Below are 57,671 nucleotides of genomic sequence, written 5' to 3'. Positions count from 1 at the left end.
GATCTGTCCTAGCATCGCCGCTAATGTCACCATCGCCCAGTGCGGCTGCTCGCCGTGATGCGCGCGCTGCATACCCCAACCGCTCATTATCATCGTGCGGTTAGCTACGAAGGTATCGGCAAGCTCTTTTATGAGGCTTGCTTGAAGGCCGCAAATTTTGCTCGCCCACTCTAAATTTTTAGGCGTGCCGTCGGTTTTACCGAGCAGATACGGCAGGAATTTATCAAAGCCGCTCGTATAGGTCTCGATGAAGTTTTTATCGTATTTGCCGCTCTCGTATAGGTAGTGCATCATGCCTAGCATCATCGCAGTGTCGGTGTTTGGCACCGGAGCTATCCACTCGGCCTTATCAAAGTACTGCGCCGTTTCGCTTCTTATAGGGTCGATTATTATGACTTTTATGTCGCTGCGTTTTTTTAGTTCTTCAAAGTACTTAAAGCCCTGCTCGTCGGTGCTAGTCCACGCTATGCGAAGGGTTGCCATCGGGTTTGCGCCCCAGATGACGACTACTTTTGAGTTTTCTAGTACCACAGGCCAGCTGGTTTGCTGCTCGTAGACCTCTATGCTGCCTACGACGTGAGGCATGATGATCTGGCTAGCGCCCGTAGAATAATCGCCAAGAGACCCCACGAATCCGCCGCTAAGGTTCATAAATCTATGAAGCAAAATTCTCGAGTTATGCACGTTGCCGCTTGATTTCCAGCCGTAACTACCCGCAAACACGCCCTCTAGCCCCTTTTGTTTTCTCGTCTTTTTTAGCTCTCTAGCTACTAGTTTTATCGCGTCCTCGTAGCGTACGCGGACCCATCCGTCTTTACCTCTTAGTTCGGGTTTTGGCGAGTCCGGATTTTCTAGGTAGCTTTTGCGTACCATAGGGTATTTTATACGCGATTTATAGACCATATCGGCGGTGTAGTGCTGCAACGGATTATACACTTCGCTCGTTTTTTGAAACGGCTCTGATTTTACGATCTTGCCGTCTTTGACGCTAACCTTTAGCATGCCCCAGTGAGCGGCCGTTAGCACCTCGCCGCTACGTACGTTTGCCGTATTTAGCTCGGCGCCGAGTAAATTTGACGCCGTTACGCTAGAAAACAAAGGAGCCGCTGCAAGCGCCGCTCCGCCTTTTAATACATTTCGTCTTTGTAGGTTCATTTTTCTCTCCTATTTTTTACTTCGCAGACTGGCAAAGCCAGTCTTTACGACGGGGAGCTACGCTCCCTCGACCCACCTAAAGTCCCTACTGCGTAGGGTACCCTGTTTTTACTTCTCGGTCGAACGAAGTCCGACCTCCGAGCGGAAGCGCAAGCGCTCCCTGCACCCACCTGAAGCACAAAATCGCGTGTCAGCGATTTTGTATCTTTTTCAAATCTCACCGCTTTTTTAGAAGCGGTGTAAATTTTGTTTTTACTTCTCGGTCGAACAAAGTCCGACCTCCGAGCGGGAGTATAAATACTCCCTGCACCCACCTGAAGCACACCGCTTCTTTTAAAAGCGACTTTAATTCGGCTTTTTATTAGCCAACGAGCCGCGCCTTGGCACGGATCAAATTTAAGCTTTTACGCTCAAATTTAACCGCCCTCTCGTCCGGCGAGTCAAATTTGACGGCTAAAAGCCTCGTTCGCGCAGCCTAGCCCGCAAAGTAGTCGCTCAAATTTAGCGCGCATCTCGTCTTACGCGCTAAATTTACCATCCGCCAAACCTTCAAATTCGGCGTTTTAAAAACAGCCGCTTTGCCGCGACTTTTATAGGTTTAGCTCCCGCAAATCTCGTCCATTTGCGAGTGCGCTAGGCGTAAATCTTCGTCAAATTTACGCGCCGCTTTTTACTTTTTTGCTACGTTCACGTCGGCAGAGTGCTTTTGCAAGTACTGTATCACCAGCCACTCGTCGTCTTTGCCGATCGCCGTTCGCGCGATCATCGATTTTAGCAGGTTAGGCCACTGATTTGCCTTGTAGTGCGTGGTTTGATGCAGCGAATGGCACGCTCCGCAGCTCTCTTTGTAAAGTTCGCCGCCCTTAGCAAAAAGCCCGCCTAGATCGCTCGTGAAGCCGTCTTTTTGCGCATAGACCACGGTCTCAACCTCGTCCCATTTGCCGTTAGCGCCCTTTTTTACAACCTTTATATCAGGCGTCGCGGTTTTGGCAAACGCCACGGCGATGACGCGCTCGGAGTCGCTAAAATAAACAACGTTGCTAACGGCGGGATTTTGGTAGCCTTTAACGGAGATTTTCACGCGGTCGCCCTGCGTGGCTAAAATTTTAACCCCGTTCGTCGGCAAGAGCCTGCCTATGCTTTTTTGCGACGTCGCATCGGCGTAAACGTCTTTTACCGACGGGCTATACACCTCGCCCGCTGCAAAGAGCGAACAGGCTAGCAAGCTTGATAGTAGGATTTTTTTCATTTTTCTCCCTTAAATTTAAGATGTAAAAGGATTATATAAGAAAAGTATGATGAAAGTATGATTTTATGAAAATATAATTTTATATTTGCGCGGTTCATGCCGTAAATTTGCAAGCAAAATTTGCAAATTTAGCGGTAAAAGTTTACGAAAAAATACTAATCTCGGTTTTAAATTTTAAAAGCGAATTCAGCGAGGTTATTGAAAGCAAAATTTAAAGCGGCAGCCCGCAAAACGCCCGAAATTTAGGAGGGTTCGCGAGCCAAAAAATCCTACTCCGCGCTATAGCTTGAGAGCATATCAAAAGTAGGCGCGAAAAATAGCGCTCCGGTGACCGGCGTGCTAAAATCAAGTAGTCTATCCGAGTTGCCGCGCGGCTCGCCGATAAACATCTTATTTAGCATCGCTTCAACCGTCGAAAACGTGCTAGCATACGCGATAAAGTACGTCCCCGTCAAGCTTCCCTCGACAAAAGGCATATTTCCGCGAACGACTTTTTTATCATCTCCTACGTTTGCCGCGGCGGAGTGCGAGTTGCTAGGCTTTTCATCCTCGCTCATCTCGATGTCGTCTGCTTTCGTGCGGCCGATGACCTTTTCTTGCTCGCTCACGCTAGTTGCATTCCACTCTCTCATTTTGTGTTTATATTTTTGTACAAACACATAGCTTCCACCCTTAAATTTCGCGTCCTCGTCGCCGACTTTGGCAAAATAATCCCTATCCTCGCCGTTTGGATTTTCAGTTCCATCCACAAATCCAATAATCGCTCTGCCGTCGTGGTATTTAAAACCCTGAGTTTCGTCTGCGAGCTTGGCAAATTTAAAAAGCTCGGCCTTTATGTTTTGCGCCATATCAAAGCAGTCCGCAGCGTCTAACGCCCTAATATGCACGTGGATATCGCCCGCAGTGCTCACGGCTTCGTGCTTGTCGCCTTTTATAGCTTTAAAATTTACAAGCTCTTTTGGTAGCGGTTGCGGGAGTCCTAGTTTTATCCACGCGTCGCGTCCGACCGCGATAACGCAGTTTACGTTCGCCTCCGCGCCAAACCTTACTTTGGCCGTTTTGTTTAAATTTACGACCAAAGCGCAAAGTCTTTCAAAGCCTTTTTTACAGGCGTTTTCGTCGCCGCCTAGCAGCCAAGTTTGAAAAACGGTGTTATTTCCGGGCGCCTGTGTTACTTCTTGCGAATTTATTTGCATTTTTTCTCCTTAAAATTTTAGCACGATTATACCTAAATTTTAGGGCGGCGGCGAACGGGCGCCGTATTTTTAAGCGCATTATTATCTAAATAGAGTAAAATCAACTCGCCTTTATTCTCGCATTAACCCAAAATTTCCGCAAATTTAATTCAAAAGAGTAAAAATGTTAAAAATTAAACGCATAAACGAAAGCGATTTCGAGCGGATTTTCGTATTCGGCGACCTTCACGGCTGCCTTGGACTATTTGACGCGATGCTTGAAAAGATAAATTTAACTAAAAACGACCTAATAGTAATCCTAGGCGATAGCTGCGACAGGGGCGAGGATAGCATCGGGCTATATCTGCGCTACGCCGAGCTCATCGCGCAAGGACGGCAAATTTTACACGTTAGAGGCAATCACGAAGATATGCTTTATAAAGCTATTTTTGAGGATGACGCGCAGATTTACTACACGTGGATAAATAACGGCGGCGAAGAGACGATAAAAAGCGCAAAGGCTCACGGATTTACGGACATTCCGCCAGCGGTTAAAGAGTTTATAGAGCAGATGCCTCACATAATAAGCTCCGAGCAAAGCATATTCGTTCACGCCGCGTATAATCCTAAAATTTCGCTAGAACGCCAAGACGAGGACTTCGTGATGTGGCGAAGGGCGCCGTTTTGGCAAGAAAACGACGCGGGCAAAAAGATATACTTCGGACACACTCCAAATCGCGACAACGAAATCCATGATAAAGGAAACGGCGTGTTTGCGATGGACTGCGGCGCGGTATTTTTCGGGCGGCTGGTTATAATAGAAATAAAAAGCGGCGAAAAATTCGAGGTAGGTTTAAGGAGGCGAAAATGACTTATTTTACGTCGGATTTACATTTCGGACACGCAAATATCATGAAATTTCATCCAAATTTTAGGCAATTTCAAAACATAAACGATATGGATAATACGCTAATCCGCCTTTGGAATTCGCGCGTAAATCCCTGCGACGAGGTTTATAATCTAGGCGATGTCAGCTTTCACAAGGACTTTGAGCAGACGCTTAAAATTTTAAAACGCCTAAACGGCAAGCACGTATTGATTTTGGGCAATCACGACCAAGAAATTCGCAAGCGCGCGGACGAGCTTTTAACGATACGCAAAAACGATAACAACGCGCTGTTTGAAGAGATTTGCGACTACAAGGAGCTGGCGCTGAAACACGGCGGCGAGAGTTTTAGGCTCGCGCTTTTTCACTATCCCGTCTGCGAGTGGAACGGCGGCCATCACGGCGCTATCCATCTCTACGGACATATCCACGCAAACGTAGCGAAGATAAAGGGCAAGGCACTAAACGTCGGCTACGACCTGCACGGCAAAATTTTAGAATTCGGCGAAATTTTGGACTTCGTAAAGGATTTGCCGCCCTACTCGCACGGAGGCAATCAATTCGGCGAAAATGAGGATGAGGGCGTAAGAGCGCAAAAGATCAAAGGCTTTTTACGGCTAATCAACAAGTGACGCTAGATCAAATTTCGCGTAAAATTTTAAGTAGTAAGCCAAAATCGCCGTTTTGACGGACGGATTTAAATTTTTTACCGCAAGGCAAATCGGCGCGAACAAGAAAAAAATAGCCGCAAACTAGGCGCGCAGAGCGCGGTAACCGCAAAGCCGGCCGATAAAAGACGGATTTTAAGCGCCTTGTATTGCTTAAATTTGAGCCGCTCGTTTAATCTTACGCGCTCAAATTTTGCCGCCGCCTTGCTAAGGGTCGGCGATCCTAAAAATGCGCCGAATTTTATTTTTAAAGCCGTAAAACACAAAAAGCTTAATCTTTAAAATTAAATTTAGCTTTTTACTTTTGAACTTCAAACGTAGCAGATTTTACTCACCGTTCGTCCGCCTTGTCCGTCTAAAATCAGCGCATATCCGCTGCCCTGCGCATTTTGGATGAGTTCGGGGTAGAGTTTTTTGCGTAGTTTATACACAAAGCTTCGTATCGCGTCGGCCGTGCAACTACCCTCCTGCCAGACGTACGCCTCGATCATCTCAAAGCTCACGACGCGGCCTTGATTTTTTAGGAAAAGATGTAGTAAATTTTGCTCTTTTTTCGTTAGCGCCACGGGCCGGCCGTCCTTTGTTAGCTGCCTGCTAAAGGCGTTAAATTTAAAGCCGTTTTTTAGATCAACCTCCGCAAAATCGTTTTTAAATTTATTCGCCGCAAAGCTCATTTGCATGATTAGATCGCGCTTTTCAAACGGCTTTTTTAGCACGCCAAAACTCCCTAGCTCTATCGCGCTAAGCACGTTCTCGTCGTTACCGTATGCAGTAAGAAAAATAATAGGCACGTCTTTATCCAGCCCCCTGATGCGAGCCGCCATCTCAAGCCCGTTCATATGCGGCATGTTGATATCAGAAAGCACTAAATTTATGCCCTTTGCTTCAAAAACTTCCAGCGCCTCTTTTGCGTTTGCGCAGGCGTAAACCTCGCTCACGTAGTTTTCGACCGATATTTTGATGCTTTCGCGCAGGCTCTCGTCGTCCTCGACGATGAGCAAATTTACACCGTTTAAGATATTTTTTATTTTGCTATACACGCTAGCCTCGTTTCTTGCTTGTCTTTCTTAAGTTTGCAAACTAATTTTTAAATTTATCGCCTCATCTAAATTTCGCCTAAAAATAGCGTAAATTTAGTCGGATTCGCCGCACTTTCAAGCTCCAGAGCGCCGCCTAGCTTTTTTACGGCGAGCTCTCTAGCTACGTTTAGCCCCGTGCCCGTGCCCATATTTTTCGTCGTAAAAAATGGCTCGAAAATTTTATCGCTATCCGCCTTAACCCCGCCGCCGTTATCACTCACGCTCACGCAAAATAGCCCGCCCGCTCTCTTTAGCTCGATTAAAATTTGCGGCGTATCACGTCCACTTTCAACCAGCGCGTCCTTAGCGTTTGAGAGCAAAGAGAGCAAGATCTGCCTCACGTAGCTAGCGACGCTTTTTAGCTCGCATTTGCCGCTACTGCTAGCAAATTTTAGCTCGATACCGTGAGAGTTTAGCTCGGGCCGCACTATCAAAATAAGCTCGTTTATGATATTAACGAGATCAAATTTCGCCGCCCCCTCGCCGCTGGCGTAAAAATTTCTAAACGCCTTTATCGTTTCATCCATTAGCCTTAGGCTCTTTTTGCAGGCTGCGATTTGAGCCGGTATGCGCTCAAATTCGCCCTCGCGCGCGCACTCCTAGATATTATCCAGATACAGCCCCAGTGCGCTTAGAGGCTGGCGCTGCTGATGCGAGATGGAGTTTATCATCTCGCCCACCAGCGCGGTTTTGGCGTGAGCTAGCACCGAGCGCCTATGCCCAAGCTCCTTTTTTTCTAGCTCCTTTTCGTGCGTGACGTCGGTGACTGCGAGGATAAATCCGTCAAATTTCACTCCGCCCTCAAGCACGTTTGAAACGTTTAGCCTGTAGCTTTTTTGGTTCTTTTTTACTATAAAATCGCTCGAGTTTAGCGGGCTATTTTTGAGATTTTCAAAGCTTTTTAGCTCGTCCAGCCCCTGTGCCGCAGCGATCATCTCGTCAAATTTCGCTCCGTAAAAAACCTTGGGCGCTAGAGCGAAAATCCGCTCGAATTTTTTATTTATAAATTTAATTACGCCCTTTTTGTCCGCGTACAAAAGCCCCAAATTTAGCGTCTTGGCAAAGGCCCGCGCAACCTCGCTAGGCCCGTTTGCGTTACTCTTTATAGCCCGCAATGTCAAGCCCAAAGCCCTTTAACGCGACGAAATCTTTGTTTTTATTCGCGCTTAAAAGCTCGATACGGCTGACGCCTAGCTTGTGTAAAATTTGCGCGCCGATGCCGTAGTCCTTGACCTGTCCGCCGCACTTCTCCTCGCCTTGTAAAAACACCGCGACGCCGCCGTTTTTGGATAGATACTCAAGCGACTCCAGCAGATCGGCGAATTTATCGGAGCACAGCAGCTCCACGTCGCTTGAAATTTGATGAAATTTGACCGCGGTTTTGTCTTTTATCTCGCCAAAAACAAAGGCATAGTGGCGCTCGCCCTTGTGATCTAGGATCTCGCATTTTATGGCGTCAAAGCCTGCTATCTTAGCCGCGCTTTTTTCTTTTATCTCGATTAGGCTTTCGTGTCTTAGGCGGTACTGCACGAGCTCGGAAACCGAGACCATATTTAGTCCGAATTTCTCGCAAAATGCCTCCAGATCTGGCCTGCGAGCCATATTACCGTCCTCTTTTACGATCTCGCAGATGACGGCTGCTTGCGTTAGGCCGGCAAGCTTACATAGATCCACCGAGCCTTCGGTGTGTCCCGTGCGGCTTAGCACGCCGCCTTTTTTAGCGATGAGCGGGAAAATATGCCCAGGGCGCACGAAATCCTCCGGCTTTGACATCGGATCGGCTGCTAGGCGGATCGTGACGTCGCGCTCGTAGGCGCTCACGCCCGTCGTCGTGTTTCTAGCGTCTATGGTGACGGTAAACGCCGTCTCGTGGCAGGACGTGTTTTTATCCACCATCAAATTTAGATCGAGGCGACGCGCGATCTCCTCGTTTAGCGCGAGGCACAGCACGCCTTTTGCGTGAGTTATGGCAAAATTTACCTTTTGCGTGTCGCTAAAGGTCGCCGCAAATACCAGATCGCCCTCGTTTTCGCGATCCTCATCATCGACCATGACGACCATTTTGCCGTTTTTTATATCGTTTATGGCCTGCTCTACTCTATCCATTGTTATTCCTTGTTTAAAATTTTAGGACAATTATACATTCTTAGTTTTAAAGAAGCGGTAAAAGCGAGGATAAATTTAAATCCTCTCCAAACGATCCGCGCGGCGCTATTAAACAAATTTAGCTTACGTAAAGCGGTTAATTTCGTGGATTTACCCAAGGCGATTTTAGGCTATTTTTTGCGTCTTTTGGCTAAAATCTCGCTTTTTAAAGGAAATTTATTGAGCTTAGTTTCTCTAGCCGCCATCATGCTGACGCATTTTATCGCTATTATCGTGCCGGGGCCAGATGTATTTTTGATACTTCGCGTATCGCTAGCACACGGCTTTAGATATAGCTTTTATGCTTGTTTGGGAGTCTGCGCCGGCATAGTTTTATGGGTTTTTTTGACGGCGTTTGGACTAAAGGCTCTTTTTGAGGCCACGCCGCTTATCAGATACGCCTTAGCGCTGTTTAGCGTCTGTTATCTGCTTTTTTTGAGCTTTTTACTATTTCGCTCCGCCCGTAGCAAAAAAGCAAACAAAGAGCAAATGCAAAAAGAAAAAAATGTAAGCGCAAAGCATTTTTTTATCCTCGGGATGCTTACAAATATCTCAAATCCTAAGGCTATTTTGTATTTTGCTAGCATTTTTTCTAAATTTATCGACGAATCCGCGCCGATAAAAGATATTTTTTTATTGATCGGCGCGATATCCGTCCAAAGCGTATTCGTTTTCGTGCTTTTGGGTAGGCTTTTTGCCGTAAAAAAGGCACGCGAAGCGTTTTTGAGTCGCCAAAAGACGCTTGATAGCGTTTGCGCGACGATTTTTGCGCTTTTTGCGCTTGCTATAGCGTATGATTTCGTTTCTCAAATCCTAAATAAAGGCTAAATTTGCTTCATTCTATCATAGATACTATCGTCTCTTACGTGAGTCAGTGGGGGTATACGGGCATCTTTTTGATGATGTTTTTAGAGAGTTCGTTTTTTCCGTTTCCAAGCGAAGTGGCGATGATACCGGCGGGCTATCTCGCGCACGAAGGAAAGATGAATCTATTTGCAGCTTGGGCCGTCGGAACGGCCGGCAGTCTCGCAGGAGCGGCGTTTAACTACTATCTGTGTTACTTTTTTGGACGGGAGCTCGCGCTAAAATACGGCAAATACGTCGGTATCACGGAGGAGAAAATGCGCAAATTCGAGGCGTTTTTTAACAAGTACGGCGAGATTTCGACCTTTAACTGCCGCCTGATCCCCGGCATCCGCCAGTACATCAGCCTGCCGGCGGGCCTTGCGCGTATGAATATCTTTAAATTTTGCCTCTATACGGCTTTGGGTGCGGGCATCTGGGTCGCCGTACTGCTTGCAGTTGGCTGGTATCTAGGTAAAAACTACGACAAAGATACCTTTAGCCACATCGTGATCGCCCTGCTCGTAGCAGTCGGCATACTTACCGCGATTTATATCTTTTACGTAAAACGCCAAAGCAAAAAATCAAAAAACGGCGCAAAAGAGCCAGAATAAACCGCCTCTAAACTAGCCGCTAAAGGAAATTTAAAATTCGGCTACCATGCGGGTTTATTTTGCTAAATTTTACCGTGCAAAAAATATAGAAAGTTTTTGCCTTAACTTTTAGGCGCAAATAAATTTCCGCCGATAATCAAAAGCCGCAAAACGGCTTTGAGTCTGCTTAAATTTAAGAAAATTTCGGCTTTTAATCAAAATCCGTATAAATTTAGATTTTACGCCTTAAGGCGATAAATTTAAGCACCTTTAAACCCTCGCGAGCAAGGTTAAAAAATGAAAATTCGGCTCTTTTTTCGCCTTTGCTTTTCAAATAATAGCCGCGCAAATCAAGCGCCAAAAGCGCGATAAGAGACGGAAACATATAGATATTTATGGCGATAAGTACGATGCGAAGCGTAACGGTGTCTTGTAAAATAGCTTGTAAATTTAGGCTATTTTCAATACTGACGTAATAAACGCCGATCACTGCAAAAAGCGCGGCGATACGTAAAATTTTAGATACGATTTCGTTGCCGAGTTTTGAGATATTTTCACTCACGGCTAGCGATAAAAATAACCAGCAAAATATCCAAATAAGCGCAAAAACCACGTCTAAAAATAAATTTTCATCGTAACGCTCGCGTACGACGATAGCAAAAACGGGCGAGAAAATCAGACTCAAGACGAACCAAAAAAGCGAACGAAACGCAAGCAGGACAAAGCACGCGTAGATACAAGCGCTAGCGGCAAGCAAAAGCCACTCGACCCTAAAAACGAGCGCGAGCCCGTAAATGCCGACGCAAAGCGTAAAAAGGCCGCAAAAGAGCGAATAATAGCCCTCAAGCAGCCTCGTAGCCTTTAAATTTATATTTTCAAAAAAGTTTAGCACGCGTGGATCACGAAATTTTCTTTTGTTTCGGGCGAAAGACCTTCATCACGCTCTCATCAGTCTCTATAAATGCGCCGCCGATGAGATCAATGCAGTACGGAATCGCTGGGAAAACCGGCTCTAGGCACTCTCTGATCGCCTTTGGCTGGCCGGGTAAATTTACGATGAGCGCGTGCCCTCTGATGCCAGCCGTTTGGCGCGATAGGATCGCGGTGGGGACGTATTTTAGGCTAGCAGCGCGCATTAGCTCGCCAAAGCCGGGCATCATCTTTTCGCATACGGCTTCGGTTGCCTCAGGCGTCACGTCGCGAGGAGCCGGCCCCGTGCCGCCCGTAGTCAGCACTAGATCGCAGCCTAGCACGTCTATCATGTGTTTTAGGCGCTCTTTTATGAGCTCGATCTCATCGGGAATCACCTCGTAAAAATACTCGCGCTCGCTCGTTATCCAGCCGTCTAAAACCTCTTTTATCGCCGCGCCCGATAGATCGTCGTATTTGCCCTCGCTAGCGCGGTCGCTCAGCGTCAAAATTCCGATTTTTGCTTTCATTTTTTTCTCCTTTAAATTTAGTTGTAATACTCTTTGATAATTTTGCCCAGCGCGTCTTTGTCGATACTCTCAAAAATCTCGATATGCTCGCTGATGCGCTCTAGCTGCGTTTTCATACCGGCTAAAAACGCTCCGACCTCGGCGTATGCCTCTTGTAGTAGCTCCTCGGCATCCGCCGCATTTGGTATCAAAGCGCGCCCCATACCATACTCAAAGACCATATTTTGCGCTATCTCGCGAGCTTTTTGGATGTCGGCGCCCGAGTTTGAAAAGGTATCGTCTTTGACCATCTTTAGCGCGCTCATACCCGCCAAACATACCTTGATGCGAGCAAACATCTGCGAGCGCGACTCTATCTCTCGCTCAGGACGCATAAACTGCTCCTCTACGAGCGAAATTTTTTCAAATTCTATCCCGAACCAATACGCCGCCAAAGCCTTTGCGCCCTGATAGAGCGCCTGGATGCGCTTTTCCTCGTCGTTGTAGCTTAAAATCCTCTTTTTTCCGAGCAAGACTTTGTTTAAAACGCTTTCAAAATCGCTAAACTCTATCATCTCGCCGCCGCGTCTTAGCGCGTTTATCGCGGCTTCATTTACCAGCGTAGAAAGAGCCGCTCCGCTAAAGCCGACGCTAATGCGCGCCACGTCTTGCGCATCTACGCTCGTGTTTTTGTCTTTTAGATAGGATTTTAAAATCTCGACCCTATCGGCAAAATCAGGCATCGAAAGAAAAATACGTCTATCAAATCGCCCCGAGCGCAACAGCGCCTCGTCTATCATCTCTATGCGGTTAGTTGCAGCGATAACTATGACGCCCGAGTTATCCTCAAAGCCGTCCATCTCGGTCAGCAGCTGATTTAGCGTAGCCTCGCGCTCGTCGTTTCGGTTACCGCCGCGCACCTTGCCCACGGCGTCGATCTCGTCGATAAAGATGATAGAGGGCGCATAGGCTTTAGCCTTTAAAAACAGCTCATGCACGCGTTTTGCGCCCATGCCGACGTAAATTTGCACGAAACTCGCGCCGCTTTGGTAAAAAAACGGCACTCCCGCCTCACCTGCCACGGCCTTTGCTACTAGCGTCTTGCCCACTCCTGGAGGCCCGACCATCAGCACGCCTTTTGGCATTTTGATGCCGAATTTTTTATATTTTACGGGATCTTTTAGAAAATCCACTATTTCGCCGAGCTCAAATTTGACGTCTTTTATACCCGCTACGTCGCTAAATTTGACGTTTGAGATAGCAGGCTGCACGGAGCTAGCCGAGATATTTTCATACTCATAGGCGTTTGCTTTTTGATTCTCGTTTTGAGCGGCGAGTTTTTGCTTTTTAAACCTCGCATAAACCGCAAGCCCCGCGAAACAGATAACAAGTAGCGCTAAAACGGCCAAAATTTCATCCAGCACGGGCGTGTCTTTTTTTATATCTACGGGCGCTTTTTGCATGAGTTTTCGCACGTCTACGCCGTCTTTTACGATGAGGTATTTACGCCCTCCCTTGGTCGTTAGCTCGATCTGGCCGCCGTCTATCGTCGCGCTCTCGATCATACCGCCCTCTAGTAGCTTTTCGTAGCTTTCATACATTATGTTTTTTGGTTGGCTTCTACCGACGGCGATAGCTAGCAAGACCGCTAAAAGTACTGTTAGGATGAGGATTATCTTTTGTTTATTTAGCTTAAATTTGCGCATAATCTCCCTCGCTTTTTACTTCAAATTTATCTATAACCGCCCACTCTTTTAAAATTTGCTTATCCGTTTTGATTTTTACTTTGTTGTAAAATTGATCAAAACCCTCGTAAAATTCTCCGTTTAGCTGTTCGACTAAAACGTTTAGGCTCCCGCCTTTTTTGGCGTACTCTTGCCTAAATTTAAAATTATTTTCCGCTACGATTTGCTTTAAAATTTTAAGCCTAGCCTTCGCCACGTCGCCGCTAACGTCCGTTTTCATATCCGCCGAGTGCGTGCCCGTGCGCGGCGAATACGCAAAGCAGTGCAAATGCGTGAGCGGAAATTTTTTAAAATTTTCTAGCGCCTCGCTCCAGATATCCTCGCTCTCGCCCGGATGCCCCACGATATAGTCGGTTCCTAGCGCAAAACCCATCTGGCTAAGCTCCAAAAATAGCTCCAAATCCCTAAAAGCCTGATTTCGCCGCCTCATGATGCGTAGCATCGTCTCGCTCGTGTGCTGAAGCGCGATATGCAGATGCCGCTCTAGCCAGCTCTCTTTTAAAATCTCGCGAAAGCTTTCGTCTATCTGGCTAGGCTCTATACTGCCTAGCCTTATGCGCTTTATGCCGCCTATTTTACCGAGCCTACCTAGCAAGCGACCCAGGCTTGAGCCCGTATCCTTGCCGTAGCTGCCGATATTCGTGCCCGTTAGCACCAGCTCGTTGTAGCCGTTATAGGCTAAAATTTTAGCCTCGCGCAAGATCGCTTCCTCGTCCATACTGCGCGCCTTGCCGCGGACGGCTGGGATGATGCAGTAGCTGCAGGCAAAGTCGCAGCCCTCTTGGATCTTGATAAAGGCTTTAGTGTGATTTTCGTAGTTCGTTACGATATTTTTGTCGATACTTTTTAAATTTCCCAGCTCGAAAAACGGATCTTGCGACTTTAAAAGCGCGTTTATATCCTCTTTTTTACTAGCGCCTATCACGCCAAAAACCGCGCTTTTGTTAAACAGCTCCTTGCCCTTGCTCACCGCGCCACATCCGGTTAGTATCACTCTAGCGCCGCGTTTTTTTATGCCGTTTATGTAGCTGCGCGCGCCGCTATCTGCGGAGTTTGTGACCGTGCAGGAGTTTACCACTACGATGTCGGCTTCGTTTTCGTCGCTAACGATATCGTAGTCTTTGACGTAGCTTTTCATCAGCTCGGTGTCGTAGATGTTCGTGCGGCAGCCGAAGGTTTTAAAAAATACCTTTTCTCGGCGCGGCTCTTGCGGGGTCAAATTTGAGTTTGATTTCATATTTCCTCGCCGCCTTCGCCTATCGGCTTTGACTCGCCGGCTTTTACGCGTCTATCCATATAAATAGTCTGCGTAGGATAGGCGATCACGATGTCGTCGTGGCTAGCGATAGCCTCCATGATCTCCGCGCTTATCGTGCTTCGCAAAGATAGCGTGGCAAAGGTATTTGCCATATACCAGACCGAAATTTTCACGCCGTAAGGCTCGATAAAGGTAAACACGCGCGGCTCGACGTTTGGATTTTTGATGCTGTATTGATTTCGCAGCTTACTCATTTGTTTTTTGGCTATTTCCGTGTAGCCTTTAGAGTATTTTCGCGCGATATCTTTGATGATGTGAGCGGCTTTTTTATGATTTGACTCAAAGCTACAAACTACGTCTATACCGTCCCATACGGTTTTCATACTGTGGTGCGAGTAGTTTGCTATTAGATCGGTGAAGATATAGTTATTTGGCACAAATATAATTCGCCCTGCCCTGCGGTTTGAGTTTACGGTCACGATCGTAACGTCCTCGTAAATAGTCATCCTAAGCAGCGAGATATCGATGATGTCGCCCACGACGTCCTCTCCGTCTTTGCGCACCTTTATGCGGTCGCCGACGTGAAAACTACCGCCAAAAACGATGACCGTCCAGCCTAGCATACTCATAAACATATCTTTCATCGCTATCGCGATACCCGCAGACGCAAAGCCTAGCACCGTGACTAGATAGGTTACGTTTTCTATATAGGCAAAAAGCAAAATCACGACGATTAGCGTGATATTTACGAGATTTATAAATTTATTCGCCGTGTAGAGGCGCTCGTTATCCGTGATCGTTTTTTTAATGATAAATTTAAACAAAAACGAAAGCGCGACCGAGGCGATTATAAAAATCACGATGTCAAGCGCCTTTTTCATCTGCGCTTTTATATCCTCGCTCGTGCGGTTTATCGCCTCGTTTACTCGCTTTTCGTACACGCCGTAAGTAGTCTTTGCGATATCGGCCGCCGCGTTAAATTCGGCAAGCTCCTGCCTGGTCTCGTTTAGCTCGTCTAAAAACTGCGCTTCGTCGCTTAGCTTTACGATTTGAGATAAAATTCGCTCTTTTTTACCCAGCTCGTCCGCGGTTTTAGAAAGCCCTTCTAAGCGGTTTTTGTATTCGTCTTTTTCGCTTTTAAGCTGTTTGATGTATGAAAAACCGGGGATTACCGCGACGGGATTGGTTATCTTTTGTAAAATTTCAATCTCGGGAGCCGTTATCATGCTAGAAAACGGAGCTTTTTGAAACTCTTTTAAAAGCTCGATCTGCTCTTTTAGCGTGCTTTGCTTTTTTTGTAGCTCGAGCACTTTTTCCGTATTTTTGGCCTGTTTTTTTATCGCGGCCTCCGTTTCTTCTAGCTCCGCGCTTAGCTTTTGAAACGTGTTATAGTTTGAGTAGCGAGTAGCCCAAACGTTATCGGATAGCTTGGACTCTATAGTATCTAGCGAGCTTTTTAGTTCGGCTAGTTGAGCGTCTTTTGCGCCGTAGTCATCGGGGATATCGTCTACCGCCCAAACCGCCGCCACGGCGATTAAAACAAATAAAATTTTTTTCATTCAAACTCTCTTAAAACGTCCATTACAAGCTCGCGCGGCACGTCTTTTCGTATCTCATATGCGCCGATACCTCGCGGCAGGATAAATTTGATCGCCGAGTTTTCCGCCTTTTTATCAAGGAAAAACGCCTCGTAAAAGCCGCTTGCGTTTGGCACCTTGTAGCTTATCGGCAGGCCGAATTTAACTAAAAGCTCCGCCGCGCGCGCCTTTTGCTCCTCGCTCATGAGGCCAAGCTTCACCGCTAGCGCGTTAGCCATATTCATACCGATCGCCACCGCTTCGCCGTGTAGATATTTTTTGTAGTTCGTTTCGTTTTCTATCACGTGAGCGAAGGTGTGTCCGTAGTTTAGCACCGCTCGTACGCCTTTTTCGCGCTCGTCGGCCTCTACGGCGGCGGCCTTTATCTGCACGCAGCGGTAGATTAAATTTTGCAAATTCGCCTCATCCGTCAAATTTGCGCTCTCCATCCACGAAAATAGCTTTTCGTCAAAGGTTACGGCCATCTTTACGGCTTCCGCAAGGCCTGCTGCAAATTCGCGCTTTTCAAGCGTTTTTAAAAATCCCGTTTCGCAGTAAACGGCGCTAGGTTGATAAAACGAGCCGATTAGATTTTTGCCGAATTTGTTATTTACGCCCGTTTTTCCGCCCACGCTAGCATCCACTTGCGCTAGCAGAGTAGTCGGGATGTTTATAAATTTGATCCCGCGCTCAAAAACGCTCGCTGCAAAGCCCGCCATATCGCTCACCACTCCGCCGCCAAGTGCGATGATCACGCTGCTACGGTCAAGGCGGCTAACAAAAAGCTGCTCCAAGATCGCCTCGATAGTTTGCATATTTTTATACTCTTCGCCGTCTGGGACGCTGATAACGAATTTTTGCGGACAATCTATGCGTGAGAGTAAATTTTGCAGATAAAGCCCGCCTACCTTTGCGTTGGTCACGATTGCGACTTTAGCGTCAAATTTAAGCTCTTTTAGCTCGTTTATATAAACGCCGTAGCCCGGCTTACCGTCAAATTTTATATCTATTTTCATCGTATTCTCCGCTTTTATTTTATCCAAAATAGCCTAATTTATCGGTATAAAAATTTGATAATTATCGCTAAGGCGCGCGTATAGGCGGTTCATGTCGTTTGAAAACGCCGCAAACGGATCGGGTCTGCTTATTTTTTTGCTAAAAGGCACGAACTGAATCAAATTTTGCTCGTTTTTTAGCTTTAAAATAGGATTTATATTTCTATCCTCGACTATCTCGACCTTACGTCCGAAAATTTTAGAAAGGCTATCAAAATGCTCCTCCGCACCCTCGCCGCCGCTAAGAGCGCCGAAATGATATAGCGAGATTTGCGTATCTAGCTGCGCGCAGCAGTCCATGATGACGGCTGATTGGTTTTCTATCTCGTCGCCAAAACCGCTACTTAGTATCACGCCTTTTTTTATCTCGTCCGCGTCGCCTCGGCCTATAGTAGTTACCGGCCTTTTAAGCTCAAATAGCATCCTTTTGTGGGCCGAGAAAAATTTATTATCGGTTACTATTAACCCGACGTCGTTTTTAAATACGTCGTCTTTTATCTGTTCTACGCCGCGACCGAAAAAATCAAACGTTACCGCAACCCTCTCGTCTCCGACCGATTTTAGTTTCTCGTAGGCTAAATTTAACGTCGGATTTACGACCTTGACGTAGAGGCGTTTGCTATTTAGCTTTTCGTGCAGTTTTAGGCTCTGTTCTAGCAGCCGTAAACAAGCCTCTTCTCCCATGGCGCGCATATCTAAAAACAGATAAGTGTTATGTCCAAAAGGGCTTGGAAACTGCCCCGTTTCTTTTTTCACGCTTCTAAATACGCTTAAAAGCACGCTAGGCTCGCCCACTATCAGCAAAACGTCGTTTGGCAGGATCATTAAATTTGGCTTTGCGATCATGAAATTTGAGCCGCGATAAACCATCGCGATGCGCCATTTTTTCTGCGTTATGGAGCTGATATGACGGTACATAAACGAGCTTCCTACGGGTACTTTTACTTCCATTATTTCGCCTTGTCCAAGCCCCACGTTATCGGCTACTACGGGGATATCTGGCAGATAATCCATGAGCCTAGCCGTCACGATGCCTCGCCCGTCTAAAACCGTTAGATGCGAGTCGTCCTCTAACCCGCCTAGCCCCCAAAGATCAAGCATTAAAATTTCCGTTTTTTTGCTGATTTGACGCAGATTGTTATAGACGCTAACCGTCTCAAAGCCGTCTTTTAGCATTATCATAAACTGGCTAAAATAGCCGCTAACTACCTGCTTAAGACGATCAAAACTCGTCGGATCAAAGCGGTAAAAGGTAAAATTTTCTAAATTTTCCCCTCCCAAAATCTCTTCGTCCATAGCAATAACCGTGTAGTGATGAGCGTTATTTCGCGCTACGAATAGTCTTTCTAAGAAATATTTAGCTACAATGCCGTCCGCAACTATCAAGATATTTTTCATTAAAACTCCAAATTTAAAGGGGCTATTATATCAAAATGACTTTTAGTATAGATAAAACGGACGGTGCGGCGCGCGCGGGCACGCTAACGACCGCTCACTCGACGATCAAAACGCCCGTGTTTATGCCTGTGGGTACCGTAGGCGCAGTTAAAAGCCTAGACGCGGTGGATATGATGCAGATTTTAGATGCCCAAATCATCCTAGGCAACACCTATCACCTCTACTTGCGTCCTAGCAGCAAGGTCGTAAAAGAGCTCGGCGGCCTACACGGCTTTACTAAATTTAACCGCTCGTTTTTAACCGATAGCGGCGGTTTTCAGGCCTTTTCGCTAAGCAAAATCTCAAAACCGGACGAAAACGGCATCAAATTTAAAAGCCACATCGACGGCAGCGCGCACTATTTTACGCCGCGCTCGGTGCTAGATACCCAGTACGACCTAAACTCCGACATCATGATGATCCTAGATGATCTAGTAGCACTTCCCGCCGAAAAAAAGCGCGTGGAGCTAAGCATAAAACGCACGATAAAATGGGCGCGAGAGGCGATAGATTATCATAAATTTAAGCAAAATAACGGCGAAGGGCTCTCGCAAAATATATTCGGCATAATCCAAGGCGGCACGGACGAGGCGGCGCGTAAATTTTGCGCCGAGGCTCTATGCGAGATGCCCTTTGACGGGCTTGCCATCGGGGGGCTTAGCGTAGGCGAAAGCAACCAAGAAATGTACGATACCGTGCAGGCCGTGATGCCCTACATCGACGCGGCGCGTCCGCGCTATCTCATGGGTGTAGGCACCCCCGAAGACCTCGTAGAAAACGTGGCTCGCGGCGTGGATATGTTTGACTGCGTGATGCCGACGCGAAACGCGCGCAACGGCACGCTATTTACGAGTTTCGGCAAGGTAAACATAAAATCCGCAAAATTTGCAACCGACCGCGCTCCGATAGATCCCCAGTGCGACTGCTACGCATGCCGCAACTACTCTCGCGCCTATCTTAGCCACCTATACCGAGCGGGCGAGCTGACGTTTTTCCGACTAGCGAGCTTGCATAACTTGCACTATTATCTAAATTTAATGCGACAGATGAGAGAAGCGATAACGGCGGGCGAATTTGAAAAATTTAGGCGAAATTTCTACGCCAAACGCGGTAAAGACGCGCCGAGCATATAAGGCAAAACGGTGAGCGAGCGCGATATCTCGGGCTACTTTTACGCCGATGAGTGCGAGTACGTCTATCTCGTCACGGACGGTAGCGAACAAAACTATAAATTTATCTTTAAAGACGACAAAATTTACGCCCAGGACGGCAGCGAGAGCGGCGCGGAGGAGTTTATCCGCGTCGTAAAAAAGATGACGAGCGAGTTTCGCGCCAAGATCTCCGAGCACTCCGCCCAGCTTGAAAGCTACGAGAAAATTTACGCGGGCAAGAGGGATTTTACTAAATTTATCAAAAAGCACGCGGTCTTAAAGTACGAAATACGCAAATTTCAAAATAAAATTTCGCACTTTTACGAGGCTCTGGCCATCTGTCAAAACGAAAGGCCCGAGCTTAAAAAACAGCTCAAAAACTACGTCTACGAAGCCGGCGTTCTAAAAAACGCAGCCTGCGAAAACGCCGCTAGGATAGACGATATATACGCGCATATACAGAGCCTAAAAAACGACAAAATAAACCGAAACATCTACATCCTCACGCTGCTTTCGGCGCTATTTTTGCCGCTAAATTTGATCACTGGATTTTTTGGGATGAATACGAACGGGATGTTTTTAAACGGCTTTCAAAACGGCACAGCTATCGTCGCCGGATCTATGCTTGCTCTTTTTGCGACGCTGGCGGGGCTGTTTTATTTCCTAGGCAAACGGCGCGAGTAATTTGCAAGGTCATTTGACGGCTAGCTAAATTTAACTAGCCGTCAAATTTGCCGCAAATTTAGCGCACCCCAAAAAAACCGCAAATCAGGCGCGCGGCATAGTTAAATTTACTCCGCTTTTCCAGCTGCCGCTTTATAGATACCGATTTCGTCTTGTAAAATTTTATATTTTTGAGCGATCAGGCTGATCCTACCTTCAAGCAGCGAATTTTGGGCCTCCAGATAGTTTTTTAACTCCGTTTTACCGTAGTCGTATTTGAGCTTATATATGTCGCTGATAGAGCTTATATTTCGCAAATTTTCGTTTAAATTTTGCAAAACCGCCTCGTCTTTTTGCAGGTTTTTGTAGCCGGCGTCGATCTCGTTTAGCGCGGTCGTTAGCGTCTGCGCGTAGTTTAGCTTCATCGTCTCAAACTCAAGCTCGGAGATTTTTAACTTTGATTTAAGCTTAGAGTAGTTTAAAAACGGCAAATTTATCGCGATATTTCCGCTTAAGAAATTTAGCTTAAGCCCCTCGCTAGCACTATCGCCGCTACCGCTAAGCCCTGCGCCTACCGTGATGCTTGGATAGAAGTTCTTTTGGCTAACCTTGACCCCCAAAAGCGCCTCTTTTATACGCGAGATCGCGGCTTGCAAGTCGGGACGCGCGCCGATAGCGTAAAGAGGCACGTTTAAATTTACGCCCTGCGGCGAGATATCGCTCAAATTTCCGCTCAAATTTAACTCAAACTCGGGTCTAACGTTTAGCAGATTTCTTAGCGTTTTTTCCGCCGCGTCAAGGCTCTTGCCAGCGTTTAAAATTCTATTTTTAGCCGAGATTACCGAGCTTTTGACCTGTTTTAGGCTTAGCTCTTCTTCTTTGCCAAGCTTAAATTTAGCCTTTATGATGGCTTCTAACTCTTCGTAATTTTTTAGTGTCTTTTCGTATAGATTTATGCTCTCTTTTTGATACTTCGCTTCAAAATACGCGTCCGCGACGGAGTTAATAAGCGCGAGTCTGGCGGCCTGCAGGTCGTATTTAGTCGCGTTTGCCTCCCACATGGCGGCGTCTGCGGAGTTTGCGAGCTTGCGCCACAGATCGATCTCGTAGCTTAGCGAGATGCCGCTTTTGTAGCTCTCGCTCCAGTTGCCGCCCGTTTTTATATTTTTACCCGTTTCTGCGCCCAAATTTGCGTTAAAGCTAGGCACGAGATCAGCCTGCAAGACGCCTGCTTGAGCTAATGCTTTATTTACGGCGATGGCTGATTTTGCCAGATCTATATTATTTTTTAGCGCTAGCTCGATTAGCTCGTTTAGGCGCGCTTCGCCGTAGCCCGTCCACCACTCGCGGTTTATTTTTATATCGGCGCTTGCGTCCTCTTTTAGCAAAATTTGCTCGTAGTTTTCGTTTATCTGCGTTACCGCGCAGCCGCCGAGCAAAAAGGCGGCTAGGATTATGGAGATTTTTTTCATTTTATTCCCTTGTTAGAGCGTCGATCGGATTTAGCTTCGAGGCGCTGCGAGCAGGCATGTAGCCAAATATCACGCCTATCGCGCTAGAAACGACGAGCGCGACCACGATAGAGGTCTGCGAAAATATCATCTTTACGCCGGGCGCGAAATTTTCTGCTAGATAGCCGATGCCAAAGGCCGTTCCGACGCCGATTAGTCCACCGATGAGACACAGCAGCACCGCCTCGATCAAAAACTGCTCGAGGATATTTCCCTGACGCGCGCCGATCGCCATCCTGATGCCGATTTCCTTGGTGCGCTCGGTTACGGAAACTAGCATGATGTTCATCACTCCGATACCGCCCACTAGCAGCGAGATAAAGGCGATACAAGAGATCAGCAGAGTCATGGTTCTAGTAGTCTCCTCGATCGTTTTTTTGATCGTATCGGAGTTTCTGGTGAAAAAGTCCTTTTTACCGTGCTTGGCGGTTAAAATTTCAGTTAAACTCTGCTCTGCTATCTGCGCGTTTACGTTATCTTTTACCTTAACCGTGATGGACGATAGGTGCCTATCGCCGGTTAGTTTGTTTATGACAGCGGTATATGTAGAAAACGTGCGCAGGGTGCTGGAGTCTGCGAACATATTGTCGTTTTTGGCTACTACGCCGATGATTTTAAAGGGGCGCTTATTAAAAAGCACCGTTTTACCCAGCGGATCCTCGTTTTTAAAAAACTGCTCCCGAGTGGGCTGATCTATCACGATCACGGATGCCGACTCTGCGACCTCTTGGGCGGTAAATACCCGCCCGGCCTCTACCTTGTAGCCCATGACGTTTAGGCTCTCCTCGCTACCGCCTTTAATCGTAGCCGAGGCTGATTTATTGCCATAGGTGAGCGTACCACTAGCAGAGGCGTTTGGCGTGACGCTATCTAGATAGCCTTGCTTAGATAGCATAGTTGCGTCGCTAACGGTCAAATTTCTCACCCGCTCCGAGCGCATATCGCCAAAACCTTTGCCGTTTAGGATATCGATCGTATTAGTTCCGATACCGCGGATATCGGAGAGTATCTGCTCCTGCGAGCCCTGCCCTAGCGCCACGACGCAGATAACCGAGGTGATGCCGATGATGATGCCAAGCATCGTTAGCACCGAGCGTAGCTTGTGGCTAAGTATCGCGTTTATCGACATTTTAAAGCTCTCGATAAACTGATCTTTGTAAAAGCTAAAGATATTTTTACGCTTTGAGCTAGGTTTTTCGGAGGCAAAAATTTCCTCGTTTTTTACCGTATCGCTCAAAATTTTACCGTCTTTTATCTCGATGACGCGGTTTGCGTATGCGGCGATATTTGGGTCGTGCGTGACGATGATGATTGTGTGGCCTTGCTTGTGCAAATTCGTTAAAATTTCCATCACCATGAGGCCGCTTTTACTATCTAGCGCGCCCGTAGGCTCGTCTGCTAGGATGATCTCGCCGCCGTTTATGAGCGCTCTAGCGATCGAGACTCGCTGCTGCTGTCCGCCGCTAAGTTTACTAGGCAGATTTTGCAGCTTTTCGCCAAGGCCGAGCCCGTCTAAAATTTCGCTCGCCTTTTTATCGCGATCTTTTTTAGAAACGCCGGCATATACGCTAGGTAGCGCTACGTTTTGCAGCGTGGTTAACGTAGATAGCAGGTTATAGCGCTGAAATATAAAACCGAATTTTTCTCTGCGCAAACGCGCTAGCTCGTCGCCTTCAAATTTAGATATGTCGCGCTCTTCTAGCAGATACTGCCCGCCGCTTGGATTATCCAGGCAGCCAAGGATGTTCATGAGCGTGGATTTACCCGATCCGCTCTGCCCGATGATAGCGATAAACTCGCCCTTTTTTATGCTCAAATTTACGTCTTTTAGCGCGTCAAATACGTTATCGCCGAGTTTAAATTTCTTGCTTAAATTTTTAAGTTCTATCAAATTTTTCAAGACTTAGCCTTAGAACTTCATTCTTCTTTTTTCTTTTTCGAGCATTTCGCTGATTTCAGCCGCCGAATTTTGCTTCGTCACGACCTCCTCGCCCTCCTCTACTCCGCTTAAAATTTGAGTTTTTAGGCTATCGATTAGTCCCGTTTGCACCTCTCTTCGCTCGGCCGTTTCCAGTCCGTTTTTGTCTTTTTTTAGCACGTAGACTACGCTTTTGCCCTCTTCGTTTTTAACGGCTATCGAGGGCACTATGACGGCATCTTTAGCGCTATCTAGGATGACGGTATTTTGCGTGGTCATGCCGATCCTTAGCGTGCCGTCCGGGTTATCTACGATAGCTTTGGCATAGTAGTAAATCGCCGAACTACTCGAGCTTGAGGCGGTCGAGCCTGAGCTTGTAGTGGTGGTGTATTTGCCGTTGCTTAGCGTGGTGAGGCCCGGGTCGATAGAGCTAATACGAGCGTGAAATTTACGATTCGGCTCGGAGAGTATCGAGTACTCGACCCTTGAGCCTACTTTTATCTTTGTGATGTCACCCTCGGCTATCTCCATTTTTAGCTGGACTTTGCTTAGATCGGCGATATTTACGATAGTTGGCGTAGTTTGGTTTGAGTTTACGGTTTGACCCTCCTCGACTTGCACGGAGACCACGACGCCGCCTTTTGGAGCGGTGATTTTAGTGTAGCCAAGGTCTATTTGAGCGGTGTTTAGAGAGATTTTAGCCTGCGCGACTTGCGCTTCGATCTCTTTTAGCGAGGCTTCGTTTGCGGCTAGGGTATTTTTGGCGTTTTCAAACTCCTCTTTTGAGGTTGCGTTTTTAGCAAAAAGCTCTTGCTCGCGCTTAAATTTGGTCTTTGAAATCTCAAGCGCGACTTTGGCCGAATTTAACTTCGCTTCGTAAATTCCAAGTTGGGCTTTTTTGGTATCTACGTTATTTTGCTGAGTCGCGGAGTCGATTTCAGCGATCATGTCGCCCGCCTTTACGACGTCGCCGAGCTTTACGTAGAGCTTTTTGATCTGGCCGCCTACCTGCGCGCCAACATCGATTAGCTCGGTAGCATAGATCTCGCCGTTACTTTCGATACTTTTTACCAGCTCGCCGCGAACGGCTTTTGAGGTGATAAACTGATCGCCTTGCGGAACGTTAAAATTTTTATCGTAAAAGTAGTAACCCGCCCCAGCTAGCACGGCAAAAACCGCGATAAATTTGATAAATTTTTTCATTATTTCTCGCCTTTTTAAATTTAACGCGAGATTATATACAAAAACCCGTTAAGGCGATGTTAAGTAATTCAATTAAATTTTATTTTTCTTTAATGCTAGCCGCCGTATAATCGCCTTTTTAAAATTTATAACTCGGATTACGCAAATGTTTACGCAATTATTATCTATTTTTATCATTATCGCTTCCGGCTACGGGGCGAAAAAATTTAAGGTCTTTGAGCAAAAAAACGCCTCCGTTTTCATAAACTACGCGCTTTGCTTCGCGCTTCCGGCGCTGATTTTCGATAAAATTTACCACGTAAACATCGACACCACGCTTATAAACGTCATCGCCACGGGCTTTGCCTGTTCGATGCTGGGCGCTGCGGCGATATTTTTGGCGTGCAAATTTTTAAAATTTAACAAAGCCACGACCGTGAGCGCCGTACTGCTAGGAATGTTTGGAAACACCGTATTTATGGGCATGCCTATCATTAAGGGCTTTTTCGGAGAGGATGCGATGAACGAAGTTATCTTTTACGATCAGCTAGCTACCTCGATCCCGATTAGCATTTTTGGGCCTTTTATCCTGGCTTTTGGCGCTCCGGCAAAGGTTTCACTCGTGCAAAACGTGATGAAAGTGGTCAAATTTCCTCCTTTCGTCGCGCTTATTTTGGGCTTTTTGCTTCGCGGCGTTCCGCTTCCAAGGGTACTATTCGACGCGCTTACGCTTTTTGCGCAAAGCGTCGTTCCCGTCGCTCTTTTTGCGATCGGCATCGGGCTAGGATTTCGCAGTATCAAGAGCTGTTATAAATCAACCGCAGTGGTAATCGTCGGCAAGATGCTCGTCGCGCCGTTTTTATTCATACTCGTTACGATGATTTTTGGCGTAGAGTTCGGTCAAATTTGGATGATAGGTATCCTTCAGTGCGCCATGCCGCCGATGGTGCTAGCAAGCGCGATGATCATGAAAGCCGAGCTTGATAGCCAGCTAGCCGTAGCCGCAGTAGCCGTGGGAGTGGCGTTTAGCTTTATTAGCCTGCCGCTTTTATCGTATGTATTTAGCTTGATGGCTTAAATTTCACGCTCGTTTCACGTTTCTTGGCTAAACTTCCATCATAAATTTTCTTAAAGGAGATGCTATGAAAAAGTTAGCTTTAGTTGCGCTTAGCGCGTTTTTCGTTACAGGTTCTATCTTTGCCGCCGAGATGAAAGGCGATATGATGGAGAAAAAAGATACCATGATGGAAAAGAAGGACGCCATGATGGAGAAAAAAGACGATATGATGATAAAAAAGGACGAAATGAAGGGCGATATGAAAGAGATGAAAGACGATATGGGTAAAAAGAAAGACGATATGAAAGATATGAAAAAGGATAAGATGTAATGACGCAAATTTTGCTCGTAGAGGACGATGAGACGCTAAGCGAACTCATCAGCGAGTATCTGAGCGAACAAGGCTACGACGTGACCGTTCGCGCCGATGCTAAAGCAGCTCTAGATACCGCCTACGAGCGAAATTTTGATATCCTCATCCTCGACGTCAAGCTGCCTAAAGGCGACGGTTTCTCCCTTTTGCGCGAACTTAGGCGGCTTGGCGACGACACGCCTGCGATCTTTACCACCTCGCTAAACGCGCTACAAGACCTAGAGATCGGCTACAAAAGCGGCTGCGACGACTACCTTAAAAAGCCGTACGAACTAAAAGAGCTTTTACTTCGTATTCAAATTTTACTCAAGCGCAAATTTTCTCACGTAAATGACGAATTTATCGAGCTTGGCAGCGGATATAAATTTTATCCAAGCTCCAAAACGCTCCGGCAAAACGGGCAAATCGTAAACCTCTCAAACAAAGAAAGCGAACTTTTGGCGCTATTTTTGGAAAATAAAAACGCGCTGCTGAGCAAAGAGACGATATTTGAGAAAATTTGGAACTACGGCGAGGAGCCAAGCGAACTGAGCCTGCGAGTTTACGTAAAAAACTTACGCCGCATTTTAGGCAAGGACGCGATCATAAATAGGCGCGGCGACGGCTATATCTATGTCTGAGCGCTCCGCCGTTATAGCAAAAATCCTCTCGCTTTATCTCATCACTAGCACCATATTTTTGGGGTATTTTTTCACGAACGACTATAAAATGAAAAAAGAAGCCCTCATCTCAAACGAGGTAAAAAATCTAAAAGAGATCAAGATGGGTATCTACATGAAAGCGCGCATGGACGGGCTTGGCGCGGTAAAAAACTTTACCGCCGAAAAAGACGTCAAAGCCTGCATCGTGGCTAAAAGCGGTCAAATTTTATACGGCGAGGCGGGCTGCGATAAATTTGACGACACCCAAAGCAGCGCGGTCGCAGCAGACGGCCGAGTGGAGATATTTGAAGCCTTGCAAAACATGGACGAAGGCGGCGCGGACGAGCTAGCCACGGCAAAGATCGCGCTAAGCGGCAAGGACGTCACGAGCGAGCTAAATTTGCTACGGCTGCGGACGGTGCTAAATTTGCTTATCGTTTTAGGCGTCATCATGATAATCGCCTTTTATCTAGCAAAGACCGCGCTAGCGTCGCTACACGCCAAGATCGCCGCGCTAAATCGCTTTATAAAAGACTCTACTCACGAGATAAAAGCGCCCCTTAGCGTCATACTTATGAGCATCGAAACGGCAGATAAAAGTAGCCTAAGCCAGAGAAATTTAAAGCGCCTAAACAACATCCAAACCGCCGCCAAAACGCTAAGCCGCACCTATGAGGACCTAACGTATTTATCCTTTGGTGCCGAGCGCTGCGCACCAAAAGAGGAGCTAAATTTGAAAGATATTTTAAATGAGCGGCTAGAGTTTTTCGCTCCGTTTTTTGCCAAGCGAGGGCTTGATCTAAGGTTAAATTTAAATGACGCTCTCATAAATGCAAATGGCTATGAGCTAAAACGTGCGGTGGATAACCTACTAAGCAACGCCGTAAAATACGCAAACCAAGGCGGCTACGTCGCGGTTAGTTTGCAAGACGGCGAGCTAAAAATCTCAAATAGCGGCGAGGGGTTAAGCAAAGAGCAGCAAGATAAAATTTTCGAGCGATACACGCGGTTTAACGAAGACCAAGGCGGCTTTGGTATCGGGCTAAATTTGGTCAAAAGAGCCTGCGAAAACAACGCCATATCAGTAACCTGCGAAAGCGAACCTGGCAAAGAAACGACGTTTAGGTTGCGGTGGCAAGCATAAATTCGACATCAAATTCGGCGGTTTGGGCTTTGAGCCAAATTTGATATTTTAAATTTAGCATTACGCTATATGACCAAAATTTAATCCGACTCCTTTTTGAAGTAACAAAAACGACTTTACGAATTTTTTACGACTTTTGGCTCTTAAGCAAATTTCAGTCGTAAAATTTGCGCCGTGCGGTTAAAATCGCATGATGCATCCCGAGAATAAAAAGCGATTTTCATAGATTCTTAGCTCAAACCGTCCTTAAAACCTCGGGCCGTTTAGTTAAAATATTCCGTAAAGTTCCTCGCGATTAAATTAAGGGTTAAACCCCATCTTTAAAATTTCAAGACTTTGCGAGTTTAATAAAATTCGATTAAAATCTTAGTCAAATCCAAATTTGCAAGGCGAGTAAAGATTTCGCGCAGGCGTATGCTTGCGGTTTAAATTTACTCGCTATTTACTAGCGAAAGATTTCTGCAGCCGACCTCATCGCCCAGCTCGCATCCTATCTCGTAAAATTTCCTCGCCACGTCCCTGCTCGCCGTCTCTACGCCCAAAGAAAACTGATGCATGCTACCTAGATTCGTACAACTTTTAGCGTGTTTTAGCTGCACGCAGGATTTTTCGTAGAGTTTTATCGCGCGCACGAAGTCGTTTTTACGCGCGCCAAGCCCCAGGCGGTAAACGTTTGCGGCATTAAAACAGCCGTATTTATTGCCCGCTTGGCAGGCCTTTAAAAAAAGAGGTAAAATTTGATCGCTAGCAGGATCGATTTTTTGATAAAGAGAACCTAAATTCGAACACGCTACGCCCTCGCCGCTCTCGCAGGCCTTTTGATAGCAGAGCTTCGCACGCTCGTAGTCTTTGGCATTTTCAAATTTCACGCCCGTATCGTTGCACTCTTTTGGGCTTTTGCCGTCGCAGATGTTTTTTATTTCAGACTGCGTAACGGGCTTTGGCGGTGCGGGGGTTGCCTTTTTCGGCGCGGCGCAACCGCTAGCAAACGCCGCAACCAGCGCAAAAACGGCAATGTGCGAGATAGCTTGAAAAAAAGCGCGTTTCAAAATTTAGCCTTAAGAAAATTTTGCCTTAATCTTACCTTACGCTCGCCAAAATAACGCTTAAAATAAACTTTAAAATCCTTGGCAGTAACCAAACGGAGCCAAATTTGTAACAAATTTATCGCTCGTTAAAAGGGTATTTTTAGCGTATTAAGGCAAATTTACCCATAGTTTTATATCTAAATTCGGCACCTATCGTAACCTGTAAATTTACAAATTTAATACCGACAAAAAGCGCCGAATTTATAATCTGGATAACCGCATTAGCAAACCAAGCTACGCGGCAAAAAATCTAAAGGGCTTAAAAACTATACGTAAAACCTAGATTAAAGGTTCGCGGATCGCCGTAAACCATCTTGTTATTGCCGATGCCCTCGAAGTATTTTTTATTAAACACGTTGTCGATATTTAGCTGGATGTCGAAATTTTTGCTTATCCTGTAGCCAAACATCAAATTTGCCAGCGTGTAGGCCTTTTGCGTGATTTCGTTTGCGCCGCTACCGACGTAAATTTTACTTTTATACTGCACTCCCGCACCCGCTCTAAAGTCCGCTATAGAGTATTTGGCAAAGAGATTTGCCGTAGTGCGCGAGCTTTCGGTATCAAATTTCTTACCGTCGGCGTCCTTGGCGTTAAAGTGAGTAAGCCCAAGACCTAGGCTTAAATTTTGATTTATCTCACCGTTTACGTCCACCTCAAAGCCCTTGCTCGTTACGCCTTTTTTAGCTTCGTACGCGTCAGTCGTGGTGCCGGGGATCTTTTGTCCGGTTTTTGCGCCTAGCTTATCTTGCACGACCTTAAATACGCCAAAAGAGGCCGAAAGCGCTCCATCAAAATAATCGCCCTTTATGCCCATCTCATAGTCTTTACCTTGGATGGGGTCTAAGTATTTGCCGTTGATATCCTTTACGGTTTGGGGTTTAAAGATACTCGTGTAGCTAGCATAAAGAGTGTGATTTTCGCCGATATCGTACGTGATGCCTAGATACGGCGTGATTTCTTGCGTAAAGTTTCTGTTGCCGTTGCCGCCTGTTATGCGGTACTTATAGTAGCTCATCCTAGCTCCCAGCAAAAACTTTAGCTCGTCCGTGATTGAGAATTTATTAGCCAAATATACGGCCTTTTGCACCGTCTTGTCGGCGTTGTTTTGATCGGCGTAAGGAAACCTCGGATCGTCGATATGAAGGTTTTTAAAATCTATCCTAGTGCGTGCTGAGTAGGCTAGACCAGCCGGAGTCGTACGATTTAACCAATAACTACTGACCTTATCGGAGCTGTTTTGGTAGTTGTTATACATAGCGCCGAAAACCACCTCGTGAGGCAAGCTAAACGCTTCGTAGGGCATATTTATGTAGGCGTCTACGTTGTGGATATTTTCTTCGCGTTTGTTTGCGTAGGCGCTAAGCCCGCCGATGTCGCCCGTGTCGTCTAAATTTACCTTGCCGCCGTAGTAGAGCAAATTAGTATCCGTATTTGCGCGGCGGAATGAATAGGATAAATTTAGGCTGGCTTCGTTTTCAAAATAGTGCCTAAAATCGGCATAAACGTCAAAAGTCTTGATATCCCACCTAGTCCAAGGCTGCGAAAAAATTTCATTTTTACCAAACTCGCGCCTAGAGTCGTTTTTGTAAAACGCGGGCATTCCACCCCAGCGTACGCCGTGACGCTTTAGCTCCTGATAAAACGCGCCCAGGCTAAGCCACGAACTATCCATGATATCAGCATCCACTACGCCGTATATAGCGGTATTTTTACGGTTATAGTAGTCCATATACGAACGAGACTTCTCGTGCATAAAAGACGCTCTAGCCCGCACGCTGCCGTCAGCGGTCACCGGGGTTTGCACGTCGCCTGAAACGCCGTATCTATCGTACGAGCCCGCGCTTAGTTTAAAATTTCCCGTCAATTCTTTTGAATTTGCTCTTTTTCGGATGAAATCTAAGCTAGCCGCCGGATTGCCGGCACCCGCTAGCAGGCCGTTTGCGCCCTTTACGACCTCAACGCGCTCATAGGGCAACATGCTCATATCGTTTGCGCCTAGGCTAAATCCGCCAAAGCTTGGCATCGAATCAAGCAAATAATAATCTATCTTAAAGCCTCTTGCCGTAGGATATACGCGCTCGTCCCACTTGTTAAGCGTGACGCCCGGGATATTTCGCAAAAGCACCTGATAGTCGTTGATGTTTTGATCCTTTAGCCTAGCCTCAGTGATGACGGTTAGCGACTGGGGCGTTTGGCGCGAGGTGAGGTCTAGCCTCGTGGTACTTTTTACAAGCTCTTTGGCGTTGTATTTGACGTCGTCGCGCCTTTGTTCGCTAGTTACCTCGACGGCCTGAAGCGTCTCTTTGCCCGCTGTGTTCTCGCCGTTTTGAGCGGCTAAAATTTGAACGGACGCTAGCAAATTTATCGCCGCAACCGAAAACAAAATTTTATTTTTCATCTTTTTCTCCTTTTAAAATTTGATCTTTTTATCCATAAATAAATGCCCGAAACGCTAAGCGCAAGTGGAGCTAGCCCGCATAAAAACCAGATAAATTTGGTCGCGGCGTTATAGTCGCCGTAGTGAGCGCGCCTAAACGTCGATAAAAACTTATCCTTATTGCTTGCTAGCTCGATATCTTTTACATCGATTAAATTTGCGCTGTGTTTATCATAAGAAACGGTGCTTGAGTACTGGCTATGTAGGAAGCTTTGACTCGGTTTTTGCCCGTAAAGCGTGATATTTGCGCCATCATAAAACGGAAAACTAACGTAGTGCGTCTCAAATCCTGGCATATCCGAGGCCGCTTTTTGTACGAGGGCGTCGATAGAGATATTTTTATCGTAAATTTGCGGACCGATTACGAATTTAGAATTATCAAAAGGCGGCATAAACATAAACCTAAGCTCCCACCAAGCACCGCTAAGCGCGACTGCAAAGATAACGGGCGTAGAAAAAACGCCGATAAATTTGTGCGAATCGCTCATAAAAACCGCCATTCTCGCAAACCGAAGGCGCAGTAAATTCGTCCAAAAATTTCGGTAAACGATAAAGCCGCTAATCGAAATAAGAAAAGCAAAAATCGCCGTTAGTCCAAGCAAAATTTGACCGCTTTTTTCAAGAAGCAAATTTTCGTGAAGCTCGGTTATAACCCCGATGAGTCCGCTATCATGCGGCACGAGATCGCTTTTTATCTCTCCGCTAAAAGCGTCCAGATACACGCACGCCCACTCTTTTTCGCCCGCTCCGTGCTTTAACAGCCAAATTTTGTCCGTTTTTTGGGGATCTGCGTCGATATTCCAGCCTACTATCTCGTGATGCGGATACTCTTTTTCTATTTTTTCTCTTAGCTCGTCAAATTTAAATCTACTTTTTTGCTCGTTTTCGTCGCTATTTTTTTCGACGTAGATAACGCCTGGCATTAAGATATTATTTATCTCGTCTTTATAAACCAAAACCGATCCCGTAAAGCATGCGATAACTAGCGGAATGCAAAATATGAGTGAAATATAAGTATGAATTTTATACATCGTCTTTTTGTCAAGTATACTCACGTTTAAAATTCGTCCTTTTAAAATTTACTTTAAATCGGCGCGGATTTTAGCATTTTAAAAATTAATAATTTCTAAAACCGTTATCAAATAAATAAGGAATCTATATTTTGCGCTAAATATTTAAAAACAGGGTTTAGTAGAGGCAGACGAATACAAAATGGCAAATTTGTTACGTTAAATTACGGAAATCAGTTTAATGTGGTCTCAAAGCAAAATCAGCTTTTTAGTTTAAACAAAATTAGCGCCCAATGGTCGAGCAACCGCCGAGTGCAAATTTGATGCAAGTCTCGCCGAAAGCAAGCTTAAATTTAAGCCCTAAATTTCCTCTCTTTTATAAATTTTACTCACAAATTTATCTATCTTATACACTGCACCAAAGAGCGCAGGCACCACTAGCAGCGTTAGCAGCGTCGAACTGATGAGCCCCGAGATCACCGAGATAGCCATAGGGGAGTTGCCCTCGTATCCGGCACCTCTGCTAAGCGCAAGCGGCAACATCGCAAATATCATCGCAAAAGTAGTCATCAGTATCGCTCGCAGCCTCTTGACGCCAGCGCGCACGATGGCTTCGTTTAGCGGCGCGCCCTCGTTTGCGTATCGGTTGGCGAAATCCACGACTAAAATCGCGTTTTTACCCACCATACCAAAAAGCAAGATCGCGCCGACCATGACGAATAGGCTAAATGAGTTGCCGCTAAGGTGCAGCCCGACCGCCACGCCGCCAAACGCCAGCGGCATAGAGATCATGATGATGATAGGTAGCACGAAGCTCTCGTAAAGCGCAGCCAGAATCATATAGATGAGCACGACGCTAAGGCTGATCGTAAAGACGAAGGCCGCGTTCGTGTCGTTCATCATCTCGATAAAGCCCGTCATCACGTAATCATAGCCTGCGGGCAAAATTTTACCGATATTTTCGTCGATGCCTTTTTGTACGGCGCCTAGCGGGACGTTATCGACGTTTGCGACGATCCTGATCTGACGCTGTTTGTTAAAGCGGTTTATCACGGAAAAGGTCTTGCTCGTCTTAAACTCGGCCACCGCGCTTAGGCTTATACTCTCGCCGTACGCATTTTTGATCTTTAGCTTTTGTAGCGCCTGCGCGTCCTTACGGTACTCGTCGTCAAACCTCAGTATCATATCGTACTGCGCGTCGCCGTTATCAAAGCTACCAAGCCTATTTTGCCCAAACGACGCGTATATCACCTGCGCGACCGCGCTAGGATCGATGTTTAGGCGCTTGGCTTTGTCTTTATTTACGCTGATTTGCAGCTCGTTTATCTTATCCTCGTTATCGCTGCCCACATCCGTCGTGCCCTCTATCGCGCGCACCATGGCGATGGCTTTTGGCAGGATTTCGTCTAGCTTTTCCAGGCTATCTCCCGTGATCGTTAGCTGTACCGGCTCGCTGTCGCTACCCGTATCGACGTATGGTATCTGCAGGACTTTGACGGAGAGGTCGTCAAATTTAAGCTTTTTTCTATACTCGTCCATTATCTGCGTTTGGCGCTCTTTTCGCGACTCAAAGCCTTTTAGGCGGACGTAAATTTTAGCCTTGTATGCGTCTTTTGAGTCCGTGTAGCCAGCGATCATATACGAGTACTCGACGCGTGGATCGCTATCTACCTCGCGCACGACCTCGCCGGCTCTAGCGCTCATAGCCTCGACCGAGATGCCGGGGTTTGCCTTTAAAAATATCTCAAACTGTCCCTCGTCCTCGACGGGCAAAAAGTCCATACCGACCTTGCCCGCTAGGCTCATACAAAGAGCTAGCACGCCGAAGGTAAGGATAACAAACGCGGTTTTAAACCTCAAAATAAGCTTCAAAAGCCGCTCGTAACCGCTCTCAAGCGCCTCAAATATAGGCTCCGTCACGCGGTAAAATTTACTCTCGCCCTCGCTCAAAAACCTCGCCGCCAGGCTAGGTATCAGCATAATGCAAACCAAAAATGACACCACGATACCGCCGCTCACGCTCATACCAAAGGAGTTAAAATACTGCCCGACAATTCCCTCCATAAAGGCAATCGGCACAAACACGCAAAGCAGCACCGCGCTAATGCTAAGCACGCTAAAGGCGATCTCGCGCACGCCCTCAAAGCTCGCTTTTAGCGGATTGCTCTCGCCCTCTTGCATCTTTTTGGAGATATTTTCCACGACCACGATCGCATCGTCGATAAATATACCGATACCAAGCGTGAGAGCCAGCAGCGTGAGGCGGTTTAAATCAAAGCCCAAAACATCGATGATAAAAAACGTCCCCACGATACTAGCAGGTATCGCAAGCGCGGCGATGATAGTCGCGCTAAAGCTTCGCAAAAAGAAAAAGACAATGACGACGGTGAGCGCGACGCCTAGCATCATGTCAAATTTGACCTGATTTATGTGCTTTAGGATGCTTTCGCTCTTTTCGTAAACCCGCTCTACTTCGTAGTTTTCGCCCAGTTTTGCGGCTAGTTCGCCGGTTTTAGCCTTGAGCGCGTCTATCGTCTCGATCGTGTTTGCGCCGCTTACTTTTATAGCGTCGAGCAGCACTCCGCGCTTGCCGTTATACATCGCCACGGCGTCGGTGTCGTGATGAGATAGCTCAATGTGCGCGACGTCTTTTAAAAACACGTCTTTTTGCAGGCGTATCTCCTCTAGCTCGCGCACGCTTTTAGCATCAAATTCGCTCTTTAAAAATATCTCAAACTCGCTGTTTTCGAGCTTGCCAAGCGGCGCTTTTAAATTTTGCGATTTGATTATATTTATGACCGAGGCCGCGGTTAGGGAGTATTTATCGAGCTTAAACGGATCAAGGTAAATTTTAATCTCAGGCTCCAAAAAGCCCTTGTCATCGACCTTGCCCACGCCTTTTACGCGCTGCAAAAACGGCTTTGCCTCGTCTTTGACCGCCTGCATAAGCGCGGTTAAATTTTCGTCCTTACGGCTAACGAAAAAGCTCGCCACCTTGCCGCTGTCGCTGTTGATTTTCTCTATCTCGGGCTGGGCGTCCAGCTTTGCCTTTGCGACCTTGTCGCGCACGTCGTTCGCGGCGACGTCGATGTTTTTCTTGAGATTAAACTCGACCAAAACGATGCTGAGGTTGTTAAATGTATATGACCTAATCTTTTTGATACCGTCTATCGTCGAGACCTCGTCCTCGATCTTTTTAGTGACCCTGCTCTCGATGAGGCTCATATCGCCCGGCGCATAGGTCGTGATCTTAACCAGCGGGATGACGACCTCGGGAAAGAGATTTACCGGCATCCTAAGAAGCGACATCGCCCCGAAAAATACGAGCGCGACGAAAAACATCAGCGTCGTAATCGGACGATTTATGGCTAGTTTATACATTTTGCGCCTTCGCTAAAACTGCCTTTTGCGTCAAATTTACCCGTTCGCCCTGCTCCGCAAAAAGCATTTGGCGTTTAGCGACTAGTAAAATTTGCGCCGCGTCAAATTCCGCGTTTAAATTTGTGCCGCTTTGTTTATGCGACAAATTTAACGCGCCCGCCAAATTTGCATTTTTCGCGGCGAACTCAAATTTAACGCCGCAATCCAAATTTGAGTTTAAATTTATCTCGCTTTTTGTTTGCGCCCTCAAATTTAAAAACCTAGCCGCGTCAAGGCTGACTTTTTTATCGTCAAATTTCGCGCCAGCAGCGGCATGACCGCCGCTTTTCAAGCCTTCAAATTTAAGCCCAAATGTTTTATTTTCGTCCTTGTTTTTAGGCTCGGCGGCATTTTTATCGCTCGTTGCATCCCCGTCTTGAGCGCTAGAGACGATATACCCCTCGCCAAAAAGCCCCGGCGTCAAATTTTGCGCCTGCACTTCGGCGTAAATTTTGCCGTTTTTCGTATCGATAGTCGGGTAGATGAGGCTGATCTCGCCGCGTCTTTCCTCGATTTGGCCGTCTAGTTTATAGATAAATTCGCTACCGATTTTCACGCGGTCTTTAAATTTCTCATCAAAGCTGAGCTTGAGCTTGACGTCCGGATAGGAAAAAATCGACATCAGCTTTTGCGCTACGCCGCCAACGCCCTCGCCGACCTCGATACTCTTGCCAGATATCGTCCCGTCAAAAGGCGCGAGTAGCCTCGTATCCTCGAGTCTTTTTTGCGCCAAATTTAGCGCCAGATGAGCTCTGTTTTCGGCTAGCGCGGCGTTTTTAAAATCAAACTCCGCATTTTCAAAAGCCTGCTTCGAGCTCACGCTTTGAACGAGCTTAAATTTATCCAGCACGCTTTTTGCGTGAGCTTTTGCCGTCTGCGCGCTTTCTAGGTCGTTTTGAGCGAGCCTTACGGCTAGCTTTTCGCTCTCGTTTTCAAGCTCGAGTAGCACGTCGCCGCGCTTTACCGCAGAGCCGATTTCTACGTTTACGCTCTTTACGATACCCACGGCCTTTAGCGCAAGATGTGCGTCTTTTGCGGCCGCGACGTCAAAGCTCGCGTAGATCCTATCCTGGGCACAAAGCGCAACCGCCGCGCTCAGTAAAAAAAGTAAAATTTTATTCATTTGCGCTCCGTTTTTTCGATATTTTCGGCGATCTTGCCGCCGCGTTCATACAGATACTCCGCCTTTTTGATCTCAAATTTACTCTTGCTTAGCTCCAGCGCGCTGCCTGCGCTAAAGCTCTGCGCGGTCGCGTTTAAAAACTCGACGTATCCAAGAAGCCCGGCTTCATACTTTTTACTAACGGCATTTAGCGAGGTTTGCGCCGAGTTTAGCGCGCTTTTGCCGGCGGCGATCTTTTGCTCGAGCGTCTTTAGATCGTTTTTGATATTCGTCAAATTTAGCTCGTTTTGCAATCGCTTTTGATCCAGATTTAACTTCGCTTGCAGCGCGCTAATGCGCTTTATCTCGCGCCGCTTTTTGTTTGCGCCAAAATCAAACGCCTTCCAGCTAAAGCCCAAAATCAGCTCGTTTGTATTTAAATTTGGCTTAAAAAAGTCGTCGAAATACGGCTCCAGCACGCTTCGATACTGCGCGGGCAGCAAGTTTCTATCGTAATGCGTGCGCATAAAGGTGTAGGTGTTTTTGATGAAAATTTGCGGGTTAGTCTCGGACGCGGTTATCTTTTCGTCCTCAAGAGCCGCGGCGAAATTTAGACTAAGCGCCTCAAGCTCGGGCTTTTCGCTTTTTTGCGGTGCGGAGTCGTCGTCTGCAAACGCGATCCTAGAGCCCGCCACAGGCTCGATATCTCTGCCCGTTAGCGCATAAATTTGATTTTTTATCTCATTTTGATTTTGCGAGATTTCGAGGCGTTCGGCGAGCGCCATGGCATATCTAGCGTTTACCGCTTCATACTCGCTCTCGTCGCTAAGCCCTGCGCGGTAGTACTTTTCCAGCCTATTTAGCGCGTTTTTTAGGTAGTTTATCTCGCCCTCTTTTGCCAGCGCGAGCTCACCCAGCGACAAAAAGCTAAAATAAAGCTTGGTCGCGTTAAACGCAAGCAGGTTTTGATACTCCTCGTTTTTTAAAATTTCAGCCGCGCTAAGGTGCGAAAGCGAGCTTAGCAGGGCTTCTCTTTTGCCGCCGTCATAAACGGCAAGCTCCAAAATCGCTCTTGCCGTGGCGGCTCTTTGCGGGCGCAGGACGTTTATGTCGCCGCTTAAAAAACTATATCCGCCGTCGATCGTGAGACTTGGCATATACGCACTCTTTACGGTCTCTTTTTGCAGCTGCGCTTTTTGCGGTTCGTAGTTTGAAATGTGAGCTAAATTTGAGCTCTGCGCGGCTAAAATCAGCTCGGGCAAATTCCCTTCAAATTTAACCTCCGAACCGCCTAAAAAAACGCAAAAACTCAAAAATATATAAATTTTTTTCATCTAACCCCTTCCATATTAGCTCTGGGCGGCGCGGGCTAAATTTGAGCAGGTTTGCCCGCCCTGGGCCTGGCGCCGTAGGTAAAATAAAATAAAAATTTAAGCGGCGCATGGAGCATTTTTAAGATTATAGCGATAAAAAACCTAATGAAAGCTTTTAACGAGGTTCATGACGAGCAAATTCCACCCGTCTACGAGTACGAAAATAAGCAGCTTAAACGGTAGCGAAATCATCGTCGGCGGCAGCATCATCATACCCATCGCCATAAGCACGGAGCTAACGACCATATCGATGACCAAAAACGGCAGATAGAGCAAAAAGGCTATCTCAAACGCCGTTTTCATCTCGCTGATCATAAACGCGCTCATCACGACCGTGAGCGGGATATCGTCAAAGCTTTGCGGGTTTGGCATATTTCTGATACGTAAAAACAGCGCCAAGTCCTTCTCGCGCGTATTTTTTATCATAAACTCGCGAAACGGCTTTACACCGCGCTCAAAGGCCTCTTGGTAGCCTATTTGTTCGCTTAGATATGGCTGCACGCCAGCTTCGTAGGCTTTCTTGCCTACAGGCTCCATGATAAAAAACGTAAGCACCATCGCAAGACTAATAAGCACCGTAGAGGGCGGCATCTGCTGCGTGCCCATCGCTTGACGCAAGAACGAAAAAACGATAATGAGCCGCAAAAAGCTGGTCATCATAAAAACCAGCGAAGGAGCTAGCGTGAGGACGGTAAGGACTAGTAGGACGTTTAGCGAGCTAGCTAGCTGGGTGGGCGTAGTAGGCGCGCTTAGGCTGAGATTTACGGTCGGGATCGTAACGTTATCCTCGCCGATCGCGACCGCCGCAAAGATAAAAAACAGCAAAAACGTCAGTTTTTTCAAATTTACTCCTGCGCGTCCAGTATGCTTTTTTGCGTTTTGGCTTTGTCGTCTAAATTTAACGAAACGAAGTGTATCTCGACCCTGCGGTTTTTCTCCCTGCCCTGCTCGGTAAAATTCGTCGCAAACGGCTCAAATTCGGCCTTTGCCGACGCTGTTAGCTTTTTAGGATCGACTCCGTCTTTGATTAGCTCGCTAACTACGCTGATAGCTCTAGCCGACGATAGCTGCCAGTTGTCTCTAAACTCGGTAGACGCGGGCTGCTCGCTGTCGGTATGTCCGATCACGTTTGCTACGACGTCGGGCGGTAGCTTGGCTATCACCATCGCGATACGTTTTAAAAATAGCAGCGCATCGTCGTTTTGCAGCTTGGCGCTATCTTTTGCAAAGAGTAAATTTGCCGGCAGTCTAATCACAAATCCGCTCTCGCTCTCCTCAAACGTGATTTCAGGCGAGCCGCTAGCATGCAAAAGCTCGTTGATAGAGCGCAGCGTCTGCTCGAAATTCGACTTCACGCCCGTGCGTTCTTTATTTGATGTGGCATGGTCGTCTTGATTTTGCTCGGAGCTCACGTCTGGCTTTGCTCCGCCCTCAAGTACGCCTAGCGCTCCGTTTAGCGAGCCGATCGCGGCCTCTAGCTTTTTCGCGTCCATCGTACTCATAGAAAGAAGCAGTACGAAAAAGCAAAGCAGAAGCGACATCAAGTCGCCAAACGCCGCGAGCCACTCGGGTAAGCATTTGGGGCAGTCACCCGGATCGATTAACTTTTTAGCCATTTTTTCTACTTATCAAACTGACTAACGCGGTCTTTAGGCGGCAAAAACGATAGCAGCTTCATTTCAAGCGTCCTAGGATTATCGCCGGCTTGGATCGCCATTATGCCCTCTAGCATTAGCACCTTTGCCGTACCTTCGTCCTTGTCGCGGATACTTAGGATGTTTGCCACGGGCGAGCCCAGGATGTTTCCTATCATCGCACCGTAAAGCGTAGTAATGAGCGCGACCGCCATCGACGGACCGATAGCCGAAGGATCGGACATGTTCATAAGCATCGCAACCAGGCCGATGAGCGTACCGATCATACCCATCGAGCCCGCAAAGCCCGCGATTTGCTCAAAAATTTTGATATTATCGCCATGCCTAGAGCTAGACTGCTCCATATCTATCTCAAGTAGCGATCTGATGGCGTCTGGCTCATTGCCGTCAACCGCCATAGATAAGCCTTTTTTTAGAAACGGGTCGGTTTCGTTATTTGCGTCGCTCTCAAGCGCCAAGATACCATCACGGCGAGCTTTAGTGGAGTACTCGACCATTTTTTTTACGATTTCGGGTAGATTATACGTTTTTGGTTTTGCGGCAATGCCATAAAACGTGCCTAGTTTTTTTATCTGCTCCATCTTAAAGCCGATCATCAGCGCGCAAATCGTGCCACCAAAAACGATCAAAACCGAGGGAATATCGATATAAGCTCCGATTCCGACGCCCATTTGCATCGAGCCTAGCAAAAGCACCATAACAACTATCCAACCGACGACGCTACCTAAATCCATCTTGAACTTTCCACCTATAAAATTTGGTTTGTATTTTAGTTTTTTTTAGTTGAAAAAACAGTTAAACTCAGGCTAGCTATTTGCAAAATACGTTCCAAACCGGCATAATTTTTTTTCAAAAACCGCATTTTGGTTTAAATTTCGATTTTTGCGCGCTTTGGGCGATAAAATTTATCCTAACGTTTAGGCGCGATTTTATATGTAAATTCAGCTGATACCGCTGGGTTAAATTTTTAAAAAGAAAGCAAAATTTAAGGCGGCAAATCTACCGCCTTTACTAGAGTTAAATTTGATCGAATTTAAGGTAAAATTTTAAGTATTAAGGCGCAAAGCTAGGCTAAGCTTAGCTAAGCTCTTTTTGGCTTAAACGCCCTTTTTGCCGTCATATAAAAACCGCTAAATATAAAAAGCGCCATCAAAAGCGAAACCGCCGACCACAAAATTTTACCCGCAATCCCGAAAAAGTATCCCGTATGTAGCTGATAGTTCGTGCTCTTTACCATGCCTACGGTTATGCCCTCTGTCTGCTTTTGCTCCGCCATCTTGCTATCTTTTACATTCACGGTCGCCATTTTCGGACGAGCGGTGCTAGGCGCGTCGGGTTCGTAGTATCTGACGTTTATCTTATCTCCGGCCGCGAGCATCAGGCTAAATTCTTTATACTCTATGCCGCTTGATTTAAATATCTCGTAAGCCCTCTGCACATCGCTAAATTTATACTCGGCGCTCTTTTTTCCCTCTGTTTTTGCGGGTGCGCCCTCTTTGCGCTCGGCCTCTTTAGGCAAATTTTGCGCGCTAACGAAAAGCTCAGTCACCGCGCCGTTATACCAGCGGTACGACCACATGAGCCCCGTTAAACAGATGACGAGATAAATCACCGCGCTTAAGGCGCCTAAACTCGTGTGCAGGTTGTGAAAAAGGGCATATTTTTTGAGTTTAAAATTCGGCTTTATCGCCTCGGCAAATTTGCGTTTTATCCTTGGAAAATGCAACCAAACGCCGCTTATCACGAGCACTATCATCGCGACCGTACTAGCACCTACGATCTGCTTACCGACCTCGCCAGCGGTTTTGTTACCAGTTAGCGCAAAGCCTAAATTTCGGTGCAGAGACATTACCGTGCGCACGAATGCGACTCCGTAGTCCTTGCCGATGATCTGCGCGGTGTACGGATCGACCAGATAGGCATCGCTGTTGCTAGCATAAATTTTGATTGCTTCGTTTTCATTTTTCGGCAGCACAAGCCTTGCGGGCTGTTTAACGCCCGTTTGCTCGCTAAAGCTTTGCAAGATTTTCTCCGTGCTTAGCATTTCGCCGGTTTTTTCGACCTTGACGGAGTTTAAATTTATAAGCTCCTCAAGCTCGTGCTGATACGACAAAATCGCGCCAGTAACGCCGATAACGAGTAGCGGAACGGCAAAAATAATCGATAAAATCAGGTGGATATTAAACAAAAACTGATTTCTTCTTAAAGCCTTTTTTAAAAATGAAAGCAAGTTATATCCTTTAAATTTGATTTTGATTATATTCAAAGGCCGTGATTATATTAGTTAATGCTTAAGAAATTGTTAAGTCCAAAAAGCATTAATCGCGCATTTAGCAAATTTGAGATAAAATCGCTCAAATTTAAACAAGGAAAAAAGATGAGCGATATCGGCGTAGTGGTGCTTGCCGCGGGGCTTGGCACAAGGATGAAATCAACCAAACCAAAGGTGCTTTTCGAGCTTTGCGGAGAGCCGATGATTATCCATATTTTGCGCAAGGCTTATGAGATCAGTAGCGACGTGAGCGTGGTTTTGAGCTATCAAAAAGAGCTAGTGGAAGCTAAAATCAAAGAAATTTTCCCTCAAACTAAAATTTACGAACAAAATTTAAAAGAGTTCCCGGGCACTGCGGGCGCGCTAAAAAACATACCGTTAAATAGCGAAAAAACGCTGATTTTGTGCGGAGATATGCCGCTTATCAAAACAAACGACCTAATCCGCCTAAGCGCGGGAAACTCAGACGTTGCGCTAAGCGTTTTTGAGGCGGCAGACCCCTACGGCTACGGCCGCGTGATCATAAATAACGGCAAAGTAGAGGCCATCGTCGAGCAAAAAGACGCAACCGAGACGCAAAAAATGATAAAAAGCGCAAACGCCGGCTGCTACTGCTTTAAAAGCGAAGTTTTACGCGAGATTTTGCCTCTCATCGGCAACGAAAACTCGCAGAAAGAATTTTACCTAACCGACGCGATAAAAATCGCAAACGAGCGCGGTCTAAAGTGCTGGGCTATCAGTGTAGAAGAGCAAAATTTCATGGGTATAAACGATAAATTTCAGCTAAGTATCGCCCAAAATTTGATGCAGGACGAAATCAAGAAAAATTTGATGAAAAGCGGCGTGCTAATGCGGCTACCAAATAGCATTTACATCGACTCTAGAGCAAAATTTGAAGGCGAATGCGTCATCGAAGAAAACGTAAGCGTCATCGGCGAATGCGTCATCAAAAACTCCGTCATCAAAAGCGGCTCGGTCGTAGAAAACTCCGTCGTCGAGGACTCGGACGTCGGCCCTCTAGCGCACCTGCGCCCAAAATGCGAAATCAAAAACACTCACATCGGAAATTTCGTCGAGCTAAAAGCAGCCAGGCTAAACGGCGTCAAGGCGGGCCACCTAAGCTATCTGGGCGACTGCGAGATAGGCCCTGGCTCAAACGTAGGCTGCGGCACGATCACGTGCAACTACGACGGCAAAGCCAAGCATAAAACGATTATCGGCAAAAACGTCTTTATCGGCTCGGACACGCAGCTCATAGCTCCCGTAAAAGTCGGCGACGACGTGTTAATCGCCGCAGGAAGCACCGTAACTAGCGACGTACCAAGCGGCGCGCTAGCCATCAGCCGCACGAAACAGGTAAATAAAGAAGGCTTTTTTTATAAATTTTTTAACGATACGAAAAGCGACTAAAATGCTAAAAAATAAAAAAATTTTGCTCGCGGTTTGCGGCAGTATCGCGTTTTATAAGGCTTATGAAATTTTATCCGCGCTAAAAAAAGAGGGTGCGGACGTGCGCGTTATGCTTAGCGAAGGGGCTCTTAAATTTTGCTCTGAAGCCGGCTTTGAAGCGCTGTGCGATCATAAAATTTTAACCTCGCGCACGGAGAGTTGGCAGGATGGGCTAAATCACATCGCCTACGCCAAAACCGATCTCATCCTCATCGCGCCCGCGAGCGTAAATACGATAAACAAGCTTGCAAGCGGCATTTGCGATAACGTCTTTATGCAGACTCTGATCGCTAGCCCGGCTCCCCTACTCATTGCGCCCGCAGCCAACGACAAAATGATAAATCACTTCTCTACGCGCAAAAATTTCGAGTTTCTAGCCGCAAACGGCGCGAGATTTATCGAACCGGTAGAAAAAACACTAGCATGCGGAGACACGGGCAAAGGCGCGCTGGCAGACGTATCTACGATCATCTACGAAACCAAAAGGATGCTCGCTGAGCCCAAATTTAAAGGACAAAAGGTGGTCGTAACGGGCGGCGCTACGAGCGAAAAAATCGACGACGTAAGAGCCGTGACGAATCTATCTAGCGGCAAGATGGCAAAAGCGCTTGCCGATGCGTTTTACTACGCGGGTGCGGACGTGACGCTGATAGCTAGCTTTGAGACGGCGAACGCGCCCTATAAAACGCTCAAATTTCAAAGCTCGGAGGAGCTAAAAGAGCTGCTACGCGCAAATTTGACGGACGCAAATTTACTCGCGATGGCGGCTGCGGTTAGCGATTACGCTCCAAAAACCAAATTTGAAGGCAAGCTAAAAAAGCAAAATTTAGGCGAAATTTGGACGCTGGAGCTAGTGCAAAACGATGACGTTTTGGGCTCTTTGAAAGACTTTAAAAACGTCAAAAAAATCGGCTTTAAAATGGAAATGGACGGCGCAAACGCCATGCAAAACGCAAAAAATATGCTTGAGAAAAAAAGCCTTGACGCCGTTTGTCTAAATGTGCTGGGCGGCGATATAAATTTCGGCTCTGATAGCACGCAAATAACCTTTATCACGCGCCATGACGCGCAAAATATCGCGCTAACATCTAAAGAGGACGCGGCGCGCCAAATCGTAAATTTAGCAACCAAGCTATGATAAATCCCGTCTCACGAGTGCAAAAAATCGCAAGCGGCGGCGCGGGCACGGCTCTAAACGCGAGCCTGCCCATCAGTATCAAAGTCGCCGAAAAGACGGGCTACAATCGCTACAATCTAAAAATGGGCAACAAAATCCTAAGCACGAAAAGCATGAAAAGCCTCGATGTGGACGGCGAATACTGGGGCGAGATCGCAAGCGGCACTGAAAATATCGTGATAAGAAATCTCTTTAAAAAGCCGAATTTAGCCTACGCCGCGCCTGAGGGACTCGCGCTGATAGAAAGGCTGATAAGCGAGCCCGATCTAAACTGGTTTTATGAATATATATTTAACAGTCTTAGCGCGGCAGACTCGCGAGAAACGTTTGAAAATCTAGCTCAAATGCTGCTTGCACTACAAAAAAATATCATTAATATTTCGTTTGTTTATAACGGCGCAAAAGGCGTTTTCCAGATGAAATTTGACGGCGCCCGCACGAGTCAAATTTACCTTATTTTTTCAAATTTCGCTCCGATTATTTTTACGCTAAAAGGCGCCAGGATAATCAGCGCCCAAACGCCGTTTGAAAAGGTCGCTAGGCTTTTGCGAAATGAATTTGACTGCGAAACGCAAACGACTCAAAACATCGCCGCTTTCTTTGATCCAAGCGGCAAAATAATTGATTTTAAGGGCTAAAATGAACGAGCTAAATCACCTCGCGATCATCATGGACGGCAACGGCAGATGGGCCAAAAGCCGCGGTTTGCTACGCACCAAAGGGCACGAAACGGGCGCAAACGTCGTGGAACAGATGTGCGAGTTTTGCATTGACGAGGGCGTGGCGATGCTGAGCCTTTATGCATTTAGCACCGAAAACTGGAAGCGCCCAAAGAGCGAAGTAGCGTTTTTGATGGAGCTTTTACATAAATTTCTAGTCTCAAAACGCGATAGTTTTATCAAAAACGGTATCAAATTTAACGTCATCGGCGACGAAAGTCCGCTAAGCGACAAGCTAAAAAACGAGATAGCTGATATCAAAAACGCAACCGCGCAAAATTCTAGACTAAAGCTAAATTTGGCGCTAAACTACGGTGCTAAAGATGAAATTTTAAGAGCTTTTAAAAGATTTTGCGAGAAAAACGGCGGCGAATTTGACTCCGAAAAATTAGCTTTAAATTTGAGCGAAGATAGTTTGCAGGAGTGCCTCGATGAGCCCGCGCCCATCGACCTTCTCGTGCGCACGGGCGGCGAGCAGAGACTGTCAAATTTTATGCTTTGGCAGGCTAGCTACGCCGAGTTTGCCTTTACGCCCACGCTTTGGCCTGATTTTACGCGCGAGGAGCTAGCCTTGATAACGGCTAAGTTTAAGAAAAAAGACAGAAGGTTCGGCGGACTTTAAAATTTGGAGATTTTAGCTACCGCCGTCTTTTAAATTTACGTCTTTTTATTTTACCCGCTCGCAAAAAAGGCTTTTAAATTTTACGAGCCAAAAGGCTTGCCGCAACGCCGTTTTGCATAAGTTTTTAACCCAAATCTTTAAATTTAAAATCATTCAAGGCAATATTTCGCTAAAATCGCCTTTAAATTTTTGCATTTTATATTTTTGCGGCGCAAAAGACGAGGCAAATTTTAGATCAAATTAACGCGACAAATCAGCAATTTTACGCAAAGATTATCTTTTAAAACGTCGCGGCTTGGTTTAAAAAGCTCAGTTTTGGCGCAAGCTCGCAAAAACGGAATAAATTTAAATAGGAGAGTTATGATTTTTGCCGTTTTATTTTTTATTTTAGGCGCCGCAGTCGGCAGCTTTAGCAACGTCTTAATCTACCGTATGCCGCGCGGCGAGAGTATAAATTTCCCCGCCTCGCACTGCCAAAGCTGTAAAACCCCGCTAAAGCCGTATCACAACATACCGATTTTCGCGTGGCTGTTTTTGCGCGGCAAATGCGCGTTTTGCGGCGAAAAAATCAGCTTTCAGTATCCGCTCATTGAGCTTGCTAGCGCCCTGCTTTGCGTGCTTGCGTATTTTTTCGAAACGCGCGGGCTAGAGATGTTTGCAGACGGCTTTTACGCCGCGATTTTTAAGGCGGCGATGCTTGGTATCTGTTTTATCTTGCTGCTAGCGCTTAGCCTCATTGATTTTCGCTACAAAGCCGTTCCCGATCCGCTGCTTTTTGCTAGCGTCGCATTTTCGCTGCTTTACGGTTTTAATCTCCCCGCCTCTTTTGACTCGGAAGGGCTTTTGCAAGCCTTTGATTCGTTTATAAACGCCGCGATTTTTATGTTTGCCTTTTGGCTACTTCGCGCGCTCGTTAGCCTAGCTCTTAAGCGCGAAGCCATGGGTTCTGCAGATATTTTTATCGCGGGCGTTATGGGTGCGATTTTAGGTATCAAGCTCGGCCTCATGGCGATCTACGTCTCGGCGCTACTGACGCTGCCTGCATACGTTATCGTGCAAAAGCGCGGATACGAGCTGCCTTTCGTGCCGTTTCTAAGCCTTGCTACGCTTATCGTTTATGCATTTAAGGATCAGTTTTTTTTACTCATGAGGCTCATTTATGGATAGGACGGCGCGCTATCTCTTATCAAACTTTCTAGGCACGTTCGCATCGCTATTTGCGACGCTTTTTCTCATCATGTCGATCGTGTTTTTTATCCAGATCGCGCGCATCACCTCCTATATCGAGATTACCTTTATAGAGCTTTTTAAACTTTATATGTTTATGTTGCCTAGAGTGCTGCTTTTTACCGTGCCGATCGCGTTTTTTGCATCTCTTGCGCTTGTTTTTTTCAGGCTTTCTCGCGAAAACGAGAGTATCGTGCTTTTTACGCTCGGATATTCGCCCGTTAGGATCGCTAAATTTTTCCTCATCGTTAGCGGCGCGGTCTCAATCTTTCTCATCGTTACCGCGGTAGTGCTGATCCCCACGGCTGCGGAGCTAAACTCAAATTTCGTCTCGTACAAAAAAACCGTCGCCAAGCTAAATTTAAAAACAACCGAATTCGGGCAAAAATTCTCCGACTGGATGGTCTTCATCCAAGACGAAAAGAGCGACGAAAACGGCACTCTTTACGAGGGCGTGACGCTTTATTCGCCAAAAGAGGGCGCGCATAGGTTCGTTCTAGCCAAAAACGCTCGCCTAACCAATAGCAATGCCACGCTTGAGCTTACGCTAGCTGAAGGTAAAATTTACGATATCGGCGATACCTCGTGGCATAAAACGGACTTTGGCACGATGAAAATCCGCACCGTCCAAGAGGATAGCGTCGCGCAGACGAAGTCGTTTGTGCAGTATTGGCAAATGATGAGCGAGGATAAAAAGCGCGCTAAAGACTTTGCTACCTACGTTCTCATCGCGCTTTTCCCGCTAGCTACGACGCTTTTTGCTTTGAGTCTGGGCATCGTGACCTACCGCTACGAAAAGGGCTTTGTGTATTTTGGGATATTTGGCGTGCTATTTGGCTATTTTACCCTTATTATGCTCTTTAGTTCGCGAGTTTTTATCGCGATTGCGGCGATATTTTCGCTATTTTTTATCGCCTCGATTTTTAGCTTTAGGGCTAAAATTTTAAAAAGATACTAAGTGCGCCTTAAGCTTGTTTTTAGCTACGACGGGTCTAAATTTCAAGGCTCGCAGACTCAGCCGCACGAAAACGGCGTAGAGGACGCTCTGGGCGCGGCTCTAGCGCATGTGGGCATTTTTAGCAAAATAATCTCAAGCTCGCGTACCGATAAGGGCGTGCATGCAAACAACCAAGTAGCCTGCGTCGAGTGCGGCGAGCATTTTAGCGACTTTGCGCGTCTAAAAGCTCTCATCAATCGCCACGCCCACCCCGCCGTTCACGTTAAATTTATTAGCCGCGTGCAGGACTGCTTTCACCCGCGCTACGACGCTACGGCCAGAGCCTACCGCTACGTCATAAATCACGGCGAGTTTTCGCCTTTTTTGGCGCCCTACGAGACTTTTTTGCCGAGATTTGACCTAAATTTAGCAAACGAGCTGCTTGCGCTTTTTGTCGGCGAGTATGATTTTAGCGCGTTTATGAAGCTTGGCAGCGACGTCAAAAGCCCCGAACGGCGAATCAAAAAAGCGTTTTGTTACGCGCGCGGCGAGCGGTCGATCATCGTTTTTAAAGCAAACGGCTTTTTACGCGCCCAGGTTCGCCTCATGGTCGCTAGCGTTTTAAAAGCACTCGAGCTTGTAAAAAACGGCAAATTTAAAGAGACGGACGCGCTAGAGTTTAAATTTGAATGCACGTGGAAGGCAAAACCGGGCGGCAAGGCAAATTTAAACCAAAACAGCCGCGATGATGTCTTAATAACAAACAGCGAAAGCGCAAATTTGGCCGCCGAGCAAGCGATTTGTGTCATCTCGAAATTTGATACCAAAAACTCAAATTTAAACAAAGCCGCAAGCATAGATACCGAAAAAAATCGCGCAAAAATCGGCAATAAAAACTCAAGCGATTGCCGCGATGCAAATTTTCTCAAAGCAAAAGAGCTTTTACGCCGAGCTATCTACGAGCAAAAGCCGCTCACTCGTATCCCTGCACCGCCAAACGGCCTTTATCTAAACCGAGTTTTTTACGAATGAAAAGTCCAAAAATCGAAGAAGCTATCGTCGCCGTAACGCAGAAGTAAAATGAGTATAAACAAAAGCTGATTAAGCGCTATGCTTTGCTTTTTGTAATCGTCTTATTTTTTGTTTCTCCTGCTTTACCTTACGGCAGAGATTTTGCCGCATGGGTCATAGCTGCAAACGGCTGGGGCAAGTATGCGATACTTACGATATTTTTGCTTTGGGCGATCACAGCTGTCTATGCCGTAAATGAATACATTAGATTCTTATCTAGATTTAGGCTAATGACCCAATACGAATACTTGATGTTTTACAAAAATACATTCGTAAAAGCCGTCATAGAAGGACTTGGCGCCGATTTAACATATGAGTCTAAAAGCAACATCGGCATAAATGCTCTAAACAAGGCGCAAATTTACTCCCTAGCCGCCAAAAGCTACGGCGAGGACGCGATAAAAGGTTGTCTTGGTAGTATGAAATTTACCGTCTGCGAGGTGGTAAGCCCTGAGCGAGAAATTAGCGGCAGCGGATATTTCGCTCAGGCGGTCTCGCTAGCCCTTTATATTTACGAAAAGATTACGAATTTTAGCGGCACGGTGGTGATTTGCGAGCTTGGCAATAGCTTTAAAACCCAAACCGTCATCATAGATAAAAAAGTAACCAATCTTAAAATACCGCTGCAAAAAATAGGGCTTTGCGGTGCCTGGCTTAACGATTTTAATATTTTTACGGACGATGAAACAAAGGCGCGCTATCTTTTAAGCCCCGGTTTTATGCAACGCCTACGTGAGGTTAAGCAGGGTTTTGACAGCGCCGTATCGCTAAGCGCGGCATTTATGGACGATAAATTTTATCTCTTTTTAAACGGCGCGAAAGACCGTTTTGAGAGTTCGCTCTTTGACCCGCCGCCAAGCCTTTCTGATGCACAAGCCATAAAAGACGAGATATTGCGGCTATTACGCGTCATAGACGAGTTAAATTTGAGCCTTGACGTTTATAAATAATTTTGCTTGGACGGTAAATTTTGCCGATTACGAGCTTAAAATTTGAGCGTAAATTCGCTCAGAAATTTAAATATAGCGCGAATTAAACGCGCAAAACTTCGCAACGCCGCACAAAGTCGGTCACTCATAGCAGGCGCATATTTTCAAATTTAACGGCACTAATCTAAAATAAATACAGCCGGCGCTTTCCCGTAAATTTGAGGCGAATTTACAAAATATCCCTCTGCCCTTTTGCGTTTACCGGGCTTAGCACGCCCATTTGCTCCATTTGTTCGATGATCGTAGCTGCGCGGTTGTAGCCGATTTTTAGGCGTCTTTGAAGGTAGCTGATAGAGGTTTTTTGCTCGCTTAGCACGATCTCTTTGGCCTCTTCGTAGAGCTCGTCTAACTCTCCCGCGATCGCAGTACCACCGCCGCCTGCGCCGCCGCTAGCGCCATCCTCGGCTAGAAATCTCTCGTCGTAGACCACCTCTTGCTGTGCTTTTAGGAAATTTACGATAGTGTCGATCTCTTTTTCGCTAGCAAAGGGCGCGTGAAGCCTGATGACGCCGGGGCTTCCGGGAGGCGTAAATAGCATATCGCCGCGTCCTAGCAGACTCTCTGCGCCCATTTGATCTAGGATCACCTTGCTGTCGATGCGCTGACCGACGCGGTAGCTGATGCGGCTAGGTAAATTTGCCTTGATTAGCCCCGTCACGACGTCCACGCTGGGGCGCTGGGTAGCGACGATGAGATGTATGCCGCTAGCCCTGGCCATCTGCGCTAGACGCCCGATATATAGCTCCACGTCCTTGCCGCTAGTCATCATCAGATCGGCTAGCTCGTCGATGATAACGACGATGTAGGGAAACTGCTCGCCACCTTCTTCTTTCATCTTTTCGTTATAGCTTTCTATGTTTTTGGTGCGCGTGTGGCTCATGATTTTATAGCGGCGCTCCATCTCGGCAACCATGTTTGATAGCGCGGTGATGGCCTGCTTAGCCTGCGTGATGACGGGCGTTAGCAGATGCGGGATGTCGTTGTAGATGCTAAACTCAAGCATCTTTGGATCTATCATCATCAGGCGCAGCGTCTGCGGACTGTTGCGATATAGCAAGCTTAGTAGCATCGCGTTTATGCCTACGCTCTTACCCGAGCCCGTCGTTCCCGCGATTAACAGGTGGGGTAGCTTTTTTAGATCGGTGATAAAGGGCGCGCCGACGATATCCTTGCCTAGCGCGATGGTTAGCGGACTGCTCGAGTTTTTAAAAACCTCGCTATCTAAAATTTCTTTTAGATAGATGGTTTCGATATTTTGGTTGGGCACCTCGATACCCACGACGTCTTTGCCGGGGATCGGAGCTTGGATGCGGATAGTCTGCGCGCGCAGAGCCATAGCTAGATCGTCTTGCAGGGTTAAAATTTTACTAACCTTGATATGCGGCGCGGGGCGAAACTCAAACGTCGTGACGATCGGCCCCGTATAGGTGCGTACGACGTCGCCGTCTATTTTAAATTTACGCAGTTTATCGAGTAGATCGGAGATCTTTTGATCGATCTCGGCTTCGTTTACGCTGTTTGAGCGCCTCGGCGGGTCGGCTAAAAATTTAAGCGGCGGCAACGCAAAATCCTTGGGTTTTTCGACCTTGCCTTTTTCGATTTGTTCAAGCAGTTTTTTGTTTTCGGCGACTTCGTTTAGTATCTCGACGCCGTTTATAGTGACCGCCCCCGTTTCGTTAGTTTCTAAATTTAACTCGCCTTCATCTGATTCATCTGGTTCGTCGTTACCGAAATCTTGTGCTTCATCTTCTAAATTTTCACTATTTTCACTATTTTCATCGCCTAAATTTGCCTCGTTCGTTGCTTTTTGCTTCTTGATTCGTTTAGGCTTTTTTTGCGATTTAGGCTTAAGCTCGCTCGCGTTTTCAAATTTATATTCGTTGGCGCTAGGTTCTACAAAGGCCTTTTTTAGGATAGCTAGGATGTTATCTTGCGCGATGAGACCGAAGCTCAGCACGAAAAGCATCACGATAAAGACCCACATGCCTATCACGCCGATAACGTCTTTTAGCGCCTCGTTTGCGCTATTTGCGACTAGTCCGCCGTAAATAGCGTTTGAGCCTGATTGAAACATCAAAAACGCCAAAAAAAGCAGCGCCGCTCCGAGCGCGGTTTGGGCGAATTTTGCGTCAAAGCCGTCAAAATATTTGTAAATATAATATGCAAAAAATATAAAAACAAACGGATAAACGTAAGCTATAAAGCCAAAAAGCTTGAAATTCCAAAGCCCGATTGCGTTGCCGAAGCTCCCGACGAAATTTGCCGCAGGCGCAATGGTAGCGATCCCAAAAAATATCAAAAAACAAACGACTACGACTAAAACCGATTCTCTTAAAATGGCGCGTCCTTTAAATTCTGTAAATTTAAATTTGCGGGAGGATGAATCACGGAGCCGAATTTATCAAATTTGACCCCATTTTTGCTCCACCCGCTTTGATAACGAAACTTTAATAAAACGGTAGATTATAGCGAGTTTTTACATATAGTTTAATAACGAAAGCTGGTTTATCTTAGCCACGGACTGCAACATCGCCTGATAAGACATCATTTTTTGCATTAGATTCATATAGGTCTCGACGTGGTCTGCGTTTGTGATATCGGCCTTGACGGTTTTTACGTTTACCTCCATGACGCTAGCCTGCGTGTTGGTCTGTATTAGGGTATTTGTTTGATTTCCAACTTTAGTGCGGATTTTGTTTACGTGATCGGCGATATGATCCAGCCTCTCGATCGCGCCTTGGATACCGGAGTTACGCGGATGCTCGCCCTGGCTATCGGCGCGGTACTGACCGCTCCTAACGGCCTCTATCATCCTATCTAAATCCGCAAAAATATCCACACTCGGGCTATCTATCTCAACGCCGTTGTTTGCAGAAAAGCTCCACAGCGAACCCTTGCCCTGGGATGTAGCCGGCGTAGCTCCGGTGCTGTCTCCGGCAAATTTATCGGCATTTACCTCATCGTATATGCCTACTTTTATCGGAGTGACTGCGTTTTGCTTATCGGTTACTTTTATGCGGCCGCGGTGATCCATATTTGCTTCGACGCTACCTTGCGAATTTACGATAGCTTGTTTGTAGGCGACATAATCAGCCGGGGCGCTACCGCCGGCTCCTGCAGGGACGCTATCGCTAGCGACCATACCGATTATGTCGTTTAGCTGTCTAAAGGTCATATTTTTTGACTGCGTATCTCTACCCTCGGTAGTCGGAGGGTTTGTAGTGTCGTTATAAAAACTATCCCAAACCTTCGTCGTATACGTAGTTCCGTCCGGCCTGGTGATCTTGACCGTAGCGTCGCCTGAAGCCGTCGGAGGAGAGCCTGCGCCGAATTTTACGTCTACTTTATAGTTTCCGCCGCTTCTGGATTTTATCTGCATTTTTAGAGTTTGGTCGTTTATATTGTATTTATCTCGCTCGCCGTCGTATAAATTTTTAGCTCCGACGACTTGGCTTAGAGTCGTGTTATCATCGGCGAATTTACCGCTGCCGCGCTCTACTTGCGATACGGTGCCTACTAGATTTCTGCCCTCTTGCTTTAAATTTATCTTATCGTAGTCGTAGGCGTTCGTGACGGCACCGCCTAGGTCTTCGTATTTGCTTTTTACAAATTCCGTGATTTCATAGTTGTTAGGGTTTGCGCGCACCATAGCTTCAAGCGAGTTTGTGCCGCTAGTTAGGCTATCGACCGAGTCAAACTCGCCTGAGGCGGCGCTAATGTTAGCGGCTGTTAGATCTTCTGCCTTATTTAGTTTTTTCGTCGCCGCTATCATATGAAAATCAATAACTTGATTGCCCTTGCTTAGATCTTTTACATTGATTTGGCCTTGGTTGTTTATCGTTACTTCGACGACTTTATTGGTCGGAGTGTTGCCGTATTCGGTGCCGATTTTTTCTAGTAGGTCGTTTATCGAAGCGTCCGACGTCATCTTAAATTTACTCGTAAAGCTCGTGCCGTTTGGCTTTTTACCCTGCAAGAAAAACGTCGTATCCTGAAACTGCCTAACGCCGGTTCCGGTAAAATCTTGATTGGTTAGTGTTTTTTCGTCTTTTACGTATTTAAAGCCGATCAGGTCGCGCATTTTGTGTTCGCTATCGATGTAAACGGTCTTGTTTCTATCATCTAAATTTTGCGCTTTTAGCATCGTGTTGGAGGTAACTTTTTTATTATAATCGCCATCCTTGCCCAAAAACAGCTCCTGCCCGTTTTGGTTGTAAGTCAAATTTACCTGGGCTCCGCCTACCGTTTTCATCGCCTGCGCATTGCCGTAGTATTCATTTGTTTCGCCGTTTATAGGCTTTGTATTTATCGCGCTTCCGGAAAATAAAAACTGTCCGTTGATCGAGGTGTTTGCGATATTTACCAAATGATTTTTGATACCCTGAAGGTCGTTTGCGATGGCTTCGCGCGATGTTTTGGAGTGGATTTCATTGGCTCCTTGAACCAGCTTTGTTTTAAAAGCCTCAAGCTGCTGCTTAAATTCGCCCAAAGCCTTGTCGGTATTTTTTGAAAAGTGCTGCGCTTTCGACGTCGCCGTTTGCACTTGCTCAAGTGTCGCAACCTCGTAATCAAGCCTCATGCCGTCGTTATAGACGCTGCTGTCCTCGAAAGAATTTTGGATTTTTAGACCGCTTGAAATTTGCGTGTTTAGCTTGTGTAGCGCTTTCATATTTGTCTGATAGTCGTAGTTATTCGTAAATTTCATCAACTGATTCGTCATTCTCATCGCATTTTCCTTAAATTTAATCAAACTCTTGCAAGCAAATAAAGTTCCACTCGCTATATCGTCAAATTTCGAAATTTATTTAGTTTTAGATATGATTTTGCCAAATTTAAGGAGCATAAATGAAAATACTCTTTTCGCCTAGCGAAGCCAAAACCGCCGTGAGCTCAAACAAATTTATAGATAGCGGCGACTTTATTTTTCCGAATTTATACGAAAAGCGGTGCGAAATTTTAAAAATTTACGATGATTTTTTACAAAAGGCTACCGTTGAAAAAATCTCAAAACTTTTTGGCGTGAAAAATTTGACCGACGAGCCGAGCTTGCGCGAAAGCATCTTTAAAAAAGGTGCAATAAAAGCCGTCTTGCGCTATGACGGAGTAGCCTACAAGCACCTTGATTACCGCAGCCTTGATAGCGCGGCGCAGGAGTTTATAGATAAAAATACGCTGATTTTTTCAAATTTATTCGGCCCGGTACTTGCCGCAGACGCCCTGCCCGAATACAAGCTAAAGCAAGGCGAGCGCATAGATGGGTTAAATTTGGAGGAGTTTTATAGGCAAAATTTTAGCGGCGAGATAGATGGGTGGCTAGGAGATGACGATATTTTAGACCTTAGGGCTGAGTTTTACGAGAAATTTTACCGCATACGAAAACCGTTTGCGACCTTTAAATTTCTAAAAAACGGTAAAGTCGTCAGCCACTATGCCAAAGCTTACCGCGGAATAGTCTTGAGGCAGGTTGCGCAAAAAGGAGTGAAAAATTTTGACGAGCTTTGTAAAATGGACATAGAAAATTTGCGCCTCATAGACGTTAAAAAAACGGGACCAAAAAGCGAGTTTTTGGTGCAAATCGTCTAAAATTCGTCGTTTTTTGCCGAATTTACGTAAAAATCGTTAAATTTTCGGCTAAAAACTATTGTATTTTTTAGAAAAACGTTGTAAAATGCGCGCATACCACTTCATTATTAAGGATTATTCCATGAAAAAAGCTGATTTCATTCAAGCTGTCGCCGATAAGGCCGGTCTTTCTAAAAAAGATTCTCTAAAGGCGGTTGATGCTGCGCTAGAAACCATTGAAGAGGTTCTTAAAAATGGCGATAGTATTAGCTTCATAGGCTTTGGTACGTTCGGTACTGCAGAAAGAGCCGCCAGAAAAGCTAGAGTGCCTGGAACGGATAGAACCATAGATGTTCCTGCAAGCAAAGCGGTTAAATTTAAGGTCGGCAAAAAACTAAAAGAAGCCGTCGTAGCAGGCGCAGGCAAAAAAACTAAAAAGAAATAATTTCTTGTTTATGGAAGCTTAAATTTGAGCTTCCATATTTTTTAATCTCTTTTTTATATCTTTCAAGGTAAAATCTCAACTTTCTTAGCCCGAGTGGTGAAACTGGTAGACGCGCCAGACTCAAAATCTGGTAAGGGCAACCTTGTGTCGGTTCGAGTCCGACCTCGGGCACCATCGATTATATCGTTATTCTCAAGCTTTTATAAAAATATAAAAAATATAAAATTTTACTCAAGGGTACACATTGGGGTACACATTTTTTTGTAATTTTAAAACCTATGATATATAATTTGCAAATTTATATAGTGTATAACGCCTATTTTATAAGGATTACTAATGCAAAATAATGAAGTATTTTACGATAGATTACCAGTTGATGACGTATATTGTAAACATTCATATAGTGCTCCGTGCGAAGACATAATATGTAATGGGTATAAATTGGTGTTAGACCAAACAATTACAACTCGTATTTACAATCTTCCGTATCCACGGCAGCAGAACGAGCAAGGCTTTTGGTGTTATAGTAATATTTTATGGGATTTGTTTATGCGAGGGAGCATATTTTGGTTAGATAAAGCTGGCAAAATATGCCATATGAGAAATAACGAGATTAAAATTGTCGACAGGAAAAATTTATCACAATTATTAGAAACTATACTAAGACGACCTGTATATGTTTTTCAAAATTTTGCAGAGTATAGTAAAAAATACAGGAAAGAAAGTGAGCAATATTACAGAAAACAACAAGATATAAACAACAAGGTTGAGAATTTAAAAAAAAAGCATAGAATGCAGGTTGAAAATTTGCAAACACACTATTATTATATACAGCAGCAACAATATGCAACTTTACCTATGCATATGCACACCAATGTAGATAATACCCTTAAATCCGATCTGTGGATAGATGGAAACAATCTAAAAATACAACAAGATATCGAAAAGCAAAATCTTATGATGATTGAAAATTCATTTTTGCCAGAACAACCAATAAATAATCCAAATAATATTTTCTTTATATCTGATTTGCTTATGTTGCAAGATGATGTTTTTGATGTTTATGCTTTAAATGGTTTTATTGTTGTAAATAATAATATAGCATATAGAAATATGTGTATATTGTCGCCGCATATGATTAGTTCCAAAAGAGATGAAATTAAGAGTTCTGTTATAGTTCAATATTTATATTA

Annotated in this window: 50 protein-coding genes and 1 tRNA gene (1 of these 51 running past the window's edge); 22 read left to right on the top strand and 29 right to left on the bottom strand. The window is 46.0% G+C overall.

Features of this window, described 5'->3' with window-relative positions; all coding sequences use genetic code 11:
* The 3 genes from QZ157_RS05160 to QZ157_RS05150 form a co-directional block, all read right to left on the bottom strand.
* On the bottom strand, positions 1 to 1,155 hold the beginning of the coding sequence (locus tag QZ157_RS05160; RefSeq protein ID WP_295142723.1) for a molybdopterin-dependent oxidoreductase. It extends 1,404 nt beyond the left edge of the window; only the first 1,155 of its 2,559 coding nucleotides appear in the window; it begins with the start codon at positions 1,153 to 1,155; the stop codon falls past the left edge of the window.
* A gap of 670 nt (positions 1,156 to 1,825) precedes the next feature.
* The gene (locus tag QZ157_RS05155) at positions 1,826 to 2,404 is read right to left on the bottom strand and encodes a cytochrome C (protein ID WP_295142721.1); all 579 of its coding nucleotides are present in this window, start codon (positions 2,402 to 2,404) and stop codon (positions 1,826 to 1,828) included.
* Positions 2,405 to 2,673: 269 nt separating this feature from the next.
* Positions 2,674 to 3,600, bottom strand: coding sequence for a Dyp-type peroxidase (locus QZ157_RS05150; RefSeq protein WP_295142718.1), 927 nt, complete (start codon positions 3,598 to 3,600; stop codon positions 2,674 to 2,676).
* A gap of 163 nt (positions 3,601 to 3,763) precedes the next feature.
* Here QZ157_RS05150 and QZ157_RS05145 point away from each other — a divergent pair, with 163 nt between their 5' ends.
* Positions 3,764 to 4,450: a metallophosphoesterase gene (locus QZ157_RS05145; protein WP_295142716.1), complete on the top strand. Its 687-nt coding sequence runs from the start codon at positions 3,764 to 3,766 to the stop codon at positions 4,448 to 4,450.
* Complete coding sequence (locus tag QZ157_RS05140) at positions 4,447 to 5,097, top strand: metallophosphoesterase family protein (RefSeq protein ID WP_295142713.1); 651 nt, start codon at positions 4,447 to 4,449, stop codon at positions 5,095 to 5,097. Before QZ157_RS05145 ends, QZ157_RS05140 begins: the two co-directional genes overlap by 4 nt.
* A 347-nt stretch (positions 5,098 to 5,444) precedes the next feature.
* On the opposite strand, the gene QZ157_RS05135 is transcribed toward QZ157_RS05140, so the two are convergent.
* The 4 genes from QZ157_RS05135 to QZ157_RS05120 all read right to left on the bottom strand — a co-directional run bounded on the left by QZ157_RS05135 (position 5,445) and on the right by QZ157_RS05120 (position 8,318).
* Entirely contained in the window at positions 5,445 to 6,173 is a 729-nt protein-coding gene (locus tag QZ157_RS05135; RefSeq protein WP_295142711.1) for a response regulator transcription factor, read from the bottom strand.
* Positions 6,174 to 6,238: 65 nt separating this feature from the next.
* A complete protein-coding gene (locus tag QZ157_RS05130) occupies positions 6,239 to 6,739 on the bottom strand; it encodes an ATP-binding protein (protein WP_295142709.1) in 501 nt (166 codons plus the stop codon).
* 72 nt (positions 6,740 to 6,811) lie between these two features.
* Positions 6,812 to 7,327, bottom strand: a complete 516-nt coding sequence (locus QZ157_RS05125; RefSeq protein WP_295142706.1) for a PAS domain S-box protein — start codon at positions 7,325 to 7,327, stop codon at positions 6,812 to 6,814.
* On the bottom strand, positions 7,308 to 8,318 hold the full coding sequence (locus tag QZ157_RS05120; RefSeq protein ID WP_295142703.1) for a bifunctional 3,4-dihydroxy-2-butanone 4-phosphate synthase/GTP cyclohydrolase II: 1,011 nt from the start codon (positions 8,316 to 8,318) through the stop codon (positions 7,308 to 7,310). Before QZ157_RS05120 ends, QZ157_RS05125 begins: the two co-directional genes overlap by 20 nt.
* A 219-nt stretch (positions 8,319 to 8,537) precedes the next feature.
* On the opposite strand from QZ157_RS05120, the gene QZ157_RS05115 reads away from it, so the two are divergent.
* Together QZ157_RS05115 and QZ157_RS05110 are read left to right on the top strand one after the other, a co-directional pair.
* Positions 8,538 to 9,185: a LysE family translocator gene (locus QZ157_RS05115; protein WP_295142700.1), complete on the top strand. Its 648-nt coding sequence runs from the start codon at positions 8,538 to 8,540 to the stop codon at positions 9,183 to 9,185.
* 2 nt (positions 9,186 to 9,187) lie between these two features.
* Positions 9,188 to 9,814, top strand: a complete 627-nt coding sequence (locus tag QZ157_RS05110) for a DedA family protein (RefSeq protein WP_295142697.1) — start codon at positions 9,188 to 9,190, stop codon at positions 9,812 to 9,814.
* Positions 9,815 to 10,025: 211 nt separating this feature from the next.
* Here the strand turns inward: QZ157_RS05110 and QZ157_RS05105 are convergent, their stop codons facing one another.
* From QZ157_RS05105 to QZ157_RS05075, 7 genes are read right to left on the bottom strand one after another with little or no spacing between them, the layout of a single operon-like run.
* Entirely contained in the window at positions 10,026 to 10,685 is a 660-nt protein-coding gene (locus QZ157_RS05105) for a nitrogen fixation protein NifR (protein WP_295142695.1), read from the bottom strand.
* Positions 10,686 to 10,692: 7 nt separating this feature from the next.
* Positions 10,693 to 11,232: a molybdopterin adenylyltransferase gene (gene mog, locus QZ157_RS05100; RefSeq protein ID WP_002951483.1), complete on the bottom strand. Its 540-nt coding sequence runs from the start codon at positions 11,230 to 11,232 to the stop codon at positions 10,693 to 10,695.
* Between the two features lie 17 nt (positions 11,233 to 11,249).
* Positions 11,250 to 12,917: an ATP-dependent metallopeptidase FtsH/Yme1/Tma family protein gene (locus QZ157_RS05095; RefSeq protein WP_295142692.1), complete on the bottom strand. Its 1,668-nt coding sequence runs from the start codon at positions 12,915 to 12,917 to the stop codon at positions 11,250 to 11,252.
* Positions 12,904 to 14,193 carry a tRNA (N(6)-L-threonylcarbamoyladenosine(37)-C(2))-methylthiotransferase MtaB gene (gene mtaB / locus QZ157_RS05090; protein WP_295142689.1) on the bottom strand — a complete coding sequence of 430 codons (1,290 nt, stop codon included), beginning with the start codon at positions 14,191 to 14,193 and terminating at the stop codon, positions 12,904 to 12,906. Before mtaB ends, QZ157_RS05095 begins: the two co-directional genes overlap by 14 nt.
* The gene (locus QZ157_RS05085) at positions 14,190 to 15,773 is read right to left on the bottom strand and encodes a mechanosensitive ion channel domain-containing protein (RefSeq protein WP_295142686.1); all 1,584 of its coding nucleotides are present in this window, start codon (positions 15,771 to 15,773) and stop codon (positions 14,190 to 14,192) included. Before QZ157_RS05085 ends, mtaB begins: the two co-directional genes overlap by 4 nt.
* Positions 15,770 to 16,807 (bottom strand): 3-dehydroquinate synthase, encoded by a 1,038-nt coding sequence (gene aroB / locus QZ157_RS05080; RefSeq protein WP_295142684.1) that lies wholly within the window; start codon positions 16,805 to 16,807, stop codon positions 15,770 to 15,772. Before aroB ends, QZ157_RS05085 begins: the two co-directional genes overlap by 4 nt.
* A gap of 33 nt (positions 16,808 to 16,840) precedes the next feature.
* The gene (locus QZ157_RS05075; protein ID WP_295142681.1) at positions 16,841 to 18,244 is read right to left on the bottom strand and encodes a TrkA C-terminal domain-containing protein; all 1,404 of its coding nucleotides are present in this window, start codon (positions 18,242 to 18,244) and stop codon (positions 16,841 to 16,843) included.
* A 35-nt stretch (positions 18,245 to 18,279) separates the two neighbouring features.
* On the opposite strand from QZ157_RS05075, the gene tgt reads away from it, so the two are divergent.
* Together tgt and QZ157_RS05065 are read left to right on the top strand one after the other, a co-directional pair.
* Positions 18,280 to 19,416 (top strand): tRNA guanosine(34) transglycosylase Tgt, encoded by a 1,137-nt coding sequence (gene tgt / locus QZ157_RS05070; protein ID WP_295142678.1) that lies wholly within the window; start codon positions 18,280 to 18,282, stop codon positions 19,414 to 19,416.
* 9 nt (positions 19,417 to 19,425) lie between these two features.
* Positions 19,426 to 20,118 carry a CorA family divalent cation transporter gene (locus QZ157_RS05065; RefSeq protein WP_295142675.1) on the top strand — a complete coding sequence of 231 codons (693 nt, stop codon included), beginning with the start codon at positions 19,426 to 19,428 and terminating at the stop codon, positions 20,116 to 20,118.
* A 107-nt stretch (positions 20,119 to 20,225) separates the two neighbouring features.
* Here the strand turns inward: QZ157_RS05065 and QZ157_RS05060 are convergent, their stop codons facing one another.
* The 3 genes from QZ157_RS05060 to QZ157_RS05050 are packed head-to-tail and all read right to left on the bottom strand — an operon-like array spanning position 20,226 to position 24,729.
* Positions 20,226 to 21,569, bottom strand: a complete 1,344-nt coding sequence (locus QZ157_RS05060) for a TolC family protein (RefSeq protein ID WP_295142672.1) — start codon at positions 21,567 to 21,569, stop codon at positions 20,226 to 20,228.
* Position 21,570: 1 nt separating this feature from the next.
* On the bottom strand, positions 21,571 to 23,499 hold the full coding sequence (locus QZ157_RS05055; RefSeq protein ID WP_295142726.1) for a MacB family efflux pump subunit: 1,929 nt from the start codon (positions 23,497 to 23,499) through the stop codon (positions 21,571 to 21,573).
* Positions 23,500 to 23,517: 18 nt separating this feature from the next.
* The gene (locus QZ157_RS05050) at positions 23,518 to 24,729 is read right to left on the bottom strand and encodes an efflux RND transporter periplasmic adaptor subunit (protein WP_295142669.1); all 1,212 of its coding nucleotides are present in this window, start codon (positions 24,727 to 24,729) and stop codon (positions 23,518 to 23,520) included.
* A gap of 145 nt (positions 24,730 to 24,874) precedes the next feature.
* On the opposite strand from QZ157_RS05050, the gene QZ157_RS05045 reads away from it, so the two are divergent.
* From QZ157_RS05045 to QZ157_RS05030, 4 genes are all read left to right on the top strand, one after another.
* Complete coding sequence (locus QZ157_RS05045) at positions 24,875 to 25,786, top strand: AEC family transporter (protein WP_295142666.1); 912 nt, start codon at positions 24,875 to 24,877, stop codon at positions 25,784 to 25,786.
* A gap of 64 nt (positions 25,787 to 25,850) precedes the next feature.
* Positions 25,851 to 26,096 carry a hypothetical protein gene (locus QZ157_RS05040; protein WP_295142664.1) on the top strand — a complete coding sequence of 82 codons (246 nt, stop codon included), beginning with the start codon at positions 25,851 to 25,853 and terminating at the stop codon, positions 26,094 to 26,096.
* The gene (locus QZ157_RS05035) at positions 26,096 to 26,758 is read left to right on the top strand and encodes a response regulator transcription factor (protein ID WP_295142661.1); all 663 of its coding nucleotides are present in this window, start codon (positions 26,096 to 26,098) and stop codon (positions 26,756 to 26,758) included. Before QZ157_RS05040 ends, QZ157_RS05035 begins: the two co-directional genes overlap by 1 nt.
* Positions 26,751 to 27,923, top strand: a complete 1,173-nt coding sequence (locus QZ157_RS05030) for a HAMP domain-containing sensor histidine kinase (RefSeq protein ID WP_295142659.1) — start codon at positions 26,751 to 26,753, stop codon at positions 27,921 to 27,923. Before QZ157_RS05035 ends, QZ157_RS05030 begins: the two co-directional genes overlap by 8 nt.
* 431 nt (positions 27,924 to 28,354) lie before the next feature.
* Here QZ157_RS05030 and QZ157_RS05025 read toward each other — a convergent pair whose 3' ends face one another.
* The 10 genes from QZ157_RS05025 to QZ157_RS04980 all read right to left on the bottom strand — a co-directional run bounded on the left by QZ157_RS05025 (position 28,355) and on the right by QZ157_RS04980 (position 42,238).
* Positions 28,355 to 28,972, bottom strand: a complete 618-nt coding sequence (locus QZ157_RS05025; RefSeq protein ID WP_295142657.1) for a tetratricopeptide repeat protein — start codon at positions 28,970 to 28,972, stop codon at positions 28,355 to 28,357.
* A 298-nt stretch (positions 28,973 to 29,270) separates the two neighbouring features.
* Positions 29,271 to 31,409: a TonB-dependent siderophore receptor gene (locus QZ157_RS05020; protein ID WP_295142654.1), complete on the bottom strand. Its 2,139-nt coding sequence runs from the start codon at positions 31,407 to 31,409 to the stop codon at positions 29,271 to 29,273.
* Complete coding sequence (locus tag QZ157_RS05015) at positions 31,406 to 32,503, bottom strand: PepSY-associated TM helix domain-containing protein (protein ID WP_295142652.1); 1,098 nt, start codon at positions 32,501 to 32,503, stop codon at positions 31,406 to 31,408. Before QZ157_RS05015 ends, QZ157_RS05020 begins: the two co-directional genes overlap by 4 nt.
* Positions 32,504 to 32,818: 315 nt before the next feature.
* A complete protein-coding gene (locus QZ157_RS05010; RefSeq protein ID WP_295142650.1) occupies positions 32,819 to 35,839 on the bottom strand; it encodes an efflux RND transporter permease subunit in 3,021 nt (1,006 codons plus the stop codon).
* Positions 35,832 to 37,001 carry an efflux RND transporter periplasmic adaptor subunit gene (locus QZ157_RS05005; RefSeq protein WP_295142648.1) on the bottom strand — a complete coding sequence of 390 codons (1,170 nt, stop codon included), beginning with the start codon at positions 36,999 to 37,001 and terminating at the stop codon, positions 35,832 to 35,834. Before QZ157_RS05005 ends, QZ157_RS05010 begins: the two co-directional genes overlap by 8 nt.
* Positions 36,998 to 38,314 (bottom strand): TolC family protein, encoded by a 1,317-nt coding sequence (locus tag QZ157_RS05000; protein ID WP_295142646.1) that lies wholly within the window; start codon positions 38,312 to 38,314, stop codon positions 36,998 to 37,000. Before QZ157_RS05000 ends, QZ157_RS05005 begins: the two co-directional genes overlap by 4 nt.
* Before the next feature lie 141 nt (positions 38,315 to 38,455).
* The gene (gene fliP / locus QZ157_RS04995; protein ID WP_295142643.1) at positions 38,456 to 39,196 is read right to left on the bottom strand and encodes a flagellar type III secretion system pore protein FliP; all 741 of its coding nucleotides are present in this window, start codon (positions 39,194 to 39,196) and stop codon (positions 38,456 to 38,458) included.
* A 2-nt stretch (positions 39,197 to 39,198) separates the two neighbouring features.
* A complete protein-coding gene (locus QZ157_RS04990) occupies positions 39,199 to 39,969 on the bottom strand; it encodes a flagellar motor protein MotB (RefSeq protein WP_295142641.1) in 771 nt (256 codons plus the stop codon).
* 5 nt (positions 39,970 to 39,974) lie between these two features.
* On the bottom strand, positions 39,975 to 40,742 hold the full coding sequence (locus tag QZ157_RS04985) for a motility protein A (protein ID WP_295142638.1): 768 nt from the start codon (positions 40,740 to 40,742) through the stop codon (positions 39,975 to 39,977).
* 347 nt (positions 40,743 to 41,089) lie between these two features.
* The gene (locus QZ157_RS04980; RefSeq protein ID WP_295142635.1) at positions 41,090 to 42,238 is read right to left on the bottom strand and encodes a PepSY-associated TM helix domain-containing protein; all 1,149 of its coding nucleotides are present in this window, start codon (positions 42,236 to 42,238) and stop codon (positions 41,090 to 41,092) included.
* A gap of 147 nt (positions 42,239 to 42,385) precedes the next feature.
* Here QZ157_RS04980 and glmU point away from each other — a divergent pair, with 147 nt between their 5' ends.
* The 8 genes from glmU (at position 42,386) to QZ157_RS04940 (ending at position 50,432) form a co-directional block, all read left to right on the top strand.
* Positions 42,386 to 43,690 carry a bifunctional UDP-N-acetylglucosamine diphosphorylase/glucosamine-1-phosphate N-acetyltransferase GlmU gene (gene glmU / locus QZ157_RS04975; protein WP_122874468.1) on the top strand — a complete coding sequence of 435 codons (1,305 nt, stop codon included), beginning with the start codon at positions 42,386 to 42,388 and terminating at the stop codon, positions 43,688 to 43,690.
* 1 nt (position 43,691) lies between these two features.
* The gene (coaBC, locus tag QZ157_RS04970) at positions 43,692 to 44,867 is read left to right on the top strand and encodes a bifunctional phosphopantothenoylcysteine decarboxylase/phosphopantothenate--cysteine ligase CoaBC (RefSeq protein ID WP_295142631.1); all 1,176 of its coding nucleotides are present in this window, start codon (positions 43,692 to 43,694) and stop codon (positions 44,865 to 44,867) included.
* Complete coding sequence (locus QZ157_RS04965) at positions 44,864 to 45,544, top strand: hypothetical protein (RefSeq protein WP_295142628.1); 681 nt, start codon at positions 44,864 to 44,866, stop codon at positions 45,542 to 45,544. Before coaBC ends, QZ157_RS04965 begins: the two co-directional genes overlap by 4 nt.
* 1 nt (position 45,545) lies before the next feature.
* Complete coding sequence (uppS, locus tag QZ157_RS04960; RefSeq protein ID WP_295142625.1) at positions 45,546 to 46,247, top strand: polyprenyl diphosphate synthase; 702 nt, start codon at positions 45,546 to 45,548, stop codon at positions 46,245 to 46,247.
* Between the two features lie 360 nt (positions 46,248 to 46,607).
* Entirely contained in the window at positions 46,608 to 47,414 is an 807-nt protein-coding gene (locus QZ157_RS04955; RefSeq protein ID WP_295142622.1) for an A24 family peptidase, read from the top strand.
* The gene (locus tag QZ157_RS04950) at positions 47,407 to 48,432 is read left to right on the top strand and encodes an LptF/LptG family permease (protein WP_295142619.1); all 1,026 of its coding nucleotides are present in this window, start codon (positions 47,407 to 47,409) and stop codon (positions 48,430 to 48,432) included. Before QZ157_RS04955 ends, QZ157_RS04950 begins: the two co-directional genes overlap by 8 nt.
* On the top strand, positions 48,433 to 49,443 hold the full coding sequence (gene truA / locus QZ157_RS04945; protein ID WP_295142617.1) for a tRNA pseudouridine(38-40) synthase TruA: 1,011 nt from the start codon (positions 48,433 to 48,435) through the stop codon (positions 49,441 to 49,443).
* A gap of 83 nt (positions 49,444 to 49,526) precedes the next feature.
* Positions 49,527 to 50,432, top strand: a complete 906-nt coding sequence (locus QZ157_RS04940) for a DUF3137 domain-containing protein (RefSeq protein WP_295142614.1) — start codon at positions 49,527 to 49,529, stop codon at positions 50,430 to 50,432.
* Between the two features lie 208 nt (positions 50,433 to 50,640).
* Here QZ157_RS04940 and QZ157_RS04935 read toward each other — a convergent pair whose 3' ends face one another.
* On the bottom strand, positions 50,641 to 52,770 hold the full coding sequence (locus tag QZ157_RS04935) for a DNA translocase FtsK (protein ID WP_295142611.1): 2,130 nt from the start codon (positions 52,768 to 52,770) through the stop codon (positions 50,641 to 50,643).
* Positions 52,771 to 52,947: 177 nt separating this feature from the next.
* The gene (locus tag QZ157_RS04930; protein ID WP_295142609.1) at positions 52,948 to 55,197 is read right to left on the bottom strand and encodes a flagellin; all 2,250 of its coding nucleotides are present in this window, start codon (positions 55,195 to 55,197) and stop codon (positions 52,948 to 52,950) included.
* Between the two features lie 119 nt (positions 55,198 to 55,316).
* On the opposite strand from QZ157_RS04930, the gene QZ157_RS04925 reads away from it, so the two are divergent.
* From QZ157_RS04925 to QZ157_RS04910, 4 genes are all read left to right on the top strand, one after another.
* Entirely contained in the window at positions 55,317 to 56,054 is a 738-nt protein-coding gene (locus QZ157_RS04925; RefSeq protein ID WP_295142606.1) for a YaaA family protein, read from the top strand.
* Between the two features lie 121 nt (positions 56,055 to 56,175).
* Positions 56,176 to 56,478: an HU family DNA-binding protein gene (locus QZ157_RS04920; RefSeq protein ID WP_295142603.1), complete on the top strand. Its 303-nt coding sequence runs from the start codon at positions 56,176 to 56,178 to the stop codon at positions 56,476 to 56,478.
* A gap of 87 nt (positions 56,479 to 56,565) precedes the next feature.
* Positions 56,566 to 56,652, top strand: a tRNA-Leu gene (locus QZ157_RS04915).
* A gap of 162 nt (positions 56,653 to 56,814) precedes the next feature.
* The coding region (locus QZ157_RS04910; protein ID WP_295142600.1) for a hypothetical protein at positions 56,815 to 57,671 on the top strand (857 nt) is incomplete at its 3' end.

Origin of the sequence: uncultured Campylobacter sp. (assembly GCF_905372745.1) — a bacterium.
Taxonomy (GTDB): Bacteria; Campylobacterota; Campylobacteria; order Campylobacterales; family Campylobacteraceae; genus Campylobacter_A.
This window is presented reverse-complemented; position numbering and strand designations above follow the sequence as displayed.

What these genes read in the sequence shown, in the direction of transcription:
- QZ157_RS05155 (WP_295142721.1), bottom strand. Translation starts at nt 2,404, where the DNA reads ATGAAAAAAATCCTACTATCAAGCTTGCTAGCCTGTTCGCTCTTTGCA.
- QZ157_RS05150 (WP_295142718.1), bottom strand. Translation starts at nt 3,600, where the DNA reads ATGCAAATAAATTCGCAAGAAGTAACACAGGCGCCCGGAAATAACACC.
- QZ157_RS05145 (WP_295142716.1), top strand. Translation starts at nt 3,764, where the DNA reads ATGTTAAAAATTAAACGCATAAACGAAAGCGATTTCGAGCGGATTTTC.
- QZ157_RS05140 (WP_295142713.1), top strand. Translation starts at nt 4,447, where the DNA reads ATGACTTATTTTACGTCGGATTTACATTTCGGACACGCAAATATCATG.
- QZ157_RS05130 (WP_295142709.1), bottom strand. Translation starts at nt 6,739, where the DNA reads ATGGATGAAACGATAAAGGCGTTTAGAAATTTTTACGCCAGCGGCGAG.
- QZ157_RS05120 (WP_295142703.1), bottom strand. Translation starts at nt 8,318, where the DNA reads ATGGATAGAGTAGAGCAGGCCATAAACGATATAAAAAACGGCAAAATG.
- mog (WP_002951483.1), bottom strand. Translation starts at nt 11,232, where the DNA reads ATGAAAGCAAAAATCGGAATTTTGACGCTGAGCGACCGCGCTAGCGAG.
- QZ157_RS05095 (WP_295142692.1), bottom strand. Translation starts at nt 12,917, where the DNA reads ATGCGCAAATTTAAGCTAAATAAACAAAAGATAATCCTCATCCTAACA.
- mtaB (WP_295142689.1), bottom strand. Translation starts at nt 14,193, where the DNA reads ATGAAATCAAACTCAAATTTGACCCCGCAAGAGCCGCGCCGAGAAAAG.
- QZ157_RS05085 (WP_295142686.1), bottom strand. Translation starts at nt 15,773, where the DNA reads ATGAAAAAAATTTTATTTGTTTTAATCGCCGTGGCGGCGGTTTGGGCG.
- aroB (WP_295142684.1), bottom strand. Translation starts at nt 16,807, where the DNA reads ATGAAAATAGATATAAAATTTGACGGTAAGCCGGGCTACGGCGTTTAT.
- QZ157_RS05075 (WP_295142681.1), bottom strand. Translation starts at nt 18,244, where the DNA reads ATGAAAAATATCTTGATAGTTGCGGACGGCATTGTAGCTAAATATTTC.
- tgt (WP_295142678.1), top strand. Translation starts at nt 18,280, where the DNA reads ATGACTTTTAGTATAGATAAAACGGACGGTGCGGCGCGCGCGGGCACG.
- QZ157_RS05060 (WP_295142672.1), bottom strand. Translation starts at nt 21,569, where the DNA reads ATGAAAAAAATCTCCATAATCCTAGCCGCCTTTTTGCTCGGCGGCTGC.
- QZ157_RS05050 (WP_295142669.1), bottom strand. Translation starts at nt 24,729, where the DNA reads ATGAAAAAATTTATCAAATTTATCGCGGTTTTTGCCGTGCTAGCTGGG.
- QZ157_RS05045 (WP_295142666.1), top strand. Translation starts at nt 24,875, where the DNA reads ATGTTTACGCAATTATTATCTATTTTTATCATTATCGCTTCCGGCTAC.
- QZ157_RS05040 (WP_295142664.1), top strand. Translation starts at nt 25,851, where the DNA reads ATGAAAAAGTTAGCTTTAGTTGCGCTTAGCGCGTTTTTCGTTACAGGT.
- QZ157_RS05035 (WP_295142661.1), top strand. Translation starts at nt 26,096, where the DNA reads ATGACGCAAATTTTGCTCGTAGAGGACGATGAGACGCTAAGCGAACTC.
- QZ157_RS05030 (WP_295142659.1), top strand. Translation starts at nt 26,751, where the DNA reads ATGTCTGAGCGCTCCGCCGTTATAGCAAAAATCCTCTCGCTTTATCTC.
- QZ157_RS05020 (WP_295142654.1), bottom strand. Translation starts at nt 31,409, where the DNA reads ATGAAAAATAAAATTTTGTTTTCGGTTGCGGCGATAAATTTGCTAGCG.
- QZ157_RS05010 (WP_295142650.1), bottom strand. Translation starts at nt 35,839, where the DNA reads ATGTATAAACTAGCCATAAATCGTCCGATTACGACGCTGATGTTTTTC.
- QZ157_RS05005 (WP_295142648.1), bottom strand. Translation starts at nt 37,001, where the DNA reads ATGAATAAAATTTTACTTTTTTTACTGAGCGCGGCGGTTGCGCTTTGT.
- QZ157_RS05000 (WP_295142646.1), bottom strand. Translation starts at nt 38,314, where the DNA reads ATGAAAAAAATTTATATATTTTTGAGTTTTTGCGTTTTTTTAGGCGGT.
- QZ157_RS04990 (WP_295142641.1), bottom strand. Translation starts at nt 39,969, where the DNA reads ATGGCTAAAAAGTTAATCGATCCGGGTGACTGCCCCAAATGCTTACCC.
- QZ157_RS04985 (WP_295142638.1), bottom strand. Translation starts at nt 40,742, where the DNA reads ATGGATTTAGGTAGCGTCGTCGGTTGGATAGTTGTTATGGTGCTTTTG.
- glmU (WP_122874468.1), top strand. Translation starts at nt 42,386, where the DNA reads ATGAGCGATATCGGCGTAGTGGTGCTTGCCGCGGGGCTTGGCACAAGG.
- coaBC (WP_295142631.1), top strand. Translation starts at nt 43,692, where the DNA reads ATGCTAAAAAATAAAAAAATTTTGCTCGCGGTTTGCGGCAGTATCGCG.
- QZ157_RS04965 (WP_295142628.1), top strand. Translation starts at nt 44,864, where the DNA reads ATGATAAATCCCGTCTCACGAGTGCAAAAAATCGCAAGCGGCGGCGCG.
- uppS (WP_295142625.1), top strand. Translation starts at nt 45,546, where the DNA reads ATGAACGAGCTAAATCACCTCGCGATCATCATGGACGGCAACGGCAGA.
- QZ157_RS04955 (WP_295142622.1), top strand. Translation starts at nt 46,608, where the DNA reads ATGATTTTTGCCGTTTTATTTTTTATTTTAGGCGCCGCAGTCGGCAGC.
- QZ157_RS04950 (WP_295142619.1), top strand. Translation starts at nt 47,407, where the DNA reads ATGGATAGGACGGCGCGCTATCTCTTATCAAACTTTCTAGGCACGTTC.
- QZ157_RS04930 (WP_295142609.1), bottom strand. Translation starts at nt 55,197, where the DNA reads ATGAGAATGACGAATCAGTTGATGAAATTTACGAATAACTACGACTAT.
- QZ157_RS04925 (WP_295142606.1), top strand. Translation starts at nt 55,317, where the DNA reads ATGAAAATACTCTTTTCGCCTAGCGAAGCCAAAACCGCCGTGAGCTCA.
- QZ157_RS04920 (WP_295142603.1), top strand. Translation starts at nt 56,176, where the DNA reads ATGAAAAAAGCTGATTTCATTCAAGCTGTCGCCGATAAGGCCGGTCTT.